At 62.9% G+C, this 56688-nt stretch carries 56 protein-coding genes (1 of these 56 only partly in view); 19 read left to right on the top strand and 37 right to left on the bottom strand.

Translation table 11 applies throughout. The features are described from left to right. From Q0949_RS20005 to fabD, 23 genes are all read right to left on the bottom strand, one after another. Positions 1-3853: the 5' portion of a glycoside hydrolase/phage tail family protein gene (locus tag Q0949_RS20005; RefSeq protein WP_299376690.1), read on the bottom strand. The gene continues 83 nt to the left of window position 1, outside the view; only the first 3853 of its 3936 coding nucleotides appear in the window; it begins with the start codon at positions 3851-3853; its stop codon lies off the left edge, out of view. Then, complete coding sequence (locus Q0949_RS20000; RefSeq protein ID WP_299376687.1) at positions 3853-4296, bottom strand: NlpC/P60 family protein; 444 nt, start codon at positions 4294-4296, stop codon at positions 3853-3855. The genes Q0949_RS20005 and Q0949_RS20000 overlap by 1 nt, the downstream gene beginning before the upstream one ends. After that, the gene (locus tag Q0949_RS19995; protein WP_299376684.1) at positions 4293-5180 is read right to left on the bottom strand and encodes a DUF2163 domain-containing protein; all 888 of its coding nucleotides are present in this window, start codon (positions 5178-5180) and stop codon (positions 4293-4295) included. Before Q0949_RS19995 ends, Q0949_RS20000 begins: the two co-directional genes overlap by 4 nt. After that, complete coding sequence (locus Q0949_RS19990) at positions 5180-5812, bottom strand: DUF2460 domain-containing protein (RefSeq protein WP_299376682.1); 633 nt, start codon at positions 5810-5812, stop codon at positions 5180-5182. The genes Q0949_RS19995 and Q0949_RS19990 overlap by 1 nt, the downstream gene beginning before the upstream one ends. Positions 5813-5833: 21 nt before the next feature. After that, on the bottom strand, positions 5834-6496 hold the full coding sequence (locus Q0949_RS19985) for a phage tail tape measure protein (RefSeq protein ID WP_299376679.1): 663 nt from the start codon (positions 6494-6496) through the stop codon (positions 5834-5836). Next, positions 6493-6711, bottom strand: a complete 219-nt coding sequence (locus tag Q0949_RS19980; protein WP_299376677.1) for a rcc01693 family protein — start codon at positions 6709-6711, stop codon at positions 6493-6495. Before Q0949_RS19980 ends, Q0949_RS19985 begins: the two co-directional genes overlap by 4 nt. After that, entirely contained in the window at positions 6708-7025 is a 318-nt protein-coding gene (locus Q0949_RS19975) for a gene transfer agent family protein (RefSeq protein ID WP_299376674.1), read from the bottom strand. Before Q0949_RS19975 ends, Q0949_RS19980 begins: the two co-directional genes overlap by 4 nt. After that, positions 7022-7444: a phage major tail protein, TP901-1 family gene (locus tag Q0949_RS19970; RefSeq protein WP_299376671.1), complete on the bottom strand. Its 423-nt coding sequence runs from the start codon at positions 7442-7444 to the stop codon at positions 7022-7024. The genes Q0949_RS19975 and Q0949_RS19970 overlap by 4 nt, the downstream gene beginning before the upstream one ends. A 27-nt stretch (positions 7445-7471) precedes the next feature. After that, entirely contained in the window at positions 7472-7882 is a 411-nt protein-coding gene (locus Q0949_RS19965) for a DUF3168 domain-containing protein (RefSeq protein ID WP_299376668.1), read from the bottom strand. Then, positions 7879-8217 carry a phage head closure protein gene (locus Q0949_RS19960; RefSeq protein WP_299376665.1) on the bottom strand — a complete coding sequence of 113 codons (339 nt, stop codon included), beginning with the start codon at positions 8215-8217 and terminating at the stop codon, positions 7879-7881. Before Q0949_RS19960 ends, Q0949_RS19965 begins: the two co-directional genes overlap by 4 nt. Continuing rightward, positions 8214-8810, bottom strand: coding sequence for a head-tail connector protein (locus tag Q0949_RS19955; RefSeq protein ID WP_299376662.1), 597 nt, complete (start codon positions 8808-8810; stop codon positions 8214-8216). The genes Q0949_RS19960 and Q0949_RS19955 overlap by 4 nt, the downstream gene beginning before the upstream one ends. Positions 8811-8978: 168 nt before the next feature. Further along, positions 8979-10157: a phage major capsid protein gene (locus tag Q0949_RS19950; protein WP_299376660.1), complete on the bottom strand. Its 1179-nt coding sequence runs from the start codon at positions 10155-10157 to the stop codon at positions 8979-8981. A gap of 38 nt (positions 10158-10195) precedes the next feature. Then, positions 10196-10759, bottom strand: coding sequence for an HK97 family phage prohead protease (locus Q0949_RS19945; RefSeq protein ID WP_299376657.1), 564 nt, complete (start codon positions 10757-10759; stop codon positions 10196-10198). Positions 10760-10773: 14 nt separating this feature from the next. Then, on the bottom strand, positions 10774-10998 hold the full coding sequence (locus Q0949_RS19940; protein WP_299376654.1) for a hypothetical protein: 225 nt from the start codon (positions 10996-10998) through the stop codon (positions 10774-10776). Positions 10999-11002: 4 nt separating this feature from the next. Beyond that, a complete protein-coding gene (locus tag Q0949_RS19935) occupies positions 11003-12178 on the bottom strand; it encodes a phage portal protein (protein ID WP_299376651.1) in 1176 nt (391 codons plus the stop codon). Positions 12179-12345: 167 nt separating this feature from the next. Next, a complete protein-coding gene (locus tag Q0949_RS19930; protein ID WP_299376921.1) occupies positions 12346-13572 on the bottom strand; it encodes a terminase family protein in 1227 nt (408 codons plus the stop codon). A gap of 733 nt (positions 13573-14305) precedes the next feature. Beyond that, on the bottom strand, positions 14306-15472 hold the full coding sequence (gene mltG, locus Q0949_RS19925) for an endolytic transglycosylase MltG (RefSeq protein ID WP_299376648.1): 1167 nt from the start codon (positions 15470-15472) through the stop codon (positions 14306-14308). Next, positions 15472-16734, bottom strand: coding sequence for a beta-ketoacyl-ACP synthase II (gene fabF / locus Q0949_RS19920; RefSeq protein ID WP_299376645.1), 1263 nt, complete (start codon positions 16732-16734; stop codon positions 15472-15474). The genes mltG and fabF overlap by 1 nt, the downstream gene beginning before the upstream one ends. 162 nt (positions 16735-16896) lie before the next feature. Next, positions 16897-17433: a GNAT family N-acetyltransferase gene (locus Q0949_RS19915; RefSeq protein ID WP_299376642.1), complete on the bottom strand. Its 537-nt coding sequence runs from the start codon at positions 17431-17433 to the stop codon at positions 16897-16899. A 148-nt stretch (positions 17434-17581) separates the two neighbouring features. Then, positions 17582-17815 carry an acyl carrier protein gene (locus Q0949_RS19910; RefSeq protein WP_108835828.1) on the bottom strand — a complete coding sequence of 78 codons (234 nt, stop codon included), beginning with the start codon at positions 17813-17815 and terminating at the stop codon, positions 17582-17584. Positions 17816-18011: 196 nt separating this feature from the next. Beyond that, entirely contained in the window at positions 18012-18749 is a 738-nt protein-coding gene (gene fabG / locus Q0949_RS19905; RefSeq protein ID WP_299376636.1) for a 3-oxoacyl-[acyl-carrier-protein] reductase, read from the bottom strand. An 81-nt stretch (positions 18750-18830) separates the two neighbouring features. Continuing rightward, entirely contained in the window at positions 18831-19262 is a 432-nt protein-coding gene (locus tag Q0949_RS19900) for a GyrI-like domain-containing protein (protein WP_299376633.1), read from the bottom strand. Continuing rightward, the gene (gene fabD, locus Q0949_RS19895) at positions 19255-20187 is read right to left on the bottom strand and encodes an ACP S-malonyltransferase (protein ID WP_299376630.1); all 933 of its coding nucleotides are present in this window, start codon (positions 20185-20187) and stop codon (positions 19255-19257) included. Before fabD ends, Q0949_RS19900 begins: the two co-directional genes overlap by 8 nt. Positions 20188-20380: 193 nt before the next feature. On the opposite strand from fabD, the gene Q0949_RS19890 reads away from it, so the two are divergent. After that, entirely contained in the window at positions 20381-21586 is a 1206-nt protein-coding gene (locus Q0949_RS19890; RefSeq protein ID WP_299376627.1) for a cytochrome b/b6 domain-containing protein, read from the top strand. A gap of 165 nt (positions 21587-21751) precedes the next feature. Here the strand turns inward: Q0949_RS19890 and Q0949_RS19885 are convergent, their stop codons facing one another. Both Q0949_RS19885 and Q0949_RS19880 read right to left on the bottom strand, forming a co-directional pair. Beyond that, positions 21752-22342 (bottom strand): YceI family protein, encoded by a 591-nt coding sequence (locus tag Q0949_RS19885; protein WP_299376624.1) that lies wholly within the window; start codon positions 22340-22342, stop codon positions 21752-21754. 126 nt (positions 22343-22468) lie between these two features. After that, complete coding sequence (locus Q0949_RS19880; RefSeq protein ID WP_299376621.1) at positions 22469-22954, bottom strand: hypothetical protein; 486 nt, start codon at positions 22952-22954, stop codon at positions 22469-22471. A 257-nt stretch (positions 22955-23211) separates the two neighbouring features. On the opposite strand from Q0949_RS19880, the gene rpsF reads away from it, so the two are divergent. The 4 genes from rpsF (at position 23212) to Q0949_RS19860 (ending at position 25136) form a co-directional block, all read left to right on the top strand. Beyond that, complete coding sequence (gene rpsF, locus Q0949_RS19875) at positions 23212-23574, top strand: 30S ribosomal protein S6 (protein ID WP_299376618.1); 363 nt, start codon at positions 23212-23214, stop codon at positions 23572-23574. Positions 23575-23592: 18 nt separating this feature from the next. After that, on the top strand, positions 23593-23820 hold the full coding sequence (rpsR, locus tag Q0949_RS19870; protein WP_005608650.1) for a 30S ribosomal protein S18: 228 nt from the start codon (positions 23593-23595) through the stop codon (positions 23818-23820). A 12-nt stretch (positions 23821-23832) separates the two neighbouring features. Continuing rightward, positions 23833-24474 (top strand): 50S ribosomal protein L9, encoded by a 642-nt coding sequence (gene rplI, locus Q0949_RS19865; protein ID WP_299376615.1) that lies wholly within the window; start codon positions 23833-23835, stop codon positions 24472-24474. A 113-nt stretch (positions 24475-24587) separates the two neighbouring features. After that, positions 24588-25136, top strand: a complete 549-nt coding sequence (locus Q0949_RS19860; protein ID WP_299376612.1) for a DUF4329 domain-containing protein — start codon at positions 24588-24590, stop codon at positions 25134-25136. A 118-nt stretch (positions 25137-25254) separates the two neighbouring features. Here Q0949_RS19860 and tig read toward each other — a convergent pair whose 3' ends face one another. Then, positions 25255-26592, bottom strand: a complete 1338-nt coding sequence (tig, locus tag Q0949_RS19855; protein ID WP_299376609.1) for a trigger factor — start codon at positions 26590-26592, stop codon at positions 25255-25257. Positions 26593-26858: 266 nt separating this feature from the next. Between tig and Q0949_RS19850 the strand changes: the two genes are divergently transcribed. The 6 genes from Q0949_RS19850 (at position 26859) to Q0949_RS19825 (ending at position 34585) form a co-directional block, all read left to right on the top strand. After that, entirely contained in the window at positions 26859-27575 is a 717-nt protein-coding gene (locus Q0949_RS19850; RefSeq protein ID WP_299376606.1) for a transporter substrate-binding domain-containing protein, read from the top strand. After that, positions 27572-29056 (top strand): ATP-binding protein, encoded by a 1485-nt coding sequence (locus Q0949_RS19845; protein WP_299376603.1) that lies wholly within the window; start codon positions 27572-27574, stop codon positions 29054-29056. Before Q0949_RS19850 ends, Q0949_RS19845 begins: the two co-directional genes overlap by 4 nt. Further along, entirely contained in the window at positions 29049-29438 is a 390-nt protein-coding gene (locus Q0949_RS19840; RefSeq protein WP_299376601.1) for a response regulator, read from the top strand. Before Q0949_RS19845 ends, Q0949_RS19840 begins: the two co-directional genes overlap by 8 nt. Positions 29439-29497: 59 nt before the next feature. Then, a complete protein-coding gene (locus Q0949_RS19835) occupies positions 29498-32791 on the top strand; it encodes a chemotaxis protein CheB (RefSeq protein WP_299376598.1) in 3294 nt (1097 codons plus the stop codon). Positions 32792-32889: 98 nt separating this feature from the next. Continuing rightward, positions 32890-34077, top strand: coding sequence for a HAMP domain-containing sensor histidine kinase (locus Q0949_RS19830; RefSeq protein WP_299376595.1), 1188 nt, complete (start codon positions 32890-32892; stop codon positions 34075-34077). A gap of 115 nt (positions 34078-34192) precedes the next feature. After that, complete coding sequence (locus tag Q0949_RS19825; RefSeq protein WP_299376592.1) at positions 34193-34585, top strand: response regulator; 393 nt, start codon at positions 34193-34195, stop codon at positions 34583-34585. A 72-nt stretch (positions 34586-34657) separates the two neighbouring features. Here the strand turns inward: Q0949_RS19825 and Q0949_RS19820 are convergent, their stop codons facing one another. From Q0949_RS19820 to Q0949_RS19810, 3 genes are all read right to left on the bottom strand, one after another. Continuing rightward, on the bottom strand, positions 34658-35728 hold the full coding sequence (locus tag Q0949_RS19820) for an agmatine/peptidylarginine deiminase (protein WP_299376589.1): 1071 nt from the start codon (positions 35726-35728) through the stop codon (positions 34658-34660). A 28-nt stretch (positions 35729-35756) separates the two neighbouring features. Continuing rightward, on the bottom strand, positions 35757-37994 hold the full coding sequence (locus Q0949_RS19815; protein ID WP_299376587.1) for an ATP-binding protein: 2238 nt from the start codon (positions 37992-37994) through the stop codon (positions 35757-35759). 211 nt (positions 37995-38205) lie between these two features. After that, positions 38206-38643, bottom strand: a complete 438-nt coding sequence (locus Q0949_RS19810) for a PA2169 family four-helix-bundle protein (RefSeq protein ID WP_299376584.1) — start codon at positions 38641-38643, stop codon at positions 38206-38208. Positions 38644-38913: 270 nt separating this feature from the next. Here Q0949_RS19810 and Q0949_RS19805 point away from each other — a divergent pair, with 270 nt between their 5' ends. Continuing rightward, on the top strand, positions 38914-39663 hold the full coding sequence (locus Q0949_RS19805) for a Crp/Fnr family transcriptional regulator (RefSeq protein WP_299376581.1): 750 nt from the start codon (positions 38914-38916) through the stop codon (positions 39661-39663). Positions 39664-39675: 12 nt separating this feature from the next. Here the strand turns inward: Q0949_RS19805 and Q0949_RS19800 are convergent, their stop codons facing one another. Next, complete coding sequence (locus tag Q0949_RS19800) at positions 39676-40572, bottom strand: sugar phosphate nucleotidyltransferase (protein WP_299376578.1); 897 nt, start codon at positions 40570-40572, stop codon at positions 39676-39678. Between the two features lie 212 nt (positions 40573-40784). Between Q0949_RS19800 and Q0949_RS19795 the strand changes: the two genes are divergently transcribed. Both Q0949_RS19795 and Q0949_RS19790 read left to right on the top strand, forming a co-directional pair. Continuing rightward, a complete protein-coding gene (locus Q0949_RS19795) occupies positions 40785-41729 on the top strand; it encodes a YihY/virulence factor BrkB family protein (RefSeq protein WP_299376575.1) in 945 nt (314 codons plus the stop codon). Between the two features lie 261 nt (positions 41730-41990). Continuing rightward, on the top strand, positions 41991-43076 hold the full coding sequence (locus tag Q0949_RS19790) for a PRC-barrel domain-containing protein (RefSeq protein WP_299376572.1): 1086 nt from the start codon (positions 41991-41993) through the stop codon (positions 43074-43076). 78 nt (positions 43077-43154) lie between these two features. Here Q0949_RS19790 and Q0949_RS19785 read toward each other — a convergent pair whose 3' ends face one another. After that, the gene (locus Q0949_RS19785) at positions 43155-44555 is read right to left on the bottom strand and encodes a UdgX family uracil-DNA binding protein (protein WP_299376569.1); all 1401 of its coding nucleotides are present in this window, start codon (positions 44553-44555) and stop codon (positions 43155-43157) included. Between the two features lie 14 nt (positions 44556-44569). Next, positions 44570-45805, bottom strand: a complete 1236-nt coding sequence (locus Q0949_RS19780; protein WP_299376566.1) for a putative DNA modification/repair radical SAM protein — start codon at positions 45803-45805, stop codon at positions 44570-44572. 138 nt (positions 45806-45943) lie between these two features. Between Q0949_RS19780 and Q0949_RS19775 the strand changes: the two genes are divergently transcribed. The 3 genes from Q0949_RS19775 to Q0949_RS19765 are packed head-to-tail and all read left to right on the top strand — an operon-like array spanning position 45944 to position 48885. Further along, positions 45944-47254, top strand: a complete 1311-nt coding sequence (locus tag Q0949_RS19775) for an NAD(P)/FAD-dependent oxidoreductase (protein WP_299376563.1) — start codon at positions 45944-45946, stop codon at positions 47252-47254. 27 nt (positions 47255-47281) lie between these two features. Further along, positions 47282-48064: an SDR family oxidoreductase gene (locus Q0949_RS19770; RefSeq protein WP_299376560.1), complete on the top strand. Its 783-nt coding sequence runs from the start codon at positions 47282-47284 to the stop codon at positions 48062-48064. Beyond that, the gene (locus Q0949_RS19765) at positions 48064-48885 is read left to right on the top strand and encodes an alpha/beta hydrolase (protein WP_299376557.1); all 822 of its coding nucleotides are present in this window, start codon (positions 48064-48066) and stop codon (positions 48883-48885) included. The genes Q0949_RS19770 and Q0949_RS19765 overlap by 1 nt, the downstream gene beginning before the upstream one ends. A gap of 32 nt (positions 48886-48917) precedes the next feature. Here Q0949_RS19765 and Q0949_RS19760 read toward each other — a convergent pair whose 3' ends face one another. From Q0949_RS19760 to otsB, 3 genes are all read right to left on the bottom strand, one after another. After that, on the bottom strand, positions 48918-49673 hold the full coding sequence (locus tag Q0949_RS19760) for a tellurite resistance TerB family protein (protein WP_299376554.1): 756 nt from the start codon (positions 49671-49673) through the stop codon (positions 48918-48920). A gap of 80 nt (positions 49674-49753) precedes the next feature. After that, a complete protein-coding gene (locus Q0949_RS19755; RefSeq protein ID WP_299376551.1) occupies positions 49754-51127 on the bottom strand; it encodes a trehalose-6-phosphate synthase in 1374 nt (457 codons plus the stop codon). Then, positions 51120-51899 carry a trehalose-phosphatase gene (gene otsB, locus Q0949_RS19750; RefSeq protein ID WP_299376548.1) on the bottom strand — a complete coding sequence of 260 codons (780 nt, stop codon included), beginning with the start codon at positions 51897-51899 and terminating at the stop codon, positions 51120-51122. Before otsB ends, Q0949_RS19755 begins: the two co-directional genes overlap by 8 nt. Before the next feature lie 171 nt (positions 51900-52070). Between otsB and Q0949_RS19745 the strand changes: the two genes are divergently transcribed. Both Q0949_RS19745 and Q0949_RS19740 read left to right on the top strand, forming a co-directional pair. Then, a complete protein-coding gene (locus Q0949_RS19745; RefSeq protein WP_299376545.1) occupies positions 52071-52925 on the top strand; it encodes a glucose 1-dehydrogenase in 855 nt (284 codons plus the stop codon). After that, positions 52900-54474: an alpha-amylase family glycosyl hydrolase gene (locus Q0949_RS19740; RefSeq protein ID WP_299376543.1), complete on the top strand. Its 1575-nt coding sequence runs from the start codon at positions 52900-52902 to the stop codon at positions 54472-54474. The genes Q0949_RS19745 and Q0949_RS19740 overlap by 26 nt, the downstream gene beginning before the upstream one ends. Here the strand turns inward: Q0949_RS19740 and Q0949_RS19735 are convergent. Both Q0949_RS19735 and Q0949_RS19730 read right to left on the bottom strand, forming a co-directional pair. Then, a complete protein-coding gene (locus Q0949_RS19735) occupies positions 54469-55455 on the bottom strand; it encodes an SDR family oxidoreductase (protein ID WP_299376540.1) in 987 nt (328 codons plus the stop codon). The genes Q0949_RS19740 and Q0949_RS19735 overlap by 6 nt on opposite strands. A 74-nt stretch (positions 55456-55529) precedes the next feature. Further along, positions 55530-56624: an alpha-hydroxy acid oxidase gene (locus Q0949_RS19730; RefSeq protein ID WP_299376919.1), complete on the bottom strand. Its 1095-nt coding sequence runs from the start codon at positions 56622-56624 to the stop codon at positions 55530-55532. Positions 56625-56688 lie beyond the last annotated feature (64 nt).

The following is a 56688-nucleotide window of genomic DNA, read 5'->3' as shown; positions in this document are numbered from 1 at the left end:
CCAGGATTCCGTCAGCCAATTGCATCGCCGACGTGTATATCCATTCAGGCGTTGTCACCACGTGTTCGCGTACGACAGCACCATCGCGCATCAACCTGACAGTGTAGGATTCAGTCTCTTCACCCAACGGGACATCGGACAGCTCCCAATTGTCTCCATCAATCCGCGTCCGTCGGATCCACGATACATCCAGGTCCAAACCGTTGCGCTCAGCCTTGAGGTGCACGGGTTTGTAGGGTCGCAGCCCATTGCCGTCAAAGGCGCGTTCGATTTCCTGATAGGAAGGATCGTCAAGTCCACGGCGCGCAGGCCCGATCCGGAAGGTCTGGGATATCCGCCTCAGATTGGGCGACAGCTCGATTTGCTGAGGAATACCGTTCAGCAACACGACCCAAGATCCAGCCGGCCATGATCCGTCAGACACGGCATCCGACCCGAGCTGACTACGCAGTCGGTGCGTCAACAAATACTGGCCCGGTCCGATCAGTTCTGCATCGCGGAACTGCATCAGCTCCCATTTGTCCGACGAACCATCACCAATGGCGATCAAATTTCCACCTGCCAGCAGCGCCGCATCAGAAATCGACGATAGCACCCCATGGTTCAGCGAGATTTCCAAAGGTGCACCAAGATCAATCCGTCCGCTCCCGGCAGGTGCCAACGCAGTTTTCGTGAACCCGATTGAGGACCGCGCTGCAATCAAAGTATTCAGGAAGAAGTTTGCATCCGTGGACGACTGATAGAGAGCGACACTTCCCGGCCACGGCGTACCGGTGGCGGCAATGTAAGGCGCGTGTTCGATCTCGGCACCGGTCAACAACGGCAGGTCAAGGAACACGGAAGTCAAAGGCACGGGCGGAACGAATTCCCGAACCGAGGCGAGCTCATCGGCGAGATCGGACGGTGTATAAACTTCCGGTTCAATCCGGACCGCCTCCAGCAATTGCATTTGGCCATGCTCCACCCGGTCGACGCGATAGCGCGAAGTGCCTTCAGACTGGTCCGCTGCGATTTCGACGACATCTCCCGCCCCTACTCCAATCTTCGAAGGTGGCAGCGCAATGCGCACCGTCTCTCTTGCGACACGCGCCTCTGTCAGCCAACGTTCGGTCACCTGTCGGCCCTCAGGGCGCGTCATCGCAAGCGCCAGATCAGTAGTAGACACCGCATGTGTCGCATCCTCGGCCAATACCGCTTCTTCGGACAGGACATCGAAATTTCCATCTGTCTGCACAAACCGCAAACGCACCCGCCCAGACAGATCCGCGTCGGATTCGCGCGACTGCTCCAGGCTGCCATTCAGATCATCGCTCAGCGCAAGCGTCTCCGGAGCCAGAACAGCAGGCCGTTCACCGGTACGCATCACGAACCGCAAAACCCCGTCCCTCTCGACCGCGTCAAACGCATAGCGCAACATCAACGGCTGCAATGCGCTCCGTGCATCAGATACATCGTCAATGACATATCCCCGCACCGTTCCGATCAACCGCGACGTGTCGTAATCCCTCAACCCGGCTCTGTCACAGATTTCTCCAACGACAGACGCCAGTGATCGGGTCGACGTCCGCCCATTGATCCAGTGGCCGCGTGGGTAATTCACGCCATCCGTCCACGTGCTGACCGAATTGGGGAAGAACGGATAAGGCCGCGTGTCCCAAGCCCAGACAAACGCCTTGGACATGTCGATCATCGGCGCTCCATAGATTTCGGAGGTCGGATTGTTGTCGCTGTCCCGCCAAAAGCTGTGCATCGCCCGCAGATACTGTTTCTGGATGAAATCGTCCCGCGCCCCGTTTGAATATTTGGGCAGGCTGCTTTCCGATGACTTGGGATCCAGGAACTTGTTGGGTTGATTGGTGCCCTTGTCAACGGCGGCACATCCCAGTTCCGTAAACCAGATAGGTTTCGAACCCGGCGCCCAATCGGTGGGGGTTTCTGCGCGCACGCCGCCGACGCGTTCGTGATGCGGGTTGGACCACCAGTTCCGGATGTCCTTGTACCGCCAAACCCACGGCTCATTGTGTTCGCCGTCCGTGATCGGTGTGCGGATCTGTGCCGCGTCCGCCTCGTCCGAGTGGTAGAACCAGTCATACCCCTCTCCACCCGCAATGTTCGACTTCAGATAGTCGAGGTCGAAAATACTGTCCCAGCTTTGCGCGTCAGTGTGATCGTTGCCCTCTCGCCAATCCGACAACGGCATATAGTTGTCGATGCCGATAAAATCGATGTTCGGGTCCGACCAAAGCGGATCAAGATGGAAATACCGGTCTCCCGTTCCATCCTGCGGTTGATAGCCAAAATATTCCGTCCAATCCGCCGCATAGCTGATCTTCGTATCCGGACCCAACAGCTTGCGCACTTCGGCCGCGAGCGCGCGCAGCTTTTCGACCACGACAAATGCGTTTCCGGCCCCGCGAATTTGAGTCAATCCACGCAATTCCGAGCCAATGCAGAATGAATCCACCCCGCCAGAATAAGCGCAAATGGCAGCGTAGTGGACGATAAAGCGTGAAAGCGACCATTCGTTCGGCGGACCGCTATAGGTAAAGACCTCACCCGTGCCGAAATGCTCTGCCTTGATCGTCCCAAAGAACGCATCGACTTCAGCGTCGGCTGCAGCCGTGCCTTCCGGCGATCCCTCGACTCCTGGCGCCCGCGACAAAGTAATACGTCCGCGCCACGGCAGGTGCGGCTGTGTTCCATCGGGATTGTATGGATCAGACAGCGTGTTGCCTTCCAGCTGGTCCATCAGGATAAAGGGATAGAACATCACCTTTTTGCCATCCTCGTTCAGCGCACGGATCGCTTCGACCACAGCGGTATCGGCGGGTGTGCCACCATAGATCGGTCGGCCATCCACGCGCGGAATTTCCTCGACCCAGACCCGCGCGGTGTGGGACACCCCCCACGGCATATTCTCACCATCGATGTCCTTGCGCTCGACCTTGGGCTTCAGCTCGCATTGACCGCAGCGCAGGTCGTTGCCAAACCATGACACAATCAGGGACGTGGCATCGCAGTTGGGCAACTCATCGTTCATCGCATCCAGCGACTCCGAAAAATCCGAACGTCCCGCAGGCGTGTTCACGTTCGCACTCCAACGGCCCAGATTGCCGTCGACATAGTTCACCGCAGTCGTCGCCAGCGCGTACTCACCCGTGCCCGGCATCAACGCGACGCCACGGATCGCGCGCGTCATCTCGTCTTCGGCGCCCTCCTGCCCCGGCTGCTCCGGGCGCACCACTTCAAACGAAAACTGCGGCACACGATTGCCGAATGCGCTCAGCGCCAGGTTTTCGATGACCACATACGCCGTGCCGCGATACGCGGGCACACGGCCCTGCCCTTCGATCGCCTCCATCAAGGGATCAGGCAACTGATCCGCAGCACCGTTATAGACGCGCATGTTCAGATCATTCGGCGACACTTCGTCCCCGTCGGCCCAAACACGGCCCACGCGCGTAATCTCGCCCTCACAAATCGCCAATGCAATGTTCACGGAATAGCTGTATTCGCGCGTGTCTGGCGTCGATGGCCCCGCCCCCTTGCCGGCACCCGGCGTCACATTGACTGTCTCGATGAAATCGGACGCCCAGATCACCTGACCGCCCATCCGCATCCGACCATAGAGCTGCGAAATAGCTGCCCCCTCACCCGAATTGGTCAGCCGGAACCGATCCACCTTGCCATGTTCGACAACGTCCGATCCTTGGCCCATGACGCGCTGGTCGATGACACGGCCCAATGTCGCCCCGACCGCGCGCCCGATGGCCACCGAAGAAAGGCCCGCAAAGGTGCCGCCCAAAGACCCGCCAACGGCGGCACCCGCGGCCGAAAGAACAACAGTCGCCATCAGCTGGCCTCCTCAAACGGAAATGCAAAACGCGCAACCACCCGGCGCGCCCATGGCGCACTCAGCGGGCTTTCAACGACACCGTGGCCGCTATACGCGTGAATGAATGTCGGGCGGTCGCCTACGGCACTCTGGATGCCCAGATGCTTGGCCACGGACGTGGCGCGCATGCGGAACAGGATGACATCGCCCGGCGCCGCCGCTTCCAGCGGTTTGGCGCGCAAATGGCGCATCGCCGCCTCCCACAACCGCTCTTCGCCCTGCGGCTCGGACCAGTCCATGGTGTAGGCGGGCGGGCGTTCGGGCTCTGCGCCGACCACATCGCGCCACACACCGCGCACAAGGCCAAGGCAATCGCAGCCCGCCTGTTTCGCGGCCATCTGGTGCACATATGGCGTGCCGATCCAGTCCCGCGCCACTGTAGTGATCCGTGATCCAGTCATCGCAAGCTCCCCCCGGAATTCGGCCCACTGCTCTTGGGATAGGCCATGACCCAATCGTCACTGGGCAGATCAGGAAAGCCCTGGAAATTGACAAGGTTGTTGAACTTCAGACGGCAGGTCTCGAACCGCTTGTCGCACCCGGTGGTCAGGCGCAGACTGTCGGACAGCCCAACCGGCCCGCGCACCGGCTCCCACAGCTCGATCCGGCGGACCGTGCCGTCAAACACATCATGCTTGATCATGCCCCAAAGGCCCGCCGCCGCACCGTCCATCACATCCAGCCGCCCGCGCTGGAACCATGCGGGTTCAAACCCCGCCAGATCGTCCCACTCAAACACGCGACCATCCGTGATCCGGTCTGCGGGACCTTCGAAACGGTACCCGGGCTGCGTCAGATCAAACCGGCAATTGCCATCACCCAGAACGGCGGTGCACGGCTTCTGATAGATCCGTCCCAGCGGTCGGTTCAGCGCCTCTGTCAACCCGCGCAGCTCGGCGTGAAACGCTCCGCCCGCACGGCGCAATTCGCCGATCGTTCCACGAAACTGCAACCAGCGGACATCCGGATCCGCCCAGTTCACCAGCCACGCGCGCACCTCGGCCCCGTCGAAACGGCCCGCCTCGATCTCGTCCTCGCGAATGGCCGCGTCGCTCAACGCGCCCAGCGCCTCGGTGTTGTCAACGCTCAGCCCCGTGCTTTGCGCCAGCGCCGAGGCAGACAGGCCTGTCTCCGCGCTGAACGTGATCCCGTCAAAGCTCAACGCCCGGTCGTGATCGGTAAACCCAAAGGTCGTTCCATCCACCCGGACAATCGCCCAAGCCCGGCACAGGGTCGTCAAACCCGTCGCCGTATGCGCCAGAAACGCATCACTCTGCCCACTCATCAGACCCGCACCTCGATGATCGGCACATTGGGCACGCTGCCCGCCTGAAAACTGGACACCGATGTCTGGATCTGGTCCGTGTCAAAGCGGACCGGCACGTCGAATTCGAACCCGGCGGTGATCTCCACATCCTCTTCGGGCGGGTGCTGGAACGTGACAAGTCCGGTGTTCACGTCGATCTCGTAATCGACGCCCTCCTTCATCTCGTCGCGGCCCAGCCCCACACGCACCGACCCCAGCACCGGTTTGGTGATGGGCCGGGCATAGCTGTTCTCGCCCGAGCGATAGACCTTGACCAAGGGGAACGCCGCCTGCACCGCATCACCGCGGGCAATCGTCTGGTCGCTGAACACCGGCTCCGCGCTGGCGGCAGAGGATTTGAAATCCGACCAGTCTTTCCAGCGAAACCCGTACATCTGCCCCATGCGCGCCTCGAAAAACGCGATCAGCGTTTCGATATCGTCCAGCGACCGCAGCCCCAGACCGGCATCATAGCGGCGGCGCGAATTCGCCCAGGGCGTGTTGCGCTCCTCGAACCCGTTGGCAAGCGTCACAACCTCGGTGCGACGCTCCGGTCCCCCGACCGAGCCAAAGCTCAAGGACGCAGGAAAGCGGACCTCATGAAATTGCATATCTTTAGCTCCCCTAAAGTCTTAACGATTGCGATTGGCACGCCCCAAGGCGCGGTTCATCTGCGCGGCAATCTGGTTTTGCGAGCGGGCAAATCCCTGCACGTCCGGCGTGGTGATGTTCATCACGACCGTGGGCGATGACCCGCCGCCGCCACGCACACCCAACTTGCCGTCAGGCCCGCGCGCCAGCGGCATGATCGCCTCTGGCCCCGCCTCACCCATCACGCCCATGCCGCCCCGCATGCCAAAGGGCGTCGCCTGGCTCACGATGCCGCCACTGGCAAAGGGCATCACCCGGCCCTGGCTGAACGGCGCGCCATCGGCAAAGGGCAGCACCCCCTGCACCAGCCCGCCTACACCACTGGCCAGCAACCCGCCCACATGGTCGGTTACCGGCTTTATTGCGGCATTGTAGGTGGCGTTGATCATCGAATTGGCCACGGTGTTCAGCGCATCCGACAGGCTCAGCCCATCAAAAACCAACCCGTCAAACGCCTTGCGCAACCCGCGCGACAGCCCTTTTTCCAGGGTGGCCACGTCCTTGCCCGTCGCCGCGAGGCTCTCGCGCATCCGGCGCAATTCGCTGTCGAAACTGGTCACCATCACGGATGTCGCATCCAGCGTCTGACGCAGACCGTCCGTATGTTCATCCAGGCCTTCGATCTCGTCTCTGTAGTCGCTCATGTGGCGCTCCCATTCGATGTCGTGTCGGGTGCCGCGTCGGGCCAGGCGGCCATCAACGCGTCCAGACCGTCGCTCAGCAACGGGGCCGTGCGGCCCGGATCACCCAACATCACTTGCAACTCCGCAGGGGTCAGCGCCCAGAACGCCTCCGGCGTCAGGCGCAATCCCTGCATGCCGGCCCGCATCAATGCGGGCCAGTCCAGGCCCTGGCTCATGCGCCCGGCACCACAAAGGCGCGCGCGATCAGCTCGGCCGCCGCACGGGCGGCACCCATGGGCCCGCCCTCGATCTCGGCATGATCCAACGCGTCAGGCGCTACTGGGCACTGACCGCCCCGCAGCCCCGCCTTGAGCAGCGCCAGCACATCCGCGCTGGAAAAACGGCCCTGCTCGAACCGCTCCACCAACGCCACCAACGACGGCTCCGCCAACGTGGCCTCCAGCCCCGCCAGCGCCCCAAGGGTCAGCCGCATGACACACGGCTGCCCGTCGATGACCAGCGTCACCTCTCCCCTCCAAGGATTGGTCATGCCCCGGCAAGCGCCGTAAACGTCAGCGCACCCGCCGATGCCAGCGACAGCTCATAGGTCGCCTCACCGTTGTGGCTGCCGCTGTATTCCAGCGCGGTCACCTGAAACGGCCCCTCGACGATGCCGAACTCGGGCACGATCACCTGAAAGGCCGGCGTTTCGCCGTCAAAGAAGATCTGGCGCGCACGTTCATCCGTGCCCTCGTCCTTGAACACGCCCGAGCCCGAAATATTGGCCGACCGCACGCCCGCACCCGCGAGCAGCTCACGCCACCCGCCCTGGCTCTCCAGGCTGGTGACATCCACCGCCTCGGCGTTAAAGCTCACACGCGTGGCCCGCAGGCCCGCAATCGTCTCGAACTGGCCGTCCGAGGTCATGTCGACCTTGATCAGCAGGTCTTTTCCGTTCTGAGCACCCATGGGTATTCTCCGTTTGAAACTAAAGGGTTATTCGTCTTCGACCCGTGCGCGAAAGGTCAGGTCGATCCGGCGGCCAGCGCCTTTGTCGATCATTACAGCCCGCGCGCGGTCAAATTTCATCGACACCAACCGGCCCCGGCTCAGCGCCATGTCGGCCTCGTGCAGCGCGTCGCATACGGCACCCGCCGCGACCTTGGCCGCATGGAACCCGGGCACATCCGTCACCACCGAGATGACAAAGCGGTGCGCTGCACCCGCGCCGGTCTTGTCATTCTCGGCCCGCACCGTCTCGCCACCAAGGCTGACATAAATGCTGGGCAACACACCGCTGGGCAGCGCGTCATAGACGGCACCATTCACCGCGTCCTGCACATCGTCATCCGTGGTCAGGGCGGCAAAAACGGCCGATTGCAGGGCGGCTGAAACGGCATAGCTCATGACACCACCTCTTCATCCGCCATACAGACCAGATACCGGCCATCCCCATCGCGCTCGGCCACCGACCGGATGTGAAACACCCGGCCCCCGTCGCGAAACCGCTGGTCCGGCAGAGGCCGTTCGGGATGGCCCATCGGCGCACCCCGCACCACGATCCTGAAGGGCACCATCGACAGCGCCGCCGCCGCCACCTGCCGCTCGCGGCCCGTGCGCGCGGTCAGCTCGGCCCAGACCACGCCCAGGGTGGTCCAGGTTTCCGCAAACCCGCCCGCCCCATCGGCCACGCGGCCCGGCGTTTCCAGCGTCAGCCGCCGGTTCAGGCGCGGCACGCTCATGACGCCCCCCCGCCCAGACGCAGCGGACGATAGCGCTCGATCAGGCTGGTCACACCAAACGGCATGCACCCCTCGCTCAGGCTCGTTTCGTCCCGGTACTCGTAATAATGCGCCGCAAGCAGCATCACCGCATGGGCCAGATCCGATGGAATGTCAGACCAGTTGGGCCCGTAGCCTGCGGTAAACGCAACCGACGCCGTGCCGCCCGCAGGCACCACCGGCAAACAGGCCCCCACCGCGCGCACACGCGGCCGGTGCGTGTCACGCTCCAGCCAGAACACATCGCTGGCCGCCGCCGTGGTTCCGCCGGTCCGGTCAATCAGGCTGATGCCCGTGACCGCGACCACCGGCGCCACCGGCAACCCATGCGCGTCCAGCCCCGCCCAGTCGGACACGGTCAGCGAAAACGCCCGCTCCAACAACGCCTTGCCCGTGCGCGCCTCTATCGCGGCGACAGCCGCCCGCAGAAAGCTGGTCAAAACAGCGTCTTGCACGCTGCTTTCCCCAAACCCGCTGCCCAGACGCAGATGCGCCTTGAATTCTTCGACCGGCAATGCGCCATCGGGCATTGTGGTCTCTTCGATCAACATCATGGAACATCTCCACACGAATTCTGCCCCTCGACCCCATCAGGTCCGGGCGCGCGCCAGTCCGCATTGCTCGGACGGAGGGGAGCAGCTAGACAACACGGCGCACTTCCAGCGCGCACCCGGGAACCAGAGGCAGGCTTGCGCCCGCCCCCGGTCATCCGCTCACACCGTTCAGGCGGTCGCGAATTTCAGCAGCTTGATCGCGGCAAAGTCGCTCACGTCACCGCCCACACGCTTGGTCGCATAGAACAGCACGTGCGGCTTGGCGCTGAAGGGATCACGCAGAACACGCAGATCGGGACGCTCGGCCACGGTGTAACCCGCAGCGAAATCACCAAAGGCAATCGCGTCAGCACCGGTTGCGGCGTCGGGCATGTCTTCGGCGATCAGCACGGGATAGCCCATCAGAACCGCAGGCTGACCGGCGGCCAGACCGTCGGTCCACAGGAAACGGCCGTCATTGTCCTTCAGCTTGCGCACGATGCCCGCCGTCTTGGAGTTCATCACGAAGGTCGCGTTGGCACGGTATTCGGCACCCAGCGCGTAAACTAGGTCGATGATCGCCTCTGCGGTCACGTCACCGTCCACACCCGTGGGCACATAGCCGAGGTTGCCCCAGGCCCACACGTCATTGTCGACAGATGTGTGCGTCAGGAAACCCTTGGGCTTGTCGATGCCGTCGCCGGACACGAAGGATGCCGCCTCTGCGCGGGCAAACTTGTCCGCGATGCGACCGGCCAGCCACGCTTCGATGTCAAACGCCGCGTCGTCCAGCAGGCGCTGCGATGCCTTGGGCAGGGCCGACAGCTCGTGCAGCGGGATGGTGATGCGGTCGATGGACGGCGTGTCCGTCTCGGTCAGGCTGGCCGTTTCTGTGGCCCAGCCGGTGCCCACATCGCCGTGGTCGACCAACACGTCATAGGACGTCGCCTCGACATTGACGACGGACGCAATGGAACGGATCGACGCCGTGGCGTTCAGAACCGATTTCACGCTCTCCGATGTCTGCGGATCGACGAGGTAACCGCCATCCGAATTCACCGCCGTCGACAGCGATTTGCCGTCCAGCTCAAGGCCGCGCAGGCCGTCATCTTCGCCCGAACGCAGATAGGCGTTGAACGCCTTCTGATGAGGGGCCCCAAAGTCGACGGCACCGGCCAGAGGGGTGCGCGCCGCAGTCATGTTTTTCCGATCCAGCATGGTCAGTCGCTCTTCTGTTTGTTGAAGTTTGGTTTGAACGTCGGCTTTGAAGCCTTTCAATTCGTTGACGAAACCGTTCATAGCTTCGGCAACTTCTTGGACTGGGGACAAACCTTCCCCGGCCCGAGCCTTAATCTCGGTCTTGCTCATAAGCATGTCCTTGATGGTGGGTTGAAATGGCGTGCGCGTCAGCGCTGTGCCAGGCTTTCGCGGGCAACCCAAAGGGCCGCCGCCATATCACGCAGCGTGTCATCGTCGAACGCGTTGCGTTCTTCCGATTTTGCCGACACCCGCGCACTGGGCAGCATCGGGAACGTGACCAAAGACACCTCCCAAAGCTCCAGTTCGGTCAAGAGCCGCTGGCCCTTGTCGTTCTTTGTGGCTTTCACCGTGCGATAGCCGATGGACAGCCCGTCAATGGCGCCCGCCTGGATCAGGTCCATCGCCTCGCGGCCCTTGGCCACCCCCGGCAGCAGACGGCCCTTGACCCACAGGCCCCGGCCATCCTCGCGGACCTCGTCCCACACACCGATGGGAAAGGCCGGATCGTGCTGCCACAGCATCTTTACGCTGCGCCCTTCGGCGGCAATCGCACCCAGCGACGCCGCATAAGCGCCAGCGCGCACAACGTCCCCGCCCTGATCGCAGGCACCAAACAGACTGGCATAGCCTTCGATCACGTGATCATCCTGCACCTTGATGCCGTCGCCAAAGCGCGCAAATTTTGTCTCCAGACCGGTCTCTGCATGCATCTGTTGTCTCCTTTTCAATGCGGAATGGCCGCCATGATTGATTGAAACCCGGTGGCCAGAATGACAGCGACCACGCCGTAAACGGTCAGCCACAGCCGTTTCTCAAGCCGCTCCATCAGCTCTTCCAGCCGGTCGAGCCGCTTGCCCAGGTTGTCGAAATGCACCGCCGTCAGGCGTTCATGCGCCTCCAGCCGCAGACCGGGCGCACAGGCGAACCGGTCCAAACCGCCGTCATCCATGGCCCTACTCCTCGGCCAAGGCGGGCAGCCCCAGCATCCGGCGCTTTTCGGCCTCGGTCAGGAAATCGGCCTGCACCACCCGCGCCCACTGCGCATCGCGTTCCGCCGACAACGCCGGCACCTGATCCAGATCGGGCGCCAGCACCACATCCTCGCCGGTATGCCCGCCCAGCCACTCGGCCAGCGCCGCCGCCACCCGCGTGGCCAGCGGCAACACGGTCAGCCGGTAAAAGGCCCGGTTGGCCTCCTGATAATTGGCATAGGTTGCATCGCCCTGGATGCCCAAGAGCATCGGCGGCACCCCAAAGGCCAATGCGATCTCCCGCGCGGCCGCCTCCTTGGTCTTCTGAAACTCCATGTCGGATGGAGAGAACCCCATAGGCTTCCAATCCAGACCACCTTCCAGCAACATCGGCCGCCCCGCGTTGCGCGCACCCGAATGGTTGGTCTCGATCTCCGACACCAGACGGTCATACTGGTCGACACTCAGATGCCCCTGACCCTCCTGCCCCTTGTAGACAATCGCCCCCGACGGACGGGCCGCATTGTCCAGCAAGGACTTCGACCACCGCGACGCCGCCGTGTGCACATCCAGCGCCATGGCAGCGGCCTGCATCGGCGAAAACCCGTAATGGTCGTCCTGCGGGTGAAAGCTCTTGATGTGACAGATCGGGCTTACCGCACCGCTGGCATCAAACCGATGCGTCTTGCCCGACACCGAATAGTCATAGGCCACCGGCCACCCATCGGCCCCCGGCACCACCGACATTCGGTCCGACCGCAACACATGCAGCTCCAGCGGCGCGCCGCTCTCACCCGCCACCGCTTCCACATAGGCATTGCCCGACAGCAACAGCTGCGCATAGAGCGCCTCCAGCAACTCCGCCCGCCCCTGACCGGGATTGGGCCGCTTGATCAACGACAGAACGGGATGCGTCTCAAACCGCTGCTCGGCATCTTGCAGCACCAGCGGCAAGGCCGCCGCCGCCTCGGCAATCAATTTGACCGACCGAAACCCCACCGGATTGCCCGAAAACCCCGACCGCGTCAGCGACACCGCATCGCGCGGGCTCCACGCCACGCGCCCGCCGGTCTGCCACGCCACGACTTTCCCCGTGGCACTGGCCTTTTGCTCCGGCGCGTCCACCGCGGCCCGGTTCCGAAAGAAATCAAACACCATTCTCGGGTCTCCTATCCGTGATCCCAAGGGCCGCCCGGCCCCGTCCATACCAACGAAAAAGGCAGCCCCATTTCAGGACTGCCCACACCACAAGGGACGGATCCCCCGTATCATCTTGCCAAATAAACTCTCCCCGAAGGGCCGTTCTGAAACTGCAGCCCGCGGGCCTACAACCCGCGCACGCCGGGCCGGCGGTACTCCCGCGCGGGCTCGATCATCAACTCGTGCAACGCCCAGACCAGCGCATCGACCCGGTCCGGCGATCCGTCACCCAGATAGCCGCGCCGCGTCATCTGCACCATCTGGTCCTCAAGCGCGGTCAGGTGCGGCGTATGTGTCACCCGCCCCTGCTCGTAAAGGGCGGCTATCGGCTCTGCGCGGGCCACCTTGCCCCGGCTGGCATGGACCGCCTTGTATGGCACCATCGGGTCGATCTGGCGGACCACCTCGCCCACCATCTGACCGCCCTGATTGACCTCCGCCACCAGCCGGTCCGCGTCCCAGGTGTCCACGGCCTCCACCGCCACCCGCGCCCATTCCGACGGGCGCGCGCCCTGCACTGAGGCGTCGCAAATCACATGCGCGGTCCACTCCTGCGGCGGGCCCTGCATATGCGCGCCGACCACGATGATCCCGCACTCATCCGCCGCCTTGCCGCTGGTGATCGCCGGATCAAGGCCCACAACAATGCGGTCAAAATGGAAAAATCCCTTCTTGTGACAGGCCGCCAACATGTCGCTGGTCCACAACGCCCCCTCGGCATCACTCAACAGCAACCCATCCAGCTCCTGCCGCCCCAGCCGCGTACCCGCATAGCGCGCCCGCACCTCCGACAGGAAAGACGCCGCCAGATTGGCGGCATTCGCCTCCGTTGGCGCGTGGGTGGTCACGGTCGAAGGCTGCTCCAGCAGCGCTTTCAGCACACCCACATTGCGCGGCGTCGTGGTCACACAGACCCGCGGATCGTCGCCCAACCGCAGCGCAAACTGCAACATGTCCCAAGTCTCCTGACCCTTCTTCCACTTGGCCAGCTCATCGACCCAGGCCGCATCAAATTGCGGCCCCCGCAACCCTTCTGGATCATGGGCCGTATGCACGGTCGCCACGGCACCATTGGGCCACTCCAGACGTTTGCGCCCGGCCTGCCACTCGGGGCGGCGATCAGGCGGCGAACAGGCCAGAATGCCGCTTTCGCCAAATATCATCACTTCCCGCACCTGGTCATGGGTCTCGCCCACCAGGGCCACACGGGTGGCGCGTCCCGGATCCGTCGGCAATGGCCCCTCAACCATCGACCGGACCCATTCGGCACCTGCACGGGTCTTGCCAGCCCCACGCCCCCCCATGATCACCCAGGACCGCCAATCGCCCTCGGGCGGCAGCTGGTGCGCCATCGCCCAAAACTCGAACAGAAAAGGGAGGGCGCCCAAAGCGCCCTCACCCAACTCATTCAGAAACGCTTCCTGCTCTGCAACAGGCGCGGATGCGACCCAGCGCGCACCGAACTTCAGCTCGGGCTGCGTCAAGGTCGAGCACAGCCCCTCCTGATCCGCGGCTTCCGCGTTTTTGCCTGGCTTCTGCAAGCGTCGTCTCCAATTTCTGGCAATTTACCAGCACCGTCCCCAAGTCCCGAAAGTTGGACCTGATGTCAGCGCCTTTGACGTCCTCCCCCATGTCGGCTCTTTCTTTGAGAGCCTTGAACGCGTTCCGCAAATCACGGAGCGAGTCCTGTACCGAAAGCAAAAGCTCCTCGGTCCGCGCTTCATCATCAAGCGCTGGGGTGTTCAGTGTCATGTGTGCATAACCTCTCATGCGTTGGGATTTCTCCGCACGAGAGAAACGAAAAAGCGACCTCCGGATTTCTCCGGGGCCGCTGACCCACTTCTTCTAGCTTGTCACAAGTTATACGTGTGACCGTTCGCAATGTCAAGCGAAATGCGTGTGCGCAAAATCCGCTAACCGTTCGGTATGATTAACAAAATCCTACTCAGAGGGTTAACAGGGGGTAAACGGCCCGCGTAACCACTTGCAATCGCTACACAACCCTTCCGTGTCCCCGCGGGGACACCCCGCACCGGCCTCCCGTAGGGTGCGCATTCACTGCGCACCTTGGCTCACGGGGCGGCGTTATCCGTCGTCCGACTGGTTCGCCCGCTCCGCCTCGATCTCGCGCCAGCGCGCCACGTTGCGGTTGTGCTCGTCCAGGGTCTCGGCAAAGGCGTGCCCGCCCGTCCCGTCCGCCACAAAGAAAACATAGGGCGTCTCGTCAGGCTGTGCCGCGGCCATCAGGCTCGCGCGTCCGGGGTTCGCAATCGGCGTCGGCGGCAGCCCTTCGATGACATAGGTGTTCCACGGCGTCGCCGCCCGCAGCTCTGACCGCCGCAGCCCGCGCCCCAGCACGCCCTGCCCGCGCGTGATCCCATAGATCACCGTCGGGTCCGTCTGCAACCGCATGCCGCGGTTGATCCGGTTTACGAACACCGACGCCACCTGCCGCCGCTCCTCGGCCACGCCGGTTTCCTTCTCGATGATCGAGGCCAGCGTCAGCAACTCTTCGGGCGAGGCCAGCGGCGTCTCCGGATCGCGCGCCTCCCAGGCGGCAGAGACCCACAGCTCCTGCTGCTCGGCCATGCGCGCCAGCACGCTGTCGCGCCCGTCTCCGGGCCGCACTTCGTAACTGTCGGGGGCCAGCGCCCCTTCGGGCGGGATCTCGTCGACATCGCCGCGCAGGATGTCCATCTCGCGCAGGGCGTTGACCACCTGCCAGCTGGTCACCCCTTCGGCCATGGCCACCCGGTACCGCGTGTCCTGCGCGGCCTTCACGGTCGCATAGATCTCCGGCGTTTCGTCCTCGCCCGGCTCAAAGGCCACACGCTCCACGAACCGGTTTGTCGCTGGGTCCAGCTCGCGCACCTGCGCGCTCAAACGGTTCACCCCGATGCGGTACACAACCTCGGTGCCGCAGGTGCTTGCCCCGCCGCGCGTGACCACATCCACGATCTCTTCCATCGACGCGCCCGGCTCCACCAGGTAGCTGCCGGCCTTGAGCTGGTCCGTCTTGCCCGCATAATCCGCCCCCGACCGGAACAGCCAGGCATGGCTGACCGCACCCTCGCGCTCCAGATCACGGCTAACGCGTGAGAAATTCGACCCCCGTTCGACCTGCAAGCAGATGGCCTGCGCCAGCGGCCCGTCACCCTCGTACTGGCCGCGCCCCCAAAGGATCACGCCCCCCACGAGGAACAGCGCCACGATCAGGAATGTGATGGCATTGGACGCGACCGCGCGCCACATCAGCTGTCGACCTTCCCAAAGATCACGCTGGCATTCGTGCCGCCAAAACCAAAGCTGTTGGACAGGGCGTAATCCACCTTGCGTTCGCGCTTGGCATTGGGGGCAAGGTCAATCGCCGTCTCCACTGCAGGATTGTCCAGGTTGATCGTCGGCGGACAAACCTGATCCCGGATCGCCAGAATCGAAAAGATCGCCTCGATTGCTCCCGCAGCGCCCAGCAGGTGCCCGGTGGCGGATTTGGTCGACGACATTGTCACATTGCCCGCGTGACCGCCCATCAGGCGCTCCACCGCGCCCAGCTCGATCGTGTCGGCCATGGTCGATGTGCCATGGGCGTTGATATAGTCGATGTCCGAAGGCTCCAGCCCAGCACTGCGCAGGGCCGCGCGCATGGACCGCTCACCGCCTTCGCCGTCCTCGGACGGGGCCGTGATGTGATAGGCGTCACCCGACAGGCCATAGCCCTTGACCTCGGCATAGATCTTGGCGCCGCGCGCCACCGCGTGCTCGTATTCCTCGAGCACGACAATGCCGGCACCTTCGCCCATGACAAACCCGTCCCGGTCTGCGTCATAGGGGCGGCTCGCCGCCTTGGGATCATCCGCCCGCTTGGTCGACAGCGCCTTGCAGGCGTTGAATCCGGCAATGCCGATCTTGCAGATCGCCGCCTCGGCGCCACCGGCCACCATGACATCCGCATCTCCGAGCATGATCAGACGGGCGGCATCGCCAATCGCATGCGCACCCGTCGAACAGGCCGTGACAACCGAATGGTTCGGCCCCTTGAACTGGTACTTGATGCTGACCTGACCGGAAATCAGGTTGATCAACGCGCCGGGGACAAAGAACGGCGACACACGGCGCGGGCCCTTCTCTTCCATCATCACGGCGGTGTTGGCGATGGAATTCAGTCCACCAATGCCCGACCCGATCAGAACGCCGGTGCGTTCGCGGTCTTCGGTGCCCTCGGGCATCCAGCCGGAATCCTCGACCGCCTGCTGCGCCGCCGCCATGCCGAACATGATAAAGGTGTCGACCTTGCGCTGCTCCTTGGGGGCCATGTAGGCGTCTGCGTTGAACGTGCCGTCCGACCCGTCGCCCAAAGGCACTTCGCAGGCATAGGTGGTGGCCAGCCCCTCGGGATCAAACCCCGTGATCGGCCCCGCCCCGGACTGTCCATCCAGAATACGGCTCCAGCTGGCCTCGACCCCATCAGCGAGCGGGGTCACCAGACCCAATCCTGTCACAACCACTCTGCGCATCTGCTCATGCCCTTTCATTCATCGTGCCGCCTCATACAGTGGCGGGCCCGTTCTGTTCAAGCCCCCCAAGACGCCGAGGCCCCCAGCACAAAGCGCACCGCGATGCGCCAAATCAAACATGTCCTGCGCCGATAGGCGCGCCTTTTGGCAACAGCTGCCTTGCTACACCTGCGGCGGGGATTTGCGCGACATCAACTGCACGGGCCCCGCCGGGTCCTGCCCCATCCGCATCGGCACGTACCCCAACCGCGCCGCCAGTTGCAGCGACACCGCGTGCGCGGGATCTATCATGCAGACCAGCGGCCCGGTGATCACCCGGTCGAACCAGTCATGCGCCGCCTGCGTCGCCTCGCGACCCAACCCCTTGCCGTGCACATCCGGCGTCAGCACCCAGCCCGCTTCGGGCACGGCGTCGAAATCCGGGCCCAGCCCGCGCGCGCCATAAAAGAACCCTGCCTGCCCGATCATCCGGCCGCTGCCGTGCTCCTCGATGGCCCACTGGCCAAAACCGGTCATCTGCCAGTGGCCCGCATTGCGCAGGAAATTGTGCCAGCACGCATCGCGGTCGCGCACCTGCCCGCCGGTGAACTGCACCACTTCGGGCATCGCCCAGATCTCCGCAAAGCGGTCGAAATCGCTGGGACGCATCGCGCGCAGGGTCACCCGCGCCGTGTTGATCGTCGGCACATGTCTGTTCATCTAAGGTGTCCTGCCCGAACCCTCTGGTTTTTTCGAACTGTCGCGCAAAGCGTGTTCAAAAGGCAAGCACCGTCCGGGGCCGAACGCAAAAACGGCGCCCTTCCGCGAGGAAGGACGCCGTCTGATCAGGCACAAGGGCCCGATTGTCTCAGGATGCTTTGGAGATGAAGCCCACAGCGTCGCCGAATGTCTGGATGGTCTCGGCCGCGTCATCGGGAATCTCGATGCCGAACTCTTCTTCGAAGGCCATGACCAGCTCGACGGTGTCCAGGCTGTCAGCGCCAAGATCGTCGATGAACGAAGCGTTCTCGCTGACCTTGTCTTCTTCCACACCCAGGTGTTCCACAACGATCTTCTTAACGCGATCGGCGATGTCGCTCATATGACTGTCCTCATTCTGCCGGGGCAAATACTGCGCCCCCAAGTGGTGTCCCCATGTTGGCGGGGCTCTGGTCTTGCCCCCTTGGGGCGGTGAAGCGCGGGGCCCCTGTTTCAGGATCCTGCGCCGGAATCTGCGCCGCCTATAGCATATCCCAAAAAGATGGCAAGGCCGGAGGTGGGACGTGCGGCACGCGTGGTCACAACATGGCCATGCCGCCGTTCACGTGCAAGGTGGTGCCTGTGACATAGGCGGCTTCGGGGCTGGCGAGGTATAGCACGGCGGCGGCGATCTCATGTGCCTCGCCCATGCGCCCGGCGGGGATTTGCCCCATGATTCCAGTCTTTTGGTCGTCTGTCAGCTTGTCCGTCATTGCCGTCGCGATAAAGCCCGGCGCAACCGCATTCACGGTAATCCCGCGGCTTGCCACCTCGTAGGCGAGGCTCTTGGACATGCCGATCATGCCCGCCTTGGACGCCGCATAATTGGCCTGGCCGGGATTGCCCGTGGCCCCCACAACGGAGCTGATATTCACGATCCGGCCCCAGCGGGCCTTCATCATGCCGCGCATCACGCCCTTGCAGAGCTTGAAGGTCGAGGTCAGGTTCACATTCAGGACCGAGGCCCATTCCTCTTCGGACATGCGCATGAACAGGTTGTCGCGGGTGATGCCCGCGTTGTTGACCAGGATGTCGACGCTGCCCATGGCGGCGGCGGCCTCCTTGGGCAGGGCATCCACGGCTTCGCCATCGCTGAGGTTACAGGGCAGTACGTGGGCCCGGTCGCCCAACTCGTCCGCCAGCGCCTGCAACGGGTCGACCCGCGTGCCGCTGAGGCCAACGGTTGCGCCCGCTTCGTGCAGCGTGCGCGCGATATCCGCGCCAATGCCGCCCGATGCGCCGGTGACCAGCGCCGATTTTCCTGTCAGGTCAAACATGCCTGTCCCCTCCTGTTCCACGTTCCCGCCGCCTTGCCATGCCGGGGCGCGCCACGCAAGTCCGGCGCGCGCCAGAGCGGGTCAGAACACGTCCAAATAGATATCGATCACATTCAGCGCCGGATCCCGCGCCACCTGCCGGTAAACCTCGCGCGCCCAGGCCCCGCGGGTCAAGCCCCGGTCCGCGGCTTCTGCGTGCAGGCTCTGGTATACGCCCGGCAGCCCGTCGAACCCGCCGCGATGGCGCTGCATCAGCGCGCGGCTGCCGGGTGCGTCGAACATCTCGAACTCCGGCAGCGGCTGATCCAGCGGCACACCTACGCGCACCTCCATCCGGTCGCCGTCAATCCGGTAAAGCGCCGTTTGCGGCCCGACAAAGAAGACCCCCGCCAGCCCGATCGCGGCATCCAGCCGCCCGAAGATGTCCGGGATCAGCGCCAACCGCTCTGCAAAGGGCACGGTGTCAATGACCCCGCCCAGCCGCTGCGGCGGCAAGGTGACCAGATCAGCCATCCCGCGCCGACGTCACGTCGCCCGGTGCGCCCACGGCCCGTGTCGCGATGGCCCGGTCAATACGGCGGATCATGCCAGACAGCGCTTTGCCTGCGCCGATTTCCCAGATTTCGGTCACGCCCTGCGCGGCCATCCACGCCACGCTTTCGCGCCAGCGGACCGAGCCTGTGACCTGCTCGACGAGCTTGGCGCGCAACATGTCCGGATCGGTGCAGGCCTCGGCCATGACATTGGGCACAACCGGCACGGCGGGGGCATTGAAATCCACGCCTGCCAGCGCCGTTTCCATGACCTGCGCGGCCGGGGCCATCAGGCTGCAATGGAAGGGAGCGGACACCGGCAGCATGACCGCGCGTTTCGCGCCCTTGGCCTTGGCCAGATCGACCGCCCGTTCCACGGCCCCCTTGTGCCCCGACACAACCACCTGTCCGGGATCGTTGTCATTGGCCGCCTCACAGACCTCGCCCTGCGCCGCCTCGGCCGCGACCGCGCCCACCGTCTCGAAATCGAGCCCCAGCAGGGCCGCCATGGCGCCCACGCCCACGGGCACCGCCTCTTGCATCGCCTGTCCACGCGTCCGCAAGAGCCGCGCCGTGTCCGCAATGCTGAGCGCTCCGGCGGCACAAAGTGCGGAATACTCGCCCAGCGAGTGCCCGGCCACAAAGGAAGCGCGGTCCATCCCGATGCCTTCGGCCTCGAGCGCGCGCATCGCCGCCAGCGAGGTGGCCATCAGCGCGGGCTGCGCGTTCTGGGTCAGCGTCAGCGTCTCGGCGTCGCCCTCCCAGATCAGCGCGCTCAGGTTTTCGCCCAGCGCTGCGTCGACCTCTTCAAAGACGGCGCGCGCCGCCGGATAGGCCTCTGCCAGGTCCCGGCCCATGCCGATGGTTTGCGCCCCCTGTCCCGGAAATACGAATGCAACGCTCATGATCTGCCCCTTTTCGTCACTGTTGCCAGCGGTGTAATGGCCACGGGCCGTCCAGACAAGAGAACTGCGCACGACTTATATGCGCGCATTCCAGCACGACATATGTGCGCGCATTCAAGGTTGTCAGCACCGCGCCGCGCATAAACATAGGGCCACAGGTGTTTGCCTTGTATCCAACATTCGGAGATCTCTCATGGCCCTGACCAATTCCGCCAACAGCTTTGGCGCCGTGTCCAAGACCTTTCACTGGCTGACCGCCCTGCTGATCCTCAGCCTGATGCCGCTGGGCCTGATTGCAAACGAGATGCCCTATGACACGTCAGAGGAGTTGACGCGCAAGGCGTGGATGTTCTCGCTGCACAAGACGCTGGGGGTGGCGGTGTTCTTCGTGGCGCTGGCGCGGATCGGCTGGGCGCTGAGCCAGCCCAAGCCCGGGCCGATGCACCCCGACCGCAAGGCCGAAAGCCTTGCCGCGGAAACCGTACACTGGCTTCTCTACGGCAGTCTGGTCGCGGTGCCGCTGACGGGCTGGATCCATCATGCCGCCACCACCGGTTTCGCCCCGATCTGGTGGCCCTTCGGCCAGACCCTGCCCATGGTGCCGAAATCCGAAGCGGTGGCGGCCACATTTGCAGGCGCGCACTGGGTGCTGACCAAGGTGCTGGGCCTCGCATTGCTGCTGCATATCGCCGGCGCGCTGAAGCACCATGTGATCGACAGGGACGCAACCCTGCGGCGCATGTGGTTTGGCCAGACCAACCTGCCCGCGACCCCCGCAAAACACGCCCATGGCGCGCCGATCGTGGCCGCACTCGCCCTCTGGGCGCTTGCCCTCACCGGGGGTGCGGCCCTCGGGGTCTATGCCCCGCATGGCGGCCCTGCGACAGGTCCCGCACTGGCCGCAGTCCAGTCCGACTGGCAGGTCGAGGACGGCGCGCTGACGCTGACGGTGACGCAGCTGGGCTCCGAGGTCACAGGCAGTTTCGCCGACTGGACGGCGGCCATCCGCTTTGACGAAACCGTGACGCAAGGCGTGGCGGGCGACGTCGAGGTGATGGTCGCCATCGGGTCGCTGACACTGGGCGCGGTCACGGCACAGGCGATGGGACCAGACTATTTCGACGCAAGCGCGTTCCCGACGGCCATCTTTGCCGCGGATATCCTCGCGGCACCGGAGGGCTACACGGCGCAAGGCACGCTGACCATCAAGGACCGGTCCGTGCCCGTCACCCTGCCCTTCACGCTGGTGCTCGACGCAGGTACCGCAGAGATGACCGGCGCGCTGAGCCTGGATCGCCGCGCCTTCGGGATTGGCGACAACATGACCGACGAAGGCTCGCTGAAATTCAACGTGGATGTGCAGGTGTCCCTGACCGCGCGGCAGGCGGCGGCCAACTGAGTCCGGCGTCGCCGCTGCGCAGCCAACCAGGGGCACCTGAAAAGGTGTCCCTGAAAAACATCGCGTCACGCCGCAGGCGTGTCTTTTCTGACAGGGCCGCGAAAAAGGGCCGCGTGGATCACCACGCGGCCCTTCTGTCGAAACGAAAAGCGCTCAGGCGCTGGATCAGTTCCAGCCGCCCAGACGCATCTCGGAGTTGATCACGATCTCAAGCTCGTCCGAGCCGACCGGGATGAAGGCGTCAATGCCGAACTCCGACCGCTTGATGGTCGTGGTGGCCGTCATGCCCAGCCATTCCCCCTTGTAGTAGTCAAAGAACCCGCCAACCGGGTGCGGCCCCATATTGTGCACGGTGATGTCGAAGACGACCGGCTTGGTCACGCCCTTCATTGTCATCTCGCCCGTGGCCTTGACGGTCATGTCGCCTGTCTGTTCCACAGATGTCGACACGAACCGGATGTCCGGGTGGTTGGCCGTGTCCAGAAAGCCGGGTCCGATCAGTTCGGCATCGAGCGCCTCGACACCGGAATCGACGCTGGCCGCGACAACCGAGAAATCCGCCTTGGCATCCGCGATATTGCCCGCGTCAAACTCCAGCGTGCCCTTGACCTCGTGGAACTTGGCCGTCTGCAGCGAGAACCCCGCGTGGTTCCAAGTCACGACAACGTCCGTATGCGTCGGATCGGGATACCATGTGTCAGCAACGGCAAAACCGGCAGTCGTCGACAGGGCGGCGGCGAAAAGAAGAGATTTCATCTGGTAGGCTCCATGTGATGTGGTCTGTGACAAACACATGAGCCGCTGCGTTTATTCGCACAATTCCACAGCACTCAACAGAATATGCGCGCACATGAACATGCGCGTGCGCCTGTCCTCGCGGCTTTACAGCTTGCCCGCGTCGCGCAGCGCGCCCAGCAGGCTGGCGCGTGCCTCTGCATCCGTCAGCGCGACTTCGGCGATCAAGGTGCCATCCGCCGCCCACAGGCGGGTCATCGTGCCATTCTGTTCGGCGGCGCCCAGATCGGCCATTTTGGTGCGGCTGACCAGCGTGCGGCTTTTGCGTTGCCCGCGCACGAGGCGCACCTCGCGGCGCACGGTGTCGATCTCGATGGAAATGGCAGGCTCCGGCAGACCGGCCTGAACCACCGCCAGACCGGCAAAGCCCATCACCAGCGACAGCGCGAATTTGATCAGCAACAGGTCCGCATCAAGCTGCGCGCCCGGTTGGACCCAAAGCCCCATAGCCGCCAGGACCAGCGCCGCACCAGCCAGTTGCCGGGCCCCTCGGATCATCCAGCGGCGTCCGTCCACCATGTGGGGCGTTTCGGGGATCTGGGACTGTGGTACTACGTCAGGAATGGCGGTCATTGCTCTGGTATCCTCGTTAATCAATATCCGCATTCTTTCGCTCAAACTTGACGAAAATGCGGCCTCAGCGTGAAAAGGCCGTGCCCGGCGCCTTGCCTGTCGCGTCGCCCCGCCTTTTCCCTTGCGCGGACGGCTCAGCGATGTATACGGACGCGTCCCTGCAAAGACCTTTTTGCCGCGCAGTCTCTCGTGACCATCCCGCAGGGTTCATTCGGATCGGTCTATGAAATGCGCCTTGAAACAAGTGGAGTACGTCCATGCCTCTTTATGAGCATGTGATGATCGCCCGTCAGGACCTGAGCAACACTCAGGCCGAAGGGCTCATCGAACATTTTGGCACGGTCCTGTCGGACAATGGTGGCACCCTCGTGGACAACGAGTACTGGGGTGTGAAGACCATGGCCTACAAGATCAACAAGAACCGCAAGGGCCACTATGCCTATATGCGCACCGATGCGCCTGCTGCCGCCGTGCAGGAGATGGAGCGTCTGATGCGCCTGCATGACGATGTCATGCGCGTTCTGACCATCAAAGTCGACGAGCACGCGGAAGGGCCATCGGTCCAGATGCAGAAACGTGACGAACGTGGTGACCGCGGCGAACGCCGCGAGCGTCGCTGAGAGAGAGGGAGCTAAACCATGGCTGCAAAACCATTTTTCCGCCGTCGCAAGGTCTGCCCGTTCTCCGGTGAGAACGCGCCCAAGATCGACTACAAGGACACGCGCCTGCTGCAACGCTACATCTCTGAGCGTGGCAAGATCGTGCCCTCCCGTATCACTGCCGTTTCGGCCAAGAAGCAACGCGAACTGGCCCGTGCCATCAAGCGCGCCCGCTTCCTCGCCCTGCTGCCCTACGCCGTGAAATAAGGAGCGACTGATATGCAAGTTATCCTTCTCGAACGCGTGGCCAAGCTGGGTCAGATGGGCGACGTCGTCGACGTCAAGTCGGGCTATGCCCGCAACTATCTGCTGCCCCAGAAAAAGGCGCTGACCGCGTCCAAGGCCAACATCGCGGATTTCGAAGCGCAGAAAGCACAGCTGGAAGCGCGCAACCTGGAAACCAAGAAAGAGGCCGAAGCGCTGGGTGACAAGCTGAACGGTCAGCAGTTCATCGTGATTCGCCAGGCCTCTGACGGTGGCAACCTCTATGGGTCGGTCACACCGCGTGACGCGTCCGACGTGGCCACCGCCGAAGGGTTCTCGGTCGACCGCAAGCAGGTTGTGATCCCCAACCCGATCAAGGAGCTGGGCCTGCACGATGTGCACATCACCCTGCACCCCGAGGTCGAGGCGGTGATCCAGCTGAACGTGGCACGGTCGGAAGAAGAAGCCGAGCTGCAAGCCTCCGGCAAGTCGATCCAGGAGCTGGCTGCCGAAGAGGAAGCCGCAGCTGAGTTCGAAATTCAGGAGCTGTTCGACGATATCGGTGCCGCGGCATCCGACGACGAAGAACTGGCGGAATCCGCGGGCATCGCGACCGACGAGGCAGAGACCGAAGAGGACGACGCCGCCAAGGCGTAATCCCGGCCATTGCCAGACCAACAAGCGCCGCGCCCGGACCCCAGGCGCGGCGTTTTTGCATTTGCAATGTTTGGTGTTTGACGCACGTGCGCTGTCGCGCCAGTCTGGGCCACATGCGCCCTGCCCTGCTCTTCTGTCTTGCCCTGCCGGCCTGCGTGGTCGACGACCCGGCCACGATCCAGATGGCGCCGCGCGCCCTGGCGCAGTCGCCTGCGGAAGTTGCCTTTGTCGCCGGGCTGTTCAACGACCTTCAGGCGCAATCCATTGCCGAGGATCGGGAGTATTGTGGCCTGATCGGTGTGGATGCTGCCGGTACCCTGATCGCCACCGCGCCACAGCGTGGACGGGTGTCATCCTGCCTGCCGCCTGCGCCTGCTTCGGTGTCCTTCGTGGTGCTGGCTTCCTATCACACACATGGCGCTTGGAGCCCGGACTATTTCACCGAGGTGCCGTCCTTTGCTGACATGCGGACCGACATCGAGGACGGCACCGACGGCTATATCGCAACGCCGGGCGGACGGATGTGGTACGTGGATGCCCGCAATCAAATCGCGCGGCAGATTTGCGGATTGAACTGCCTGGTGCCGGACCCGTCCCATATCGAGGACCCCGCTTTCCCGGTTCGCGCAACCTATACGCTGGACGATCTACGGGCGTTCTAGACGTTTGATGCACCGCGCGGGTTCGGCAATGCCCGCAACACGGGGCGCTATCTGGTGTGGAATGCAAAAAGGCCGCGCTGAGCAGCGCGGCCTTTGAATTTGCGTCAGGGCGACAGGATCAGCTGTCTTCGGATTCCAGCTCTTCGACCGCTTTTTGCAGGTCTTCCTTGCTGACTTCCTTGTCGGTCACAGAGGCGTTTTCGACGATGTGGTCGACCACTTTGTCTTCGAAGAGCGGCGCGCGCAGTTGTTGTTGCATCTGCTGGTTTTGCTGAACGAATTCAAAGAACTGGCGTTCCTGACCGGGATATTGACGGGCCTGTTGCATGATTGCCTGGCTCATCTCGGCATCGGTGATTTCGACCTCGGCCTTCTGGCCCAGTTCGGCCAGCAGCAGGCCCAGACGGACGCGGCGTTCTGCCAAGTCGTTATGCTCGTCGGTGGCTTCGATCTCGGGGTGATCGTGACCTTCGACATCCGGGTTGTCCTCGTGCCAGAGCTGGTGCGCGATCTGCTTGGCCTCGGCTTCGACAAGGCTTGGCGGCAGCTCAAAGCTGACGATCTCGTCCAGCTGGTCGAGCAGTGCGCGTTTCATCACCGCGCGGGCCGCACCGGCATATTCACCTTCGAGCTGCTCGGAGATGCGTGATTTGAGGCCGTCGAGGTCGTCGGCGCCATATTTCTTGGCCAGTTCGTCGTCGATCTCGGCCGGAACCGGTTTCTTGACGTCCTTGATGGCGCAGGAGAACACGGCCTCTTTGCCAGCGAGGTGCTCGGCCTGGTAATCCTCGGGGAAGGACACGGTAACGTCCTTTTCCTCGCCGGTCTTCACGCCGACCAGTTGCTCTTCGAAACCGGGGATGAAGGAGTTGGAACCCAGCACCAGCGGATAGTCCTCGGCAGAGCCGCCTTCGAACGCTTCGCCGTCGACCTTGCCGACGAAATCCATCACGACCTGGTCGCCGTCCTTGGATTTGACCGTGGGCTTGCGCGATTTGAAGTCCTGCGCGTTTTCGGCGAGCGATGTCAGCGTCTCTTGGACGGCGGCATCGTCTGCCTTGACCACGAGGCGTTCCAGCGTGATGCCGCTGAGATCGACCTCGGGAATTTCGGGCAGCGCCTCATAGGACATCTCGACATTGACGTCGTCGCCCTCTTTCCAGTCCTCGTTGGTCATCTTGACCTCGGGCTGCATCGCGGGACGGTCGCCTGACGCCTCGAAGTGATCGGACATCGCGCCATCGATGCTTTCCTGCATGGCTTCGCCCATGAGGCGCTGGCCAAACTGTTTTTTCAGCAGCGCCATGGGCACCTTGCCCTTGCGAAAGCCTTTCATTTCGACTTCGGGCTGCGCCTCTGTCAGCTTTTCGTTGACCTTGGCGTCCAGTTCGGCGGCGGTCACGGTGATGGCATAGCCGCGTTTCAGACCGTCATTCAGCGTCTCGGTGACCTGCATGTGTGCTCCCATAGCGTAAAGGCCCCCAGGCTGGGGGCTGATCGGAAATTCGCGCCCTTCTATGCAGGGTCGCGGCGCTGCGCAAGGGGATAGGCGGCGTTGATCCAAATTGGTGCGGTTTGCGGGATATTCCGCGCCGTTTCGAACAGGATTCACATTAAATTAAGACCGCTTGTCCAAGCATGTTATACGCGTTTGCGGATGAGAACTTTTGACGAGACCTGGATATGTTGAGACTTGCGGCTGCGTTGATAGTGAGTGTGCTGATGATGACGGCGCCAGCGCGTGCGCAAGGTCAGGTGCTGTCCGTTGTGGCCGATGACTGGCCGCCCTTTTCCGGGCCCGATCTGCCGCGGGGCGGCATCTCACTGGACGTGATCGCCGCAGTGCTGGAGCGTGCGGGTTATACGGTCGAGACGCAGGTTGTGCCCTGGGCCCGTGTTCTGAACGGCGCGCGCAGCGGAACGTTCGATATCGTGGGCAGCCTCTTTGCGGATCAGGAGCTTGCGGAGTTCCTGACCTACGCAGAGCCATTCTATACCACCAATGTGCAGCTGGTTCGGCCGAAAGGGTCCGAGATCACCTTCACCACCGTGGAGGCGCTGCGCCCTTACAAGATCGCCGTTGGCGAGGGGTTTCTTTATCAGGATGAATTCGACCGGGCCGATTACCTGGACAAGACCGCTGTGACCACCACGTCTCAGGCGGTGCACATGGTGGCCCATGGGCGGGCGGATCTGACGCTCGACAGCGTGGATGTGATCCGTCATGTGCTGGGGTCCGAGGACCCCACCCTCGCAGACCGGGTGGAACTGGCGCCCGGTGTCCTCGCCGCTCAGGATCTGCACATGGCGGTAAGGACGGGCCTTGAGAACAGCGCGCAGATCGTGGCGGATTTCAACAGGACCCTCGCCGAGATGCGCGCGGATGGCACGCTGGAAACCTTGCTTGCCAAGCACATAGATGCGCATGTGAACGGATGAACATTGGCTTTTTCAAAGACCCGCTGGGCGTCAGGCTGGTGCTTGCGTCGCTCTTGATCGGGTCGGTCCTGTCGATTTTCTCGACTGGGATCCAGCTGGTGTCGAGCTTTAACCGCCAAAAGCAGGACGCGACGGCGATTTTCGAACAGATCGAAACGGTGTTGGCCGATACGCTGGAACAGGCGCTGTGGACCTTTGATTTTGATCAGGTGAACATTCTGCTGGATGGCATTGCCGCCAACGAGGACATCACCCATGTCGAATTGATCAGCCAGACAGGGCACCAATGGGACCGCGGTACCCCCAGCCAATCGCCGGTGCAGCAGGTTTTTGATCTTACATATGATCAACCCGACGGCCGGGTGCAGGATCTGGGCAAGCTGCGGGTCGAATTGTCTTTGGATGCAGTGTTCGAACGGGTGCGCCAACAGTTCTGGGTGACGCTGTTGACCAACCTGGCCAAGGCCTATCTGGCCGCTGTCGCCCTGTTGGTCGTGGTCAACCAGATGATCACCCGGCACTTGCGCAACATCGCTGATCATGTGGATGAAACGGACATCTCGACCGACAAGAAACAGCTGGTCCTGCACAGGGCCAAGCGCAAGGTTGCGGATGATCTGGACCATATTGTCACCGCCATCCGCCGGTTCGAAGCGCGGGTTGTGTCCGACCTTGGCGCGTTGAAAACCGAGGTCGTGGAACGCCGCAAGAGCGAGGAGCAAGCGCGCGAGGCCTTGTCCGTCCGATCCAGCTTTATCGGCACGATGAGCCACGAGGTGCGCACGCCGCTGAATGCCATCCTTGGGTTTCTGCACCTGATCGAGATCGACGAAGCCGTACCGGAGCGGCAGCGTCACTATGCCCGTGTGGCGACGCGCGCCTCGCAGCAGCTGCTCCATCAACTGAACAATGTGCTGGAGATGTCGCGCCTCGATTCAAACGCGGTGATGATTTCGACGCGCCCCACCGACATCCGCAGGCTGGCGCGCCAGTGGCAGGACACGACCACCGCCGCGATCCATTTTCACCAGAAGGATATCGAAGTGACACTGGATGTGGACCCGTCACTGGACGAGAAATACGAGTTGGATGGCGCCCGCGTGACGCAGATTGTCACCAACCTGACGGACAATGCCGCCAAGTTCACGCAATCCGGCAATATTCGGATTGCGGTGCGCCCAACCCGACCGGATGAGACAAGTGACAGTTGCCCGGACGGCGGACTTGTCATATCGGTGTCCGACACTGGCCCGGGCATCGATGAGGCCCAGCGTCGGCGGATATTCGACAGGTTTACCCAGCTGGACGCCGGATTGAACCGCACCCATGGGGGAACAGGTCTTGGTTTGGCAATTTGTCTGGAGCTGTCTGAACTGATGGGTGCGACATTATCGGTCTCGGAATCCGCAAGGGATGGTTTTTCGACGGAATTTTTGCTAACTATAGGTTGTCCTGCCGGACCGGAGGCACAGAATGACTGAACGGAAAAAAGTGCTCTTGGTTGAGGACGATGAATTCACCTGCTTTATGATGCAGGAGATCATTGGAACATTGGGTGTTGATGTCGAAGTTGCCACGAACGGCACCGAAGGGTTTGACGCCCTGTCCAAAAGCCCCGGGGCGTTTGGCCTGGTGCTGATGGATCTGCACATGCCGGTGCTGTCCGGCATCGATGCCGCGCGAAAAATCCGCAAACTGGCCAAGAACCCGCCGCGCGAGGTTCCCATCATCGCTGTCACCGCGGACGTGAACTACCACGACGACGCGCGGATTGAACAGCTGGGCATGAACGGATTTGCCAGCAAGCCGGTCTCGCCCGGTCAGTTGCTGGCGCTGATCGATCGCTATTGTGCCGCCGCCTGAGGGCGGTTCGCTGACAGAATACTCATGTCGACAGAATGTCACATGACAAAGGAACTGCCATGACGAGTGACGGCCCCGACGAGGCACCTGTCCCCGCAACAACCGAAGAGCAGAACGCCCTGCCCCGTTTTGTGGGAATAGCGTCCTCGGCCGGGGGACTGGAGGCGGTTTCGCTTCTGGCTCAGAATCTGCCGCAGACCGCAAATGCTGTCTATGTTGTTGCCCAGCACATGTCGCCCACCCACAAGAGCGTGCTGTCGACCCTGATCGCGCGGGAAACACGGTTGCAGGTGCGCGAACTGGACGCCGAGACGACACCGGAGCCTGACACGATCTATGTCACGCCGCCCAATTCCGATGTCACTCTGGAGCAGGGAAAGCTGCGCCTGCGGAACCCGGCGGGCCATCCGGCGGCACCGAAGCCCTCTGCGGACCGTCTGTTCAAGAGCCTGGCGGCCGAGTGCGGCGAGCGGTGCGTGGGTATCGTTCTGTCGGGCACGGGGTCGGATGGCAGTTACGGGGTGCAGGCGATCCGCGAGGCCGGCGGCATCACCATCGCGCAGGATCCCGCAAGTGCGAAATATGATGGCATGCCCACCTCTGCGATTGAAACCGGCTGTGTCGACCTGACGCTTTCGCCCGAGCAGATCGGCATCCACCTGGAAAAGATCCTCGCGCGGCCCCGCGACTTTGACGGGCTGCGCGCGTTGCAGGACGAACCCAACCCGCTGGGCGAGCTTTTTGGTATCCTGCTGGCGCGGACGCAGGTGAATTTTGCCGATTACAAGGAGAACACGGTCAATCGGCGTATCGCCCGGCGCATGACCGCGCTGGGGATCGAGGATTACAACGGATATGTCGACTATTGCCGCAGCAATATCGGCGAGGTGGACGCGCTGCATCGCTATCTGCTGATCTCCGTGACGCGGTTTTTCCGCGACCCCGAACAGTTTGAAAACCTCGAACGGGAGCTGTGCAACAGCCTCAAGCACCGTACGGAAGGGCCCATACGGGTCTGGGTGGTGGGGTGTGCCACGGGCGAAGAGGCCTATTCCATCGCCATCACCATCGCGGAACTGTTGGGCGGTATCGGTGAATTGGCACGCAACAACGTTCAGGTCTTTGCCACTGACATCGATCAGAACGCGATCGAGGTCGCGCGGCGCGGGGTGTATCCGATCGCTGCGGCACAGGACATTCCGCCGAACCTGCTGGGCGACTATTTCGTGCTCGGCGAGACCGAGATCAAGGTCCGCCCCGAGTTGCGTTCCGTGACGCTGTTTTCCCATCACAACGTGTTCCAGGACCCGCCCTTTATCAATGTCGACCTGGTCAGCATCCGCAACCTGTTGATTTACTTCAACCTTGCCTTGCAGGAACGGGTTTTGAGCCGTTTGCATTACGCGATGTCCGCGGGCGGTTTACTCTTTCTCGGCACGTCGGAAACCGTGGGCGAGATGGGCGTGTTCTTTGAGGTCAGGCAGGGTGCGGACAAGGTGTTCGTCAAGCGCCGTGGTACAACCGGTGATGCATCCCTGAGCGTGGGATCGCGTGCCGTGCAACGGTCCATACGCAAGCGTACAACCAATCCCGGCAGCGCGGCGGCGCAGCTGGAAGCGGCGGCGGAGTCGGAGATGTCGCTGGCCCGAGCCGTCGCACCGGACGGGATGATCTGTACAAGGAATGGCAACATCATCGAGGTGCTGGGTGATCTGAGCCCGTTCATGGAGATCCGCGCGGGCGCATCGACGGCGCTCAACGTCAAGATGCTGATCGAGCCGCTGAGATCCGAAGTGTCGAGCCTGCTTGCCGTGGCGCTGCGCAATTCCAGCCGCCGGGACGGCCGCTGGCATACGGTGTCGTTGAGCGTGGGCAACCGGGCTCAGTTGCAGGCCTTTCCGTTTACCAGCACCAAGGGCGGAGAGGTTCATTGCCTGATCGCGGTGAATGCGCGGTTCGAGAAAGAGGCCGATGTTCAGGTCACCGATATCTCGGACAAGGAACACCGCGCCTATGTGGAGCGGATGGAGATGGAAATCCGGTCCACGCAGGAGGCACTGCAACAGACGATCGAAGAATTGCAGACCGCCAATGAAGAACTGCAATCGGCCAACGAAGAGCTGCAATCGACGAATGAGGAATTCCAGGCCACAAACGAAGAGTTGGAGACCTCGAACGAGGAGCTGCAATCGTCGAACGAAGAGCTGATGACCGTCAACGAAGAGTTGCAGATCAGTTCGGCCGAACGTCAGGCGCTGGCCTCGGAACTGGAGGCGACGATGACGTCGGCGCCTTATGCGGTGGCACTGGCCGATCAGGCGCTGATGGTGCGGCGGCTGAGCAAAATCGCGCTGGATCTGTTCGGCCTGTCCGAAATTCCGCCAACGGGCATTCACCTCAGCCAGTGCAATCTGCCGGTCGGTTTTCCGGCCCTTGCGCCGGTCGCCAATGTGGTTCTGCGGGTTCAGGAAACGCGCCGCATTCCGATCCTTTCGCGCGGGACCTACTATTCGCTGGTGATGTCGCCGGTGCACGATCATCACCGCAAGCTGATCGGTTTGTCGATCACGATTTCACAATATGACAGCGAACCTTTGACGCGCGTTGTCGAGCTGATGAATGACATCAGCCACGTCGCGCATTGGTCCTACAATATTGATAGCAAAGAGCTTTTCTGGTCGCCGGAAATGTTCCGCATCTATGGGCGGTCGGATTCCGGCGAGATGCCGACCTGGGAAGAGGCGATGAGCCTCGTGCACCCGGAAGACCGGGAGGACGCGGCCGAGCGCATTGAGGCGTTGATGAACGAAGGCGGCAGCTACCGGTTTGACAACAGGGTGTTTGGACCCGGCGGTCACATCGTGGCGGTCAGCGGCAAAACCACTTTGATCCGCAATTCCGACGGTGAGCCGACCCAGTTGATCGGTGTGGTCTGGGACACTGCCGACGAGACCGAGCGCAGCATCCGGCTGAGCAATATGGAGAGTGTTCAGGACGATCTGGGCATTGGGTTCTTTACCTTTGACGTGGAAAACAACGCGCCGCGTTGGAACCAGTCGATGTTCGAGATCGTGGGCTATGACCCGATTGTGCACACGCCGTCGGTGGAAAGCCTGCTGCGAATGGTTGATCCGGAGATGCGCGGCGAGATTTCGACGCATTTCCGGGCGGCATTGCTGGAGGGCAAGGCGTTCGAGGCGATGTTGCGTATTGTACGCACTGACGGATCGAGCGTGCAGTGCCTGTGCAAAGGTCAGGTCCGGCGCCGTGCGGACGAAAAGGTGTCGCATGTTTTTGGCAGCCTGATCTGCCTCGACGACGGCGCTCAGGGGCATATCGCGCTTCAGTCCTGACACGCGTATCTGGGAGTTGAACGCAAACTTAACCAAAGTTTTACCCACATGCGACATGGTACGCGCATTCGGTTCCCCGTTCGGTCAGAAGGCGTCGCATGTCAAATATCAAGAAACAGGGAGACCTGGTCCTTGCGGCATCCACTTCGCGGCCCGCGTTCGAGACCCCGACATTCGCGGAGCTGCACGCGGCGATCGTGAACGCGCCCTATGCGTCGCTTTTGATCGATGATGCGGGTCGCGTCGTGCTGATCAATCGACGCGCCAAGCGGCAGTTCGCCCCGACGGTCGATTTCGAGGAATATGACGGGCGCGACAAGTATTTTTCCGAATTGACGCATCAGTCGGTTGATGAGGTACGCGCGCGGTTGAGCGCCGCAGCAAGCACGGCGCGGGCGCGGTTCACCATGCGGACCGGGCGCGAGCGCAAGACTCCCAAAACACTGGATTTTCACGTGGCCCTCTTGCCGACCCCCGGGCGCACACGCCCGCTTTACCACCTGACGCAAGATCATCTGACATCCACCGTGGACGCGCTGATTGCGATGAACGGTCGCCGCCTCGAAACGCAGGGAAAGCTGACCGAGTTGGAAGCGCGGCATGCCGCACTCCAGCAGGTGATGATCGCGACCGAAGCTTATGCGCACACGGCCTCGCATGATCTGAGAACACCGCTGAACACGTTGTCCGGTCTGCTCCAGATGTTTGACGTGAAATTCGGCGCGGATCTGCCCGAGCGGGCGGCGGAATACCTGTCCTACATGTCGCGCGCGGTCGAACAGATGGACAAGCTGACCCATGATTTCCTGGATCACGCGCGCAGTGCCTCAGTGGAGCTGGAGCGCGAGCCCGTGGATCTCGTGGCACAGGCACGGACGGCAGTGGCCGACCTCGAAGCCGATTTCGAGGCGACCGGGACCAGTTGGGAGATCACGGGCACTGCCAATCCGGTTATGGCCGAGCCGACGCTCGTCCGCATGTTGCTGAGCAACCTGCTGACCAACAGTTTGAAATACCGGCATCCGGACCGCAGTGGGCATATCGACATCACGCTGACCGAAGGCGATGAAGGGTTGGTAGAGATGGTTGTGCGCGACAACGGCTGCGGGTTCGACCCCGGCGCCAGCGAGGCGATTTTCCTGCCATTCCGCCGCTGCAACACCGATGTGGAAGGCACCGGCATCGGGCTCGCCACCTGTCGTGAGGTGTGCCGCAGACATGGCTGGACCATCACGGCCCAGTCCGACGGCGAAACCGGCGCAACCTTTACCATTCTCGCGACATGATAGAATTTTACCGAATGTTAACCTGCGCTGCATTCTGCTCCGCTTGGGACGGTTGATTAAGGTTATATTCAACCACGAAGGCTAGAAGAACCAAGCACTGGAATCGGAGACGCAGATGGCTGATGTACTTGTCCTGGAGGATGATCCGGGCCTTCGATTCATGTTCTTCGAGGCGCTTCAGGGTGCGGGCCATACAGTACGCGCAGCCGCCGACAACGAAGAAGCCATGCAGATGTTGCGGCGCAAGACGCCGGATGTCCTGTTGCTCGACCTGATGATCGAAGACAGCCTTTCGACGGATGTTGCGAATTACGCGGTGTATTCCGCGCCATCTGCCGGGGTCATCTTCATGACGGGGAGCGGTTTGTTTCCCAAGGGTGAGCTGTTCGGGATGTCGCGCAACGCGCGTCTGGTCCTGCGCAAACCTGTCGACGTGAAGGAACTGACCACGATGGTCGCGCATGTGACTGCCTCGGCATCCGAAGAGGATCCAGCGCCGGTCGATTAGTGCGGGCATCGGTGCACATCATCGCCTCATCGTTGCTCCGATCCACGCGGCAGCCTGTTCGTGGAATGTGCGCTAGGTCGAGAATGGATCCGGCATTTGCTGCGTTGCGCAGTGGATCCCACCCCCCATTTCCCCTAGCGCATCGACGTTCAATGCGATGACTTCCCGACCGGGATAGTGTTGCGCCACGGCGTCCCGCGCGATGCGATCGGTTTCTTGATCGCCGAACTGCGCCATGATCACCGCACCGTTGCACACGTAGTAGTTCACATAGGACGCCACGAACTCGATGCTGTTCACGCGGCGCAACAAGGGTTCCGGGATCACGTCGACCTCGAGCCCCGCACCGACCAACCGGTCATGCGTCGCGACGGCGGCGACGTGAAAGGGATCGTTGCGATCAGGCACGTCCGGCAAATTCATCAGCACCCGACCGGGCCCGCTGAACCGTGCGAGGCTGTCGATGTGAAAATCGGTGATGTCCTGCCCCCAGACGCCGTCAGACCAGATCATCCGGTCAGCACCATAGGCACGCAGCAAACGGTGTTCAATCTCGTCGCGCGTCAAACCCGGATTGCGGTTGTGATTCACCCACGAGCTTTCATGCGCCAAAAGCAGGCCATGCCCATCCTGCTCGACCCCGCCCGGTTCCCCGTGCAGCCCCGTTGCGTGCATCTCCACCCCCAGACGGTCGGCCACCCGGCGGGCGATTTGCGCATCCCGGCCGTGCACCTGCTTGCCCCCCCACCCGTTGAACTGGATTTGGCTGACCGCCATGCCCCCTGCCCCGTCAACGATGAAAAGCGGACCGGCATCGCGGCACCACAGATCTTCGGTGGGCACATCCCACAGATTAACCGCGTTCGACAAAAGACGGCGGGCGGCGCGATGGTCTGACTGGGCCGCCAACATGGTCACTGGCTCGAAATCGGCAATCGTGTTGGCAATGTCGGCAATGGTCTGTTGCACCATTTCGCGGAACACCGGGTCAGGATGCACCCGGCGGCTGGTCGGCCATTGCATGAAGGTGCGCAGGTGCGGCGCTTCTTCGGGTGGCACGAAATACGTCGGCGTTTTGGCCTGGCCCATGGTGCTCGCCACTCCGAATGCGCCCGCGCCCAGCAACAGGTGGCGTCTGTTCATCTCAGCCCTCGTGGCGACGGGTGGCGCGTCATGATGAACGCTGGCGCAATGCCGTTTCGATCTTGTGCAACAGCTGATCGCGATCAAACGGTTTTTGCAAGACGGTCTCGGCGGCAAGATCGGGATGTGCCTCGAGGTGGGCCTCGGACGGGCGGCCCGAGATGAACACGACCGCCGTATCAGGCGACGCGGCCAGCAATTGCGCGGCAAAGCCCGGGCCGCGCACACCGCCGGGCAGCATCACATCCGAGATCAGCAGGTCGATCCGCCCGCCCTGCGCCACAACACGCTGTGCCTCGGCCGCGTTTTGCGCGGTGAGTACGGCAAAGCCCTGTGATCGGGTCAGACGTTCAAGGTAGGCGCTCACATTGGCGTCGTCTTCGAGGATGAGAACGGTCGTTCCCGCGCCGTCCAGCTGATGCGTGACCGATGCGGGGGTCGGCCGCGCGGCCTCGACTTCCTTGGCGCGCGGCAGGTAGAGCGACACGGTCGTGCCAGTCCCGAGTGCGCTTTCAATCTCGACCTCGCCGCCGGACTGTTTGGCAAAGCCGTAGACCGACGGCAGGCCCAGTCCTGACCCTTTGCCGACGTCCTTGGTGGTAAAGAAGGGCTCGTAGGCGTGTGCAAGTGTTTCGGCCGACATGCCCGTGCCCGTGTCGGACACCTTCAGGACAACATAGTCACCGGGACCAAGGCCAAGGTCCCCTTCGGACGCAATGGTCGTCTTGGCCGTCGCGATGGTCAGCGTGCCCCCGTTCGGCATCGCGTCGCGGGCATTGAGTGCGAGGTTGAGGAGCGATGCCTCGACCTGACCGGCATCGGCCAAGGCAAGCCACTGATCCGCTTCCAGCTGCGTGACGATGTCGATTTCCTCACCCAGCGACCGCGACAGCAAATCGCAGACATCCAGAACCAGCGCGTCCAGATGCACCGGCCTGGCCGTCAGCGGCTGTTTTCGGGAAAAGGCCAGCAACCGCTGGGTCAGCTCGGCGCCCCGCGCCACGGCTTTTTTGATCGGGACCGCCAGATCCGGATCGAATTCGGTGGCATGGGCCATCAGGTCGATATTGCCTCCGATCACCGTCAGCATGTTGTTGAAATCATGTGCCACACCGCCGGTCAGCTGGCCCACGGCTTCCATTTTCTGGGCCTGGCGCAGGGCGTCTTCGGATTTGCGATGCTCGGTCATGTCGAGCGAGCACAGCAGGATGCGCGCATAGGTGTCTTCGTGCCCTGGAATGACTGACCATTTCGCCGCGACGGTCAGGATCTGGCCGTCGGCGCGCCTGATCCTGGTCTCGAATGCCTCTCCGTGGGATCCCCTGTGAATGGCTTCGATCGTCAGGCGCACGATCTTCATCGCGTCCTCGGACAGGGTCGCCACAACGCGGTCGAGCAGCTCTTGCTTGTTGGCATAGCCGTGTTCTTCCAGCGACGCCTGATTGGCATTCACCACGACGATTTCCCGCCCGCACGCCTGCACGAACTCGGGATGGGCATCCAGATAGTGAGAGAGCGCCTCAGGATCGGCGATGCCGAGACTGTCGACCAGCCGTTTCACGCCTGACAGGTCCTCTTCGCGAATGGGGATCGGAGCGCTGTCGAACAGGCTTTGAAACCGGATTTCGCTGGCTTCGCGCGCAGCCTGGGCGACCTTGCGCTCTTCGGTCTCGCGCCGCGCCCTCGTGTCACGCTGATACGCCTGCAAGAAGGCCACGCCGAAATAGGCGCAGATCGCCAGACCGCCGATCAGGTACAGGAAGGCATCTGTCGACGCGCCGAACATCAGGAGCGCATGGGCAGAAATGATAAGGAAAACAGCCGCATCGGGGATCAGAAAGCACAACAGGATCGACGGATAGGTCGCGCGGTTCAGCATGGTGTGGACAGTCGACCCGGTGATCAGAGCGAGCGATCCGAACTTGGCCACGTCCGGGCCGAGGAACCAAAGGTACACCGGCAGAAAGCAGTAGAAAGACGCCTGCAGTGTCAGCAACACAAGCACGCTGGCATAAACCCGCAGTGTCGGCGCCGCCGGCACAAGCCGCACCACCAGCTTTTCGCTCAGCAGCAACGCAACATAGACAATGCCCCAAGCGGCGCAGATCAACCATCCGGCCAGCGCATAGGCGGAAAAACATGCGCCCAGCACAAGGAATACCTGAAAAAGAAACAGGAAACTGGTCGGCGGCTCGAGTTTGCGCAGCAAATCGATCTGGGCCGCGAATTGCGGTGGCGGTATTGATTGTGATCCTTGCGAAAGCATCAAGTGATCCGGCTTGCCGTTCTTTGATGGCCGCGCGGCATGTCCTGCTTGCACGCGACCCGTTCCGATCCAGTGTGGCATTACCGGATCAGCCTGCAAACACACGTATTTCGGGAATTTTTTGCGCCTTTTCCCCTTTAGCTGATCAGTGTCGTGTACAACGAAAAAGGGCGCCCCACTTCGGGACGCCCTGCCGCAACTCCGCGACGTATCAGGCCGCCTTGCGCTTTTCCGCTTTCAGCGCATCCAGGCGGTCGGACAGCGCACGGTAGTGCTTGGTCGCAAAGTTGTAGGCCTCGCTGTTGGCCGTCATCGGCTCGATGGCGCGATCATAGGCGTCGAGCAGGTGCTGTTCACCGCGCAGAACCTCTTCGACCACGGACGCGTCGTCACCCATCACGCGTTCCTTGAGATCGACAAAGCTGCGGTGGGCAGTGCCAAGCAGCGACCCGTCGTCGTCAATCTCGACTCCTGTTCCGGCAAGAAAGCTGCGCAGCTCGACGGCGTCCTGTGCGCGACGGTTGGAAAGATCGGTGAACATCGATTGCAGGTGATTGCTGTCGACAGCCTCGGCGGCTTCGGCATAGCCTTCGCGGCTGTCAATTAGGGTTGTGTAGAGATCCTTGAGCGCGTCGGTTTCGGTCTTCATGTTCGTATCCTTTCACAGTTTCAACACTGTCGGATCAACGCCGGGACCGGCGCCATTGTTCATCGGAACGGTCGAAAAAGTGGGCCGCTTAACATTTGATAAGATTGTGTTTTTCGGCCCCGCCCGTCTATCTGGCGCAGTCGGGCGATGGATTGTCTGCTGCCATGGTCAGCTGAGACCGCGCGGGCCGCGCGGAACCACCGACCCGGTTCAGCCGTTCCTGCCATGTCACCGGACCAGTCCCGGTTCAGGTTCAAGAGGTACTGACAGATGACGCCCGACGCCGGCCATCCCGCGCCATCCGATCTGAAACGCAAGGGAATGATTGAACACGTGTCTCCGCACCATTGGAATGCGCTTGGCCCCCTTTTTGCAGAGCGCCACACATATGCGGCCAACACCGTAATCAGCAGGCGTGGTGCGACCCTAGATCACAGCCTGTTGTTGCTGGACGGCGTGGTGGCGCGCAGCATCCCGAGGGCCAACATGCAGCACAGCACATTCGTGGCCTTGCAATTCAAGGGCGATTTCGTTGATCTGCACGCTTTTCCGCTGAAACAGCTGGACCACGATGTCGTGGCCGTCACTGCGGCGACGGTGGCGGTCATCCAGCATGCGGCCCTCAAACAGCTACTCGATGGCGATATCGAACTTTCGCGGATGTTGTGGTCGCTGACGCTGGTGGATGCGTCCATTCACCGTCACTGGGCGATGCGGAACAGTTCCATGCGTGGATTTGCCCGTGTTGCGAATTTCTTTTCCGAGATCGACGCGCGGCTTGCTGCCGCACTCGGCCAGCAGCAGGACACATATACGATCGGAATCACGCAGACCGACATCGCCGATGCCACCGGACTGACGCCCGTGCATGTGAACCGGGTTCTAAGGGACCTGCGCGAGGACGGGTGCTGCGCCATTGCCAGCGGTCAGCTGACGATCATGGACCGGGCGCGCCTGCACAGGCGGGGCGATTTCGACCCCGCCTATCTCTACCTTCCCAACTCCGACGCTGAATTGTAAGAGGCGGGCGCGTTACGCGCCGACCTGGAAATCCTTGATAATGCCGGACAACATGCCATTTGGTCCTGCGTGCTGGCGGGCGGGCTGAATGTCCTGCAAAGCCGCCTGGCGCGCCTGACCGGCGGCCAGCAACCCGTCCTTGGTGCCGCAGTCGAACCGTGTCCCGCTGAACCGGAACGCATAGAGTGGTTGGTCTTGCAGGTCCCGGTCGATCGCATCGGTCAGCTGGATTTCATTGCCCGCCCCGGGGTCCTGATCGGCCAGCCGTTCGAAGATTGTGCGCGACAGGATATAGCGGCCAACTGCGGCCAGGTTCGAGGGCGCATCGGCAAGGTCGGGTTTCTCGACCAGCCCGGCAGAGCGGATCGACGGGCCGGTGTCGCCCGCTACTGGGCGAAAGATGCCGTATTTGCTCACATCCTTGTCCGCGACGTCCATGGCCGCGATCATGTGACCACCCCGGTAGGCGCTTGCCATTTCGGTCAGGCAACCGTCGCCCAGTATGCAGTCATCGGGCAGGATCACGCCAAACGCGGCCTCGTCGATATAGTCGCGCGCCAGACCAACCGCATGGCCGAGCCCCAGCGGTTCGGGCTGTTCAACAAAGATGACCTCGCACCAGCGGTCCGCCGTGGAGGCGTCGAGCACTTCGGCCAAATCATCCTTGCCCTTGGATCGCAGATCCCGCACGAGGCTCGGGCTTTCGGTCAGAAATTCTTGAATGGCGGGTTTGCTCTCATGGGTGATGACGACCAAACGTCGCGCGCCTGCATCGATGGCTTCGTCGACCGCAAGTTGCAGAACAGGCCGGTCGAACACCGGCATCAGTTCCTTTGGCGTTGCCTTGGTCAACGGCAACAGCCGGGTTCCCTGACCCGCCACGGGCAGCACAACGGTCGAAATATCCATCAGGTGATCCTTTCTGCTCTAGGAATACCAGGCGGGGTGGGCACGCGCCTGTCGCAAAGGGAACCGGCTGTCACACGATTTGGTTCCGGCACAAGTTGCCGCAGTGCGGCAAAGGTGCCAGTCGTCTGCAACGCAGAATGGCGTGGGCCAACGGAACCATGCCGCACCGCCGAACGTTGCATTTTTAGGATGGCAAAAACCGGAGGCGCCAGATGTCCAGAGGCCGCAACGCAGACGTTCCCACGCAAATCCCGGCCAAGGGATGGAAAGATATCCTGTGGCGCGTCAAGGACGAGGTCGCCGAAGACCGGGTCAGCCTGATTGCCGCCGGTGTCGCATTCTACGGATTCCTCGCCTTGTTTCCCGCCATCGCGGCGCTGATGGCGCTGTCGGGCCTGTTTCTCGACCCATCGGATGTGACGGATCAAATCGGCGCGCTTGCGGGCCTGGTGCCCGAGGACATCATCGACATCATTGTGGGCCAGGCCACCGCCGTGACCGGATCCTCCGAGGGCGGGCTTGGGGTGACGGCCCTGATTTCCGTCCTGCTCGCGCTCTATTCCGCGTCCAAGGGGGTGGGCAGCCTCATTGACGGGCTCAACGTGGCCTATGACGAAACGGAGGAACGGGGTTTCATCAAGCTCAAGCTCGTCACCTTCGGGCTGACCTTGCTGATCATGGTCGGACTTCTGCTTGCGATGGCGGTGGTGGCCGTGATCCCTGCGGTTGTGTCGTTCCTGCCCCTCGGTGCCTTGGCCGAACCACTGATCGTGGGCGTGTCCTTTGTCGTGCTTGCGGCCTTCACCATTGGCGGTCTGGCGGTGCTGTACCGATATGGGCCAAGCCGCGACGGCGCTGAATGGTCGTGGGTGTCGGCAGGCGGCATTGTCGGATGCGCCCTGTGGTTGATCGCGTCCGCGGGCTTTGCCTTCTATGTCAGCTCGTTCGGCAGCTACAACGAAAGCTTTGGCGCGCTGGCAGGTGTCGTCATCCTGCTGACCTGGCTGTGGATGTCGGTCTTTGTCATCCTGATCGGTGCCGAACTGAATGCAGAGATGGAGGCGCAGACGCGCCGGGACACCACCCAGGGGCGCGATTTGCCCATGGGTCACCGCGACGCTGAAAAGGCGGATGAACTGGGTGCCGCCCGCGTCTGAGCGCCCGCCCTGACAAAAAACACACCAATGCAAAGGCGGCCTGCCCCCAGCGGGGTGGTGCCGCCCTTTTTGTGACCGGCAGTGGCGGCGGGTGCCTGTGACCCATCGGGACAAACCCCTTTGCCCTTGGTTTGTTCCACTTGATTTTTGTTAAGCAAACCGCCCGGAACTTCAATGCTTTCAAAGGCTTGATTGAACATGGAACGCCAAACATCGCGGCCTGCGACGCTGGCACCCCCAACTTCAATGAGGATCAAGAACATGATGAAATCGAACCCCTACTCCCTCCTTTCCGGCGTGTCGGTCGCGTCCCTTCTGGTCGCCGGTGCCGCAACAGCACAGCAGGCCGGTACGGCCAATGACATTCAGGCGGACGTGTTGGGCGGACAGGTTGTGGTCGAACAGCAGGACGCGACCGTCGACGTCACTATCCCCGAACCCGAAGTGAACGTGACGCAAGCCGCGCCTGTCGTCACCGTGGAACAACCCCAGCCCGAGATCACCGTGTCCGTGCCGGAACCGACCGTGACCGTGCAACAGCAGGCACCGATCATCACCATCGAACAGGCGCAACCGCAAGTCACCGTCCGCATCCCCGAGCCGATCGTCACCATTCAGGTGCCGCAGCCCGAAGTGGACGTGGCCACAGGCGAGCCGGTCATTGATCTCGAACAGCCCGAACCGGTCGTGCGTTTCGTCCGCCCCGAACCCCGCATCACCATCGAAGAAGCAGAGCCGCGCGTGACCGTCGAGAATGCCGAGCCGGTGATCAACATGGAAAGAACCCAAGAGGCCAACGTCACCCTCGAGCAAGCGGACCCGGTTGTAAATGTCGAACAGTCGCAGACGGCCAATGTCGAAGTTCTGGAAGCCGAGACCGATGCACAGGTCAATGTGACCGCGGCGGAGGCAGCGCAAATCGAGATCGACCAGCGGCAGGCGCGCGTTGTGCTTGAGGACTTCAACATGGACGAAAAAGGCAACATGCCGGACGCGGACCGCGCACGCTATCAGGAAACGGTTGCAGACCTGCCCATCTTCAACATGGACCGCGACGAGCTGATCGGGCGCAGCGTGGCCACGGAGTCCGGTGAGGACGTGGGCGAGATCGACTTTATCGGCAAGCGCGGTGACAAGCTGGTCGCAATCATCGGCGTCGGCGGTTTCCTTGGCATGGGCGAAAACGAAGTCGCCATCCCGCTGACCCAACTGGTCATGGCGCGCAACGAAGTGATCGTGCCCGGCTATACCGAGGAGCGTCTGGAGAACATGCCGGAATTCAACGAAGCCGAGGTCGAGATCATGGGCGAGAACATGCGTCTGGCCGAAGCGGTCGGCCTCGACTGACCCAGTGCATCAACAGCGATGCAGAGGGGGCGCTTGCGGCGCCCCCTTTTTCGTGCACGCCCCGGCGGTGGCCATCGGTCATAGATACCGGGCCGCCCGCCGCAGATCCCGCGTCAGCATGCGCCGCGCGTCCTGCTGCGCGGCCACGTCCCCGCAGCGCAGTACAAAGGACGGATGCACAGTGATCAGAACCGGCGTGCCGCGCGTTTCCTCGATCGTGCCGCAGCGCCGCAGCAGGTCCTTGCCCGACCCGGTCAACGCCTGCGCTGCGACCGCCCCCATCGCCACGATCAGCGCGGGCCGCGACCGTTCAATCTCTGCGTTCAGCCACCAGCGGCAGGCCTCGATCTCGCTGCGGTCGGGCCGCTCGTGAATGCGCCGCTTCCGCTCTGTCCTGTATTTGAAGTGTTTGACGGCGTTGGTGATGTAGCAGGCGGCGCGGTCCAGCCCCGCCTCGGTCGCCGCCCTGTCGAACACCTGCCCCGCCGGGCCGACAAAAGGCCGCCCCTCCAGATCCTCCTGATCGCCCGGCTGTTCGCCCACGATCATCACCGGGCTGTCCACCGGCCCCTCGCCCGGCACCACCTGCGTCGCAGCACACCCGATGGCGCAGCGGGCGCAGCCGCGCAGATCCTGTTCGAGCATGGCCCCGGTTGACGCCCAGCGCGAGGCAAAGGCCTGTTGCTGGCGCTGTGCGGCTTCGACCCGCACGGGAGGCAAGGTTGGCGTGGCCTGCGCCATCGCGTTCGCGCGCGCCTCTGCCTGCGCGATCAGGTCCGGGATGACCGCCGCCTCGGGCAGGTTCTTCCAGTATTTCCGGGGCATTTCCGACGTCATCGCATTCACCTTCAGACGCGCCGGGTTGAAGATGTTGCTATAGTAGGTCATCCACAGGTCTTCGTGCGCATCCTCGGGCAGATCCGGGCGCGGCACATCTCGCAGGAACGTGACCTGACCGTCCATACAGCGCGCCGTGATGTCCGGCGACACGATGGACCAATCCATATCGGCATAGCGTTTGCGAAAGAATTCAGCGGTGGGTTCGATCGTATGATGCGTGGGCTCGAACCACGCCATGAAATTGCGCCGGGCCGGGTTCAGCGCCGGTACTTCGCGAAAGCGGACAAAGGCCTTCATCTTGTGCTGGCACCGGTGCACCGCCTTTTCCATACGCCGCAGCCGCGCCACCTCCGGGTCGGCACGGTCCTGCATGAGCCGTGGGGCGTCGCGCAGGCGCCACAAGACGGCATAGAGATGGGCAAACCGTTGCGGGTCGCTATGCCAAACGACGGACTGCGCAAGGGCCAGAAAACTGCGCGGGACGTTGACGGGCACCGCCTGCGTTGCAACGGGTGCTCCGCCAAATAAACCTTGCGGCGCGCCTTCGACGGTCCAGTCCACATCCTGCGGCGGCACCCCTTGTGCCAGCAGCCCGCGCGCAGCGTCGCGCCAGGCCTGTGCCGTTCCGATCCGCGGCATCTGCGCCGCGTGTCTCACAACAGGCTCAACTGTTCCGGCGGCGGCGCAAAGCGGGCGCGCAGGCCCGCGCTGTCAGTCAGGGCGCCGGGTGTCCAGCCCACCGCAGTGATGAACGCCCGTGCCTTCTTCAACGACGCGCCCATACGCGTCAGGTCCTCGTAGCGCAGCGTCCGGTTGCCCCGCGTGCTGAGGATACGTTGCACCGTCTTGACCCCAAAGCCCGGCACGCGCAGCAGCAACTCCTTGCTGGCGCGGTTCACATCCAGCGGAAACAGCCCGCGATGTTCCAATGCCCAGGCCAGTTTCGGGTCTATGTCGAGATCGAGGTTCCCATCCGGTGTTACGCCCGTGATCTCGTCCAGCTCGAACCCGTAGAACCGCAACAGCCAGTCGGCCTGGTACAGCCGGTGTTCGCGCTGTAACGGGGGCCGGATCAGGGGCAGTTTCGACGACGCATCCGGAATGGGCGAAAAGGCCGAGTAATAGACGCGCTTGAGCCTGTAGCTGGAATAGAGCCGGGTGGATTGTCCCAGCACGGTGGCATCGTTGGACCCGTCCGCCCCGATGATCATCTGCGTCGACTGCCCGGCGGGCGCGAATTTCGGCGGCCGTTTTCCGGTGTGCGACCGGTCCTGCCCGGCCTGCTTGCGCGCGCGGATCCGGCCCATGACTTCGCGGATCTGGCCGGGCTTCTTCTCGGGCGCATAGGTGGCCACGGCACGGTCCGTCGGCAGTTCGACATTAATCGACAGACGGTCCGCCAGCCGCCCCGCCTCTTCGATCAATTCGGGCGCTGCATCGGGGATCGTCTTGAGATGGATGTATCCCTGAAACCGTTCCTCGTGGCGCAGCTTGCGCACGATCCGCACCATGTCCAGCATGGTGTCATCGGGCGAGCGGATGATGCCCGAGGACAGAAACAGCCCCTCGATATAGTTTCGGCGATAGAACTCGATGGTCAGCGAAACGACTTCGTCGACCGAGAAACGCGCGCGGTCCACGTTCGACGACACCCGGTTCACGCAATAGCTGCAATCGTATATGCAGAAATTCGTCATCAGGATCTTGAGCAGGCTGATGCACCGCCCGTCAGGCGCATAGGCATGGCAGATGCCGCCGCTTTCGGTTGACCCCAGCCCCTTGCCGCCCAGAGCGTTCCGCTTGGTCGTGGCCGAGGACGCGCAAGAGGCGTCATATTTTGCCGCATCACTGAGAATGGCGAGCTTTTCCTGAACGGTGCGAATACCCATATGTTCACATTATGTTCTCGCATCGCCGACCACAATCCCGAACTGGCATCTGTTGCATTAACTTTTGTTGCTTCAGCAGTGCGGAACATAACCTGATGTCGCGGGTTTGCCCTGTGACGCAGCAAGGGGCCAGCCGCCATGTCCGACACTCATTTCGACAGCATCGTTATCGGCGGCGGGTCCGGTGGACTTGCCTTTGCCCGGCAAGCAGCAGCGCTCGGGGCGCGTATCCTGCTGATTGAAAAGGAAGATCTGGGCGGCACCTGTGTCAATCGCGGCTGTGTGCCAAAAAAAATCCTGTGGTCCGCAGGTGATCTCAACCGATCCATTGCAGCCGCCCACAGTGTTCGGGTTGCGGATGCGCCCCACCTGTCCTTCGAGACACTGGCGCGCCGCAGGGACGACCACATCGCCGGCCTGCGCGACGGGTTCGAAGACAGTCTTGCAGACGATGGCGTCACCCTGCTGCGCGGCACCGCACAGGTCGATGGCACCACAGTGTCGGTGGCTGGGTCCGAGTACACCGCCGCGCAGGTGATCATCGCAACCGGGGCACGTCCCGCTACGCTGGACATCGATGGGGCGGAGCATCTGGTCGACAGCCGCGATGTCCTGTCCTGGACAACCCTGCCCGCATCCATCGCGATTGTGGGCGGCGGGTATATCGGTTGCGAGTTTGCCGCAATATTCCGCGCACTGGGCGTGGATGTCATGCTGATCCATGACGGCGACAGGGTGCTCGATACCTTTCCCGCGACCCTCGCCGATCATGTCCAGACCGGGCTGCGCCATAGCGGTATCGCGATCACGCTCAATGCGGGTCTGTCCGCCGCAAACGCGCAAGGCGACCAGCTGGGATATACCCTGACCAACGGCACGAAAGGCGTGGCGGAGGCCGTTTGCGCTGCGGTGGGTCGCACACCCAATACCGACAATCTGGGGCCGCTTTCGGACCGGCTGGCCTTGGCGGACAACGGCGCGATCAAGGTGGACGCACGCCTTGCGACGAATGTGCCCGGTGTCCATGCCTTGGGCGATGTGGCCGACCGAATGCCGCTGACGCCCGTTGCCACGGCGGATGGCACGCAACTGGCCCATATCCTGCATGGACAAGGCGGAGCACTGCTGGATCTGGATGATGTGGCCACGACCACCTTTGTCTATCCTCCCGCCGCCTTTGTCGGCGATACCGGGAACACCCCGCGTGCGGGCACGTTCCGCCCGCTTTCAAACAATATTCTGACGGACGCCAGCGGCCCCGAACCGCAGCTCTACCGCGTCGGGTTCGACCGCTCCGGCACCCTCACCGGGGCCGAAATCGTCGCCGACCACGCCGAAGACCTCATCGCGCTGCTTGCTTCCCTGCGCAAGGCGGGCGCGCAGGCCCACGACCTCGATCGCGTCATCCCGGTACATCCCTCCTTTGCCGAGGAATTCACCGGCACCTGACGCGCACATTACTGAAAGGACAATGACATGGATCTCAAGATCAGCGGTAAATCCGCACTCATCACCGGTGGCTCCGGCGGCTTTGGCATGGAGACTGCCAAGCTGTTGCGCGACGAGGGCGTGGACATCACCCTGACCGACGTGGACGAGGACGCACTGAAGGAGGCCGCCGAAACGCTGGGTGTCAAATACGAGGTCGCCGACCTGTCGACGCAAAGCGGCGTCAAAGCGCTGTTTGATGCAGTCGGCACAGGCTTTGACATCTGGGTGCACGCCGCCGGGGTGACCGGGGCCAAGGGCGACCCGCTGGACATGTCCGAAGACGACTGGGATCATGCGCTCAACATCGACTTCCTGTCCGGCGTGCGCATGGCCCGCCACCTGTGCCCCGCAATGATCAACCGCAAATGGGGGCGCGTCGTCTTTGTGGCGTCGGAAAATGTGGCCCAACCCTATCCGGACGAAACCGTCTACAACGCGTCGAAATCCGCCCTGCTCAGCTTTGCCAAATCTGTCGCCATGCAGCATTCGGGCAGCGGCATGATGGTGAACGCCATCGCCCCGGCCTTTATCGAAAGCCCGATGACCGATGGCATGATGGAAGAGCGGGCCAAAGAGCGCGACTGTTCCTTTGACGAGGCAATCGAAAGCTTCCTCGAGGAAGAACGGCCCTATCTCGTGCTGGGCCGTCGCGGCAAGGTCGAGGAAGTGGCGCCCGTCATCGCCATGCTGTGTTCCGAACACGCGTCCTTTGTCACCGGGGCCAATTGGCGTGTTGACGGCGGCGCGGTCGGATCGATCAACATCTGATGCGGACCCGCGCGCAAGTCGAGGCGCATATCAGGGCCACACCGATCACGGGCACGCCAGCCGCGCGTCGGGCGGCCTTTCGCACGCTCGCTGGCCCCGGCCCGGCGGGCGTCGCGCTGGAATTGGGCGGCGTGGCTTGCACCGCCTTTGGCGACGGTCCCGTGGCCCTGTGGTTGCATGGCGGCGGTTATATGTTTGGCGACAGCACCAGCCACGCCAATTGTGCCGCGTTTCTTGCCGAACGGGCGGATGCCTGCATCATCGTGCCCGACTACCGCCGCGCGCCAGAACATGCCTGGCCCGCGCCGTTGTACGATGCGGTCGCGGTCCTGCAAGATGTGGGCCTGACCACCCCGCTGATCGGCGACAGCGCGGGCGGGCATCTGGCGCTTGTTCTGGCCACGCAGACCCAGGCCGCGCCTGCATCGCTGGCGCTGATCTCGCCCAACACGGACCGGACCGGGCGCAGCACGACGCGCAAGGCCAACAGTGCGCGGGATCTCATGAACGACGACGAGACCGACCGGGATCTTGCCAAGGCCGCGTTTGGCGACAGGGCCGCAAGTGACCCACATGTGTCGCCCCTGTGCGGCGATCTCGGCCGCCTGCCGCCAACCTATCTGACCGCCTCGCGGGCCGAAGTGCTGGCGGGCGACGCGCAGCTGCTGGAAGATGCAGCGCGTGACCAAGGGGCCGACATCACCGCGATCTGGCACGACGATCTGTTTCACATGTGGACCCTGTGGCCAAAGGCCCTGGCCCCTGCACGCCAAACCCTGACCGACATTGCCGCACATATGAAAACGCACCGCCCCTGCTAGGGGACGGTGCGTGTGCGATGTACGGGTTGCCGTCAGATGACGGGCTTGCCCATCGCCATATGCAGGTGCCGCACATCGGTATCATCCAGACCCAGATGCGCCGCGAGATTGCGTAGAAACGTCTTTTCCGCGGGCTTGTCCGGCTCACCGACCAGCAGCGCCGCGGAATAGACCTCCTTGCGGGCGTGGATCGGCGTCTCTGCGGCAACACTTTGCGCGTCGACCGGTTCCTGCATCGACTGGCGCAGGACCTCACGCTCTTCGTCGGACGCGTCGTCGAGAATCTCCATCAGAGCTGCATATTCGTCATCTTGAACGCCACCGTCAGCACGGGCCATATGGACCATGGCGCGCAGGACGGATTTGGCGTCCCGGTCGGTCTTGATGTTGTCGTCGGCCAGATGATCCTCCATCGCGTGGCGCGTCTGCGGCGCCTTTGGCTGCCCGCCGATCGCAGCGGCAAGGCCGCCAAGGAGCCCACCCAGCGATGGTGTGCCCGATGCCATCTGACCGGTCACTCCGGCCTCGCGCCCGTCTGATGCGCCGCCGTAACCCAGACCATCAAGCAGGCTCCCCAGACCGCCGGCATCCGATGTGCGGACGCCGCCCACACGGCCATGGCCGTGGGTTTCACCCCTTTGCCCCATCGCAGCAGCGGACCCGACAGGCCGATTGCCCGATAGCATCTGCTTGACACCATCGATACCGCCGACAGTTTTGAACGCTTCCATCCCCTTCTTGGCCGCAAAGGCAAGCGCGAGTTTCGTGACCATGCGTTTCAGTGACATCCTGTATCCTCCAATGATTAAAATCCTTGGAAAGGAAACGCGCAGGCCCAGCGCGATGTTCCGTAGACGGGCGCGTGAACTCAGGCAGATAGCGGAAAAACCGGCACCGCGCGCACTTGGCGCAACTGATCCAGATAGGTTCTGGTCCACCAATGGATGTCTTCATGCACGGCACCGGTCAGAAGGCGGGCGTGGCGGGCCTTGCGCTCGTCCAGCGGCATGGCCAGCGCAGTGCGGATCGCCTCGCCCATATCGGTCGGATCATAGGGATTGACCTGTAACGCGTCCGTCATCTGCTCTGCCGCGCCCGCCAGCCGTGACAGCACCAGCACGCCGGGATCGTCCGGATCCTGTGCAGCGACGTATTCCTTGGCCACGAGGTTCATCCCGTCAATCAGCGGCGTGACGAGACCGACGGCACTTTGGCGAAAGACGCCCGCCAATTCAGCCCGATCCATGGATTGCGAGATATAGCGGATCGGCATCCAGTTCGGCGTGCCGTGTGCGCCGTTGATCGCCCCCGCCTTTTGCTCCAGCGTCTGCCGAATATCCTGATAGGCCGCAACCTCGCCCCGGCTGATCGGGGCCACTTGCAGGAATGTCGCCGTAGGGTCAGCGTCTGTACGCGTGTCAAGAAAGTGCTCCATCGCGTCAAACCGCTGCGGCAGGCCCTTGGAATAATCCAGCCGGTCCACCCCCACGATCAACTTTTCGCCCTTGCTCAGGGTCACGGCCTCACCTGTGCCGATTTCGCCCTGGAAAGCCGCGACGTCGATTCCGATCGGACAGGCCCGCACCGCCACCAGACGATTTCCCATACGCACCCGTCCGTCCATGAGGATCTCCGTCCCCGGATGCTGGCGCGAGGTGCCGATGAACTGCGCCACGTCCCGCTCCGATTGCAGCCCGATCAGGTCATAGGCGCCCAGCCATTCCATCAGCGCGTCACTTTGCGACAGCGCCCCGATATCGTGACCTGCGGGGAAAGGAATGTGCAGGAAAAACCCGATGCGGTTGGTCACACCGCGTCGGCGCAATTCTTCTGCCAGCGGCAGGAAATGATAGTCATGGATCCAGATCAGGTCATCGGGGTCCAGCACGTCCAGCATCTGGTCGGCCATCCGCGCATTCACGGCGCGGTATCCCGCATATTGCCCGCGTTTGATCTGCATCAGGTCGGTCCGGCCATGGCACAGCGGCCAGAGGACGGAATTGGAATAGCCGAGGTAGAACTGCGCCTGTTCGTCCTCGGTCAGGTCCAGCAAATAGCGGTCGTATCCGTCTGCCGGTGCATGGCGCAGGGCGGGCGCAGGTGCTTCGACCAGATCGGCACCGCTGCCGACCCAGATGCCGCCCATCTGTGTCAGACAGTCATGCAGGGCAAAGACCAGCCCGCCCGCAGGCGGTCGGTCGCCCGCGACACGGTTTGAGACAACGACCAGCCGCTCACCCATGTGCACGCTCCACCAGCCGGCGCAGCTGCATCTTGAGGTCCTGCGGATCGTCGCAGCGGAACCGGGCCGTGGTCTCACCCTCCCCCACCTTGACGCCATATCCACCCAAGGTCTGCGCCGCCTCCATACCAGCCTCATCCGTGACATCATCGCCCACCATCACCGGCACGCGGTCGGTCCAGCCAAACCGGTCCATCGCATCGCGCACGGCCGCGCCCTTGCAGACGCCGGCGGCTTTCACCTCCACCGCCATCTTGGAGTGCTGCAACACCATCTCGGGCGCGACATCCACCAGTGCCTCGAGAAATCCGGTCACCGCGGCGGCCAGCTCCGGTGCTTGCCTGTAGTGCAGGACAAATCCATGCCGCTTGCGTTCCAGCCGCAGGCCCGGATGCAGTTGGCGGAACTTCGCAGCGGCCTCGCACATCGCGTCCAGCGCCTCCGGGACGGGCACCAGATCGATCGTTTCACCCTCTGCATGCAGTTCGGCGCCGTGGGTGCCATAGACCAGGCATGGCAGGTCCGGAACATGACCCAAAAGGTCACTGACAGACCGCCCGGTAACAATGGCCAGCCTGCCATCAAGAACGCCGTGCAGGGCGCCGACCAGCTCAGACACGCCCCGCGCATCAATCGCGTCAGGTGCGGCCGCGAGATCAACAAGGCTTCCGTCGAAATCAAGAAACAGGGCCACGTTGTCTTTGGGTTCAAATCGCGGTTTGGGCAAAACGGCTCTTTCTCCGGCAGTAAAGCCGATCATCTCGTAGTACATCGGGGTTCCCTTCGCACTTGCAGCATCACTCGAAAGACCAACGCCACGTATCGCGTTTCGGTTGCACGGATCGGCCAAGAATTCTCGGACGGGCCTTGGAACCATCAGCGCGGCGGCGGGGTTGTCCCCGCAACGCCGGACATCCCGCGCGCAGCCAGAACGGAGCCCACAATGAACGAACATGTGAAAATCCCCCCGCAATCCCAGGACAGCATGCCCGCCCACGAGCATGAGATGGACCCCGCACCCGACTATGCCCCCCGCCATCCCGGCGCGGGCAAGCTGACGGACAAGGTGGCGTTCATCTCCGGCGGCGACAGCGGCATCGGCCGCGCCGTCGCGGTCCTGTTTGCGCGCGAAGGCGCCAAGGTGGCCATCGCTTATTTGTCCGAAAGCAAGGATGCCGAGCAGACGAAAAAGCTGGTCGAGGACGAAGGTGGCGAGGCGCTGTTGATCGAGGGCGACCTGGGGTCGAAATCCCATGCAACGGACGCCATTGAACAGACGGTCAAACATTTCGGCAAGCTCGACATCGTGATCAACAACGCAGCCCAGCAATGGATCGACAGCGATCTGACCGAGCTGGACGAAGACAAGCTGCGTCAGATGTTCGACAGCAACGTGATGAGCTATTTCTTCTGCACGCAGGCCGCGCTGCCGCATCTGAAAAAAGGTGCTGCGATCATCAACACCTCGTCGGTCAACGCCTTTGCGGGGATGGGGTCACTGATCACCTATTCCACAACGCGCGGTGCATCGCTCGCCTTTACCCGCAGCCTTGCCGCCAACCTCGCGGACAAGGGCATCCGCGTCAATTCCGTGGCCCCCGGCCCGATCTGGACGCCGTTCATTCCCGGCACCATGCCCGCCGAACAGGTCGAGGATTTTGGATCGCAGACACCGATGGGCCGCGCCGGTCAACCTTGGGAAGTCGCGACCGCGTTCCTGTTCCTGGCCAGCGACGACGCCAATTACTACACCGGTCAATGTCTGCACCCCAATGGCGGTATGGTCGTTGGCGCATAAATCCCGCGCGGGGGCCGGCACGGGCTGGCCCCTTGCCCCGCTTATTTACGAGCTTTACCCCCGCTCCTTTCAGGACAGCGACGGCGACGGTATCGGTGATCTGCCCGGCATCCTGCGCCGGGCGGACTATCTTCACGACCTCGGCGTCGACGCAGTCTGGATCTGCCCCTTCATGCCGTCACCTTGGGTCGATGGGGGCTATGACGTTACCGATTACTGCGCGATCCATCCCGCCCTGGGCACCATGAAAGACTGGAGCGCCCTGACCGAAGCGCTGCATGATCGTGGCCTGAAGGTTATGATTGACCTCGTGCTCAACCACACGTCGGATCAGCACCCGTGGTTCGACAAATCCGCGCAGCGCGACCCGGGTTACGTCGATCACTATGTCTGGCGTGACGCCAAGGAGGATGGCGCGCCACCCACCAACTGGATCGGCCGGTTCGGAGACCTGTCCTGGTCGTGGGATCATCGTCGCCAGCAATACTACCTGCACAATTACATGTCCGCGCAACCGGCGCTGAACCTGCGCTGCCCGAACGTGCAGGCCGAAGTACAGCGCATCTTTGCCTTCTGGACCGATAATGGCGTGGACGGTTTCCGTCTGGATGCGGTCACATCCTATCTGTGCGATCCGGAATTTCGCGACAACCCACCCGCCTCTCCCGAGGTGCGGGACAAGATGGATGGCGAGCCGTTCCTGCCTTACGTCCGGCAGGACCACAAACACGACTTTCTGCCCGGCGATGGTGCCGCCTATTGCGATAACCTTCGCGCCTGGGCGGGCGAGACCGCCTATCTGCTGGGCGAGGTCGGCACCGGCAACCAATCGGTCGAGGTGTGTAATGATTTCACCGACGGGGATCGCCTGAACGCCGGCTATGTCGTCGATTTGGCGCAATTCGGCTTTTCCGCGCAGGTCGCCGCCGACCTGATTGCGCGGCGGGCCGCGGCCATGCGGCTGGCCTGGTGGACCGGCAGCCATGACCGCGCCCGCCAGCCCAAGCGCCCGGACGATCCCGAAGCACGCTTGCAGTTGATGTTCCTCGCCCTGATGCCGGGCCCGGCGCTGGTCTATCAAGGGCAGGAACTGGGCCTGCCCCAGCCTGAACTAAGCAGGGATGATACGACCGATCCCTACGATTTGGCCTTCTGGCCCGATGGTCCCGGCCGCGAAGGGGCACGCGTGCCCCTGCCGTGGTCGCGAGCGCAGGCCAACGGATTTACCACCGGCACGCCGTGGTTGCCGATGCGGTGGGCGGACGGGATCGACGTGGAGACGCAAGACAGTGACGGCGGCAGCGTGCTCTCCTTCGCCCGGCAGGTCTTTGCCCTGCGGCGCGAACTGGATCTGGCGTCGCTACCCGATGCCGAATGGCAGCGCGATGGCGATGTTCTGACCATCCGCCACCAGACGGCCCGTGTTGTCTTCAATTTTGGCCATGAGGACGTGAAAACCGGATCCGACACGGTCCCGGATCTCACCTCTGCACAGGGCGGCACCGACACGGTCTTGCCGCCCCGGTCCGCCGCGTTCTGGCGGCTATGACCGGCGCAGGCGCCGCGCCAGCATGACACCCAGTGTCGCCGCCCCGGCCATCGCCACCGCGGCGACACCTGTGCGCAACCGGTCCGCATCGACGATCAGGCCAGTGGACGCGGCACGCCCGTCAAAGCTGCCCCGTGCATCAGCGGGGTAAGCTGCAGGTGCGTCCAGATTGCCAGCGCGAAATCCGTCCTGCGGCGTCTCGCTTTCCTGCGCGTCCACACCGCTGCTGGCCATCTGATGATCGAGGAAATTCGGCGCCACGAATTGGCCCGCAATCAGTTGCAGGACGGACGTGCCGACGTAAAGCTCGCGCGCGTTTGTCCGGATCGCCTTCATCACGGCCGTGGCCGCAACCTCTGGGTTGTAGATGGGTGGCGCGGGCATTGGGCGGTGATCCAGACGGCTGCGCGCCCAGTCGAATTGCGGCGTGTTGATCGCAGGCAACTGGATCAACGACACCTCGATCGGGCGGCCGGCGGCGATCAACTCGGACCGCACCGCGCCGGTGAACCCGTTGATCGCATGTTTCGCGCCGCAATAGGCGCTTTGCAACGGGACGGACCGATAGGACAGGCCAGAGCCAATGTTGACGATATTGCCCCGCTCCATCACGGACAGGGCCGCGCGTGTGCCCCACACCTGCCCATGATAGGTGGTGTCGGTGATGGCCTGGAACTCCTGCGGAGACAGGTCGTCAAACGTCGAGAACGCGGTGAGCATCGCGCAATTGACCCACACATCGACCGGGCCCCATGCGCCTTTGACTGTTTGGGCCGCCTCCATCACCGCATCGGCATCCGACACGTCGCATTGCAGCGCCAGCACGGCTTCGCCATACCTGTTTTCAACCTCGGCCAGTCGCTCGGCCCCGCGCGCAAGCACGCCCACCCGGTAGCCTCCGCCGATCAACGCCTCGACCGTCGCCAGACCGACACCCGCCGTACCACCGGCCACCACGGCCACGTTTCCTTGATGTTCCATCGCATCCACTTCTCTGTGATTTCATCAGAGGAACGCGCGGGCGCGGCAGGCTGTTCCAAGGTTTCGGCGCGCCCTCAGCGCCCCAGCCCGGTGCGGCCGGTTTGCGCCATTGCGCTCGACAGTTCCGCGGTCAGGATGTCCCACAGCCGGTGCAACCCTTCCTCACCGGCGGCCGCGATGGCAAATTGCAGGATGCGGCCGAAAAAGGCAAAATTGGCCCCCTGGTTGAAGGCTTTCAAAACGTCCTCGCCGCTGCGCAGACCGCTGTCGTAAAACAGCGGGTACTCCGGCCCCACCGCCGCCCGGATCCGCCCCAGTGCATCAATCGGTGCGGGCGCGCTTTCCAATTGGCGCGCACCGTGGTTCGACACCTGGATCGCATCCACGCCCGCAGAGACAAGACGCTCCGCATCTTCGGTGTGGGTCACACCCTTGACGACCAGGTGCCCGCGCCACAGGTCGCGCAAGGCGGCAAGCGTCTCCCAATCGGCCTTGGCGCGGCTTTCTGTCCGGTCGAAGGCGAATCCGTCCATCTGAAAATTGGCCATCTGAGGACGCCCCGCTGCCAGCGAGGTCAGCGACCAGCGCGGGTGCAGCGCAAAATCGACGAACTGTCGCGGCCCGATACGGAACGGCATGGTAAAGCCGTGGCGCAATTCCCGCGGCCTGCGCCCGACCTCCGGCACATCCACGGTCACGACAAGCGTCTCGTATCCTGCATCCTGCGCGCGCCGGGCCAGCTTGAAGGATCCTGTATTGTCGCCCGTGAAATACAGCTGGAACCACGCATTGCCGCGCGCCACGTCAATCATCTTCTCCAACGGGGTCGAGGCCACTGTCGACACCCCCACCGGTACGCCATCACGCGCCGCCAGCCGCGCCAGCATCAGATCGGCCCCCGGACCGGACAGGTTGCACATGCCCATGGGCGCAATACCAAAGGGACGCGTCGCCGTCTTGCCGAAAAGGGGGACTTCCAGACTGCGCTGGCTCACATCCCGCAGGATGCGCGGCTCCAGACAGATATCATCCAGGGCGGCCCGGTTACGCGCCGCCCCCACTTCCTGTCCCGCGGCCCCGTCGATGTAATCAAACACCATCCACGGCAGGCGGGTTTTGGCAAGCCGCCGCGCGTCCTCGCTGGAGTGAATACGCGCGGCCCTTTTCATCAGCTTGCGACGGCCTTCATGAACCTGTGCTTGATCACCACGGGGTCCATCGTGATCACGGGCA

This window comes from uncultured Tateyamaria sp. (assembly GCF_947487805.1).
In the GTDB taxonomy this organism is placed as follows: domain Bacteria; phylum Pseudomonadota; class Alphaproteobacteria; order Rhodobacterales; family Rhodobacteraceae; genus Tateyamaria.
Note: the sequence above shows the minus strand (reverse complement) of the source record. Positions and strands in the feature narration are given on the sequence as shown.

Excerpts from the sequence above, each read along its gene's own strand:
- Q0949_RS20000 (WP_299376687.1), bottom strand. The coding sequence starts at position 4,296 with ATGACTGGATCACGGATCACTACAGTGGCGCGGGACTGGATCGGCACG.
- Q0949_RS19995 (WP_299376684.1), bottom strand. The coding sequence starts at position 5,180 with ATGAGTGGGCAGAGTGATGCGTTTCTGGCGCATACGGCGACGGGTTTG.
- Q0949_RS19990 (WP_299376682.1), bottom strand. The coding sequence starts at position 5,812 with ATGCAATTTCATGAGGTCCGCTTTCCTGCGTCCTTGAGCTTTGGCTCG.
- Q0949_RS19985 (WP_299376679.1), bottom strand. The coding sequence starts at position 6,496 with ATGAGCGACTACAGAGACGAGATCGAAGGCCTGGATGAACATACGGAC.
- Q0949_RS19980 (WP_299376677.1), bottom strand. The coding sequence starts at position 6,711 with ATGAGCCAGGGCCTGGACTGGCCCGCATTGATGCGGGCCGGCATGCAG.
- Q0949_RS19975 (WP_299376674.1), bottom strand. The coding sequence starts at position 7,025 with ATGACCAATCCTTGGAGGGGAGAGGTGACGCTGGTCATCGACGGGCAG.
- Q0949_RS19970 (WP_299376671.1), bottom strand. The coding sequence starts at position 7,444 with ATGGGTGCTCAGAACGGAAAAGACCTGCTGATCAAGGTCGACATGACC.
- Q0949_RS19965 (WP_299376668.1), bottom strand. The coding sequence starts at position 7,882 with ATGAGCTATGCCGTTTCAGCCGCCCTGCAATCGGCCGTTTTTGCCGCC.
- Q0949_RS19960 (WP_299376665.1), bottom strand. The coding sequence starts at position 8,217 with ATGAGCGTGCCGCGCCTGAACCGGCGGCTGACGCTGGAAACGCCGGGC.
- Q0949_RS19955 (WP_299376662.1), bottom strand. The coding sequence starts at position 8,810 with ATGATGTTGATCGAAGAGACCACAATGCCCGATGGCGCATTGCCGGTC.
- Q0949_RS19950 (WP_299376660.1), bottom strand. The coding sequence starts at position 10,157 with ATGAGCAAGACCGAGATTAAGGCTCGGGCCGGGGAAGGTTTGTCCCCA.
- Q0949_RS19945 (WP_299376657.1), bottom strand. The coding sequence starts at position 10,759 with ATGCATGCAGAGACCGGTCTGGAGACAAAATTTGCGCGCTTTGGCGAC.
- Q0949_RS19940 (WP_299376654.1), bottom strand. The coding sequence starts at position 10,998 with ATGGATGACGGCGGTTTGGACCGGTTCGCCTGTGCGCCCGGTCTGCGG.
- Q0949_RS19935 (WP_299376651.1), bottom strand. The coding sequence starts at position 12,178 with ATGGTGTTTGATTTCTTTCGGAACCGGGCCGCGGTGGACGCGCCGGAG.
- Q0949_RS19930 (WP_299376921.1), bottom strand. The coding sequence starts at position 13,572 with ATGGCGCACCAGCTGCCGCCCGAGGGCGATTGGCGGTCCTGGGTGATC.
- mltG (WP_299376648.1), bottom strand. The coding sequence starts at position 15,472 with ATGTGGCGCGCGGTCGCGTCCAATGCCATCACATTCCTGATCGTGGCG.
- fabF (WP_299376645.1), bottom strand. The coding sequence starts at position 16,734 with ATGCGCAGAGTGGTTGTGACAGGATTGGGTCTGGTGACCCCGCTCGCT.
- Q0949_RS19915 (WP_299376642.1), bottom strand. The coding sequence starts at position 17,433 with ATGAACAGACATGTGCCGACGATCAACACGGCGCGGGTGACCCTGCGC.
- Q0949_RS19910 (WP_108835828.1), bottom strand. The coding sequence starts at position 17,815 with ATGAGCGACATCGCCGATCGCGTTAAGAAGATCGTTGTGGAACACCTG.
- fabG (WP_299376636.1), bottom strand. The coding sequence starts at position 18,749 with ATGTTTGACCTGACAGGAAAATCGGCGCTGGTCACCGGCGCATCGGGC.
- Q0949_RS19900 (WP_299376633.1), bottom strand. The coding sequence starts at position 19,262 with ATGGCTGATCTGGTCACCTTGCCGCCGCAGCGGCTGGGCGGGGTCATT.
- fabD (WP_299376630.1), bottom strand. The coding sequence starts at position 20,187 with ATGAGCGTTGCATTCGTATTTCCGGGACAGGGGGCGCAAACCATCGGC.
- Q0949_RS19890 (WP_299376627.1), top strand. The coding sequence starts at position 20,381 with ATGGCCCTGACCAATTCCGCCAACAGCTTTGGCGCCGTGTCCAAGACC.
- Q0949_RS19885 (WP_299376624.1), bottom strand. The coding sequence starts at position 22,342 with ATGAAATCTCTTCTTTTCGCCGCCGCCCTGTCGACGACTGCCGGTTTT.
- Q0949_RS19880 (WP_299376621.1), bottom strand. The coding sequence starts at position 22,954 with ATGACCGCCATTCCTGACGTAGTACCACAGTCCCAGATCCCCGAAACG.
- rpsF (WP_299376618.1), top strand. The coding sequence starts at position 23,212 with ATGCCTCTTTATGAGCATGTGATGATCGCCCGTCAGGACCTGAGCAAC.
- rpsR (WP_005608650.1), top strand. The coding sequence starts at position 23,593 with ATGGCTGCAAAACCATTTTTCCGCCGTCGCAAGGTCTGCCCGTTCTCC.
- rplI (WP_299376615.1), top strand. The coding sequence starts at position 23,833 with ATGCAAGTTATCCTTCTCGAACGCGTGGCCAAGCTGGGTCAGATGGGC.
- Q0949_RS19860 (WP_299376612.1), top strand. The coding sequence starts at position 24,588 with ATGCGCCCTGCCCTGCTCTTCTGTCTTGCCCTGCCGGCCTGCGTGGTC.
- tig (WP_299376609.1), bottom strand. The coding sequence starts at position 26,592 with ATGCAGGTCACCGAGACGCTGAATGACGGTCTGAAACGCGGCTATGCC.
- Q0949_RS19850 (WP_299376606.1), top strand. The coding sequence starts at position 26,859 with ATGATGACGGCGCCAGCGCGTGCGCAAGGTCAGGTGCTGTCCGTTGTG.
- Q0949_RS19845 (WP_299376603.1), top strand. The coding sequence starts at position 27,572 with ATGAACATTGGCTTTTTCAAAGACCCGCTGGGCGTCAGGCTGGTGCTT.
- Q0949_RS19840 (WP_299376601.1), top strand. The coding sequence starts at position 29,049 with ATGACTGAACGGAAAAAAGTGCTCTTGGTTGAGGACGATGAATTCACC.
- Q0949_RS19835 (WP_299376598.1), top strand. The coding sequence starts at position 29,498 with ATGACGAGTGACGGCCCCGACGAGGCACCTGTCCCCGCAACAACCGAA.
- Q0949_RS19830 (WP_299376595.1), top strand. The coding sequence starts at position 32,890 with ATGTCAAATATCAAGAAACAGGGAGACCTGGTCCTTGCGGCATCCACT.
- Q0949_RS19825 (WP_299376592.1), top strand. The coding sequence starts at position 34,193 with ATGGCTGATGTACTTGTCCTGGAGGATGATCCGGGCCTTCGATTCATG.
- Q0949_RS19820 (WP_299376589.1), bottom strand. The coding sequence starts at position 35,728 with ATGAACAGACGCCACCTGTTGCTGGGCGCGGGCGCATTCGGAGTGGCG.
- Q0949_RS19815 (WP_299376587.1), bottom strand. The coding sequence starts at position 37,994 with ATGCTTTCGCAAGGATCACAATCAATACCGCCACCGCAATTCGCGGCC.
- Q0949_RS19810 (WP_299376584.1), bottom strand. The coding sequence starts at position 38,643 with ATGAAGACCGAAACCGACGCGCTCAAGGATCTCTACACAACCCTAATT.
- Q0949_RS19805 (WP_299376581.1), top strand. The coding sequence starts at position 38,914 with ATGACGCCCGACGCCGGCCATCCCGCGCCATCCGATCTGAAACGCAAG.
- Q0949_RS19800 (WP_299376578.1), bottom strand. The coding sequence starts at position 40,572 with ATGGATATTTCGACCGTTGTGCTGCCCGTGGCGGGTCAGGGAACCCGG.
- Q0949_RS19795 (WP_299376575.1), top strand. The coding sequence starts at position 40,785 with ATGTCCAGAGGCCGCAACGCAGACGTTCCCACGCAAATCCCGGCCAAG.
- Q0949_RS19790 (WP_299376572.1), top strand. The coding sequence starts at position 41,991 with ATGATGAAATCGAACCCCTACTCCCTCCTTTCCGGCGTGTCGGTCGCG.
- Q0949_RS19785 (WP_299376569.1), bottom strand. The coding sequence starts at position 44,555 with ATGCCGCGGATCGGAACGGCACAGGCCTGGCGCGACGCTGCGCGCGGG.
- Q0949_RS19780 (WP_299376566.1), bottom strand. The coding sequence starts at position 45,805 with ATGGGTATTCGCACCGTTCAGGAAAAGCTCGCCATTCTCAGTGATGCG.
- Q0949_RS19775 (WP_299376563.1), top strand. The coding sequence starts at position 45,944 with ATGTCCGACACTCATTTCGACAGCATCGTTATCGGCGGCGGGTCCGGT.
- Q0949_RS19770 (WP_299376560.1), top strand. The coding sequence starts at position 47,282 with ATGGATCTCAAGATCAGCGGTAAATCCGCACTCATCACCGGTGGCTCC.
- Q0949_RS19765 (WP_299376557.1), top strand. The coding sequence starts at position 48,064 with ATGCGGACCCGCGCGCAAGTCGAGGCGCATATCAGGGCCACACCGATC.
- Q0949_RS19760 (WP_299376554.1), bottom strand. The coding sequence starts at position 49,673 with ATGTCACTGAAACGCATGGTCACGAAACTCGCGCTTGCCTTTGCGGCC.
- Q0949_RS19755 (WP_299376551.1), bottom strand. The coding sequence starts at position 51,127 with ATGGGTGAGCGGCTGGTCGTTGTCTCAAACCGTGTCGCGGGCGACCGA.
- otsB (WP_299376548.1), bottom strand. The coding sequence starts at position 51,899 with ATGTACTACGAGATGATCGGCTTTACTGCCGGAGAAAGAGCCGTTTTG.
- Q0949_RS19745 (WP_299376545.1), top strand. The coding sequence starts at position 52,071 with ATGAACGAACATGTGAAAATCCCCCCGCAATCCCAGGACAGCATGCCC.
- Q0949_RS19740 (WP_299376543.1), top strand. The coding sequence starts at position 52,900 with ATGGCGGTATGGTCGTTGGCGCATAAATCCCGCGCGGGGGCCGGCACG.
- Q0949_RS19735 (WP_299376540.1), bottom strand. The coding sequence starts at position 55,455 with ATGGAACATCAAGGAAACGTGGCCGTGGTGGCCGGTGGTACGGCGGGT.
- Q0949_RS19730 (WP_299376919.1), bottom strand. The coding sequence starts at position 56,624 with ATGAAAAGGGCCGCGCGTATTCACTCCAGCGAGGACGCGCGGCGGCTT.